Source organism: Lacihabitans sp. LS3-19, from assembly GCF_024343575.1.
Taxonomy (GTDB): domain Bacteria; phylum Bacteroidota; class Bacteroidia; order Cytophagales; family Spirosomataceae; genus Leadbetterella.
The window spans coordinates 57,672-115,342 of sequence record NZ_RJUA01000008.1 but is presented as its reverse complement, the minus strand read 5'-3'; the positions used below and the strand labels follow the sequence as shown (position 1 = coordinate 115,342).

51 protein-coding genes (2 of these 51 cut by a window edge) are annotated in these 57,671 nt (G+C 35.1%); 13 read left to right on the top strand and 38 right to left on the bottom strand.

The annotated features are described in order from the left end of the window. Positions 1-234 carry the 5' end (the start) of a 7TM diverse intracellular signaling domain-containing protein gene (locus tag EGI22_RS09235; protein ID WP_255067949.1) on the bottom strand. It extends 1,113 nt beyond the left edge of the window, so the window shows 234 of its 1,347 coding nt (coding positions 1-234); its start codon is at positions 232-234; its stop codon lies beyond the left edge, outside the window. Positions 235-788: 554 nt separating this feature from the next. Here EGI22_RS09235 and EGI22_RS09230 point away from each other — a divergent pair. Together EGI22_RS09230 and EGI22_RS09225 are read left to right on the top strand one after the other, a co-directional pair. Next, entirely contained in the window at positions 789-5,810 is a 5,022-nt protein-coding gene (locus EGI22_RS09230; protein ID WP_255067948.1) for a LamG-like jellyroll fold domain-containing protein, read from the top strand. 190 nt (positions 5,811-6,000) lie between these two features. After that, the gene (locus EGI22_RS09225; RefSeq protein WP_255067947.1) at positions 6,001-7,278 is read left to right on the top strand and encodes a hypothetical protein; all 1,278 of its coding nucleotides are present in this window, start codon (positions 6,001-6,003) and stop codon (positions 7,276-7,278) included. Positions 7,279-7,542: 264 nt separating this feature from the next. Here the strand turns inward: EGI22_RS09225 and EGI22_RS09220 are convergent, their stop codons facing one another. Beyond that, a complete protein-coding gene (locus tag EGI22_RS09220; protein ID WP_255067945.1) occupies positions 7,543-7,764 on the bottom strand; it encodes a hypothetical protein in 222 nt (73 codons plus the stop codon). A gap of 181 nt (positions 7,765-7,945) precedes the next feature. On the opposite strand from EGI22_RS09220, the gene EGI22_RS09215 reads away from it, so the two are divergent. The 3 genes from EGI22_RS09215 to EGI22_RS09205 all read left to right on the top strand — a co-directional run bounded on the left by EGI22_RS09215 (position 7,946) and on the right by EGI22_RS09205 (position 10,991). Further along, complete coding sequence (locus EGI22_RS09215) at positions 7,946-8,773, top strand: universal stress protein (RefSeq protein ID WP_255067944.1); 828 nt, start codon at positions 7,946-7,948, stop codon at positions 8,771-8,773. Positions 8,774-8,957: 184 nt separating this feature from the next. Further along, complete coding sequence (locus EGI22_RS09210; RefSeq protein WP_255067943.1) at positions 8,958-10,025, top strand: 3-oxoacyl-ACP synthase III family protein; 1,068 nt, start codon at positions 8,958-8,960, stop codon at positions 10,023-10,025. 9 nt (positions 10,026-10,034) lie between these two features. Further along, positions 10,035-10,991, top strand: a complete 957-nt coding sequence (locus EGI22_RS09205) for a YheT family hydrolase (protein ID WP_255067941.1) — start codon at positions 10,035-10,037, stop codon at positions 10,989-10,991. A gap of 51 nt (positions 10,992-11,042) precedes the next feature. Here EGI22_RS09205 and EGI22_RS09200 read toward each other — a convergent pair whose 3' ends face one another. Continuing rightward, complete coding sequence (locus EGI22_RS09200; RefSeq protein WP_255067940.1) at positions 11,043-13,508, bottom strand: outer membrane beta-barrel family protein; 2,466 nt, start codon at positions 13,506-13,508, stop codon at positions 11,043-11,045. 332 nt (positions 13,509-13,840) lie between these two features. Between EGI22_RS09200 and EGI22_RS09195 the strand changes: the two genes are divergently transcribed. Both EGI22_RS09195 and EGI22_RS24060 read left to right on the top strand, forming a co-directional pair. Further along, entirely contained in the window at positions 13,841-14,047 is a 207-nt protein-coding gene (locus EGI22_RS09195; protein ID WP_255067939.1) for a hypothetical protein, read from the top strand. 89 nt (positions 14,048-14,136) lie between these two features. Beyond that, positions 14,137-14,352 carry a type II toxin-antitoxin system RelE/ParE family toxin gene (locus EGI22_RS24060; protein WP_310588139.1) on the top strand — a complete coding sequence of 72 codons (216 nt, stop codon included), beginning with the start codon at positions 14,137-14,139 and terminating at the stop codon, positions 14,350-14,352. Positions 14,353-14,360: 8 nt separating this feature from the next. Here the strand turns inward: EGI22_RS24060 and EGI22_RS09185 are convergent, their stop codons facing one another. From EGI22_RS09185 to EGI22_RS09145, 9 genes are all read right to left on the bottom strand, one after another. Then, positions 14,361-15,431: a mandelate racemase/muconate lactonizing enzyme family protein gene (locus EGI22_RS09185; RefSeq protein ID WP_255067938.1), complete on the bottom strand. Its 1,071-nt coding sequence runs from the start codon at positions 15,429-15,431 to the stop codon at positions 14,361-14,363. Beyond that, entirely contained in the window at positions 15,428-16,477 is a 1,050-nt protein-coding gene (locus EGI22_RS09180) for a DUF1611 domain-containing protein (protein WP_255067937.1), read from the bottom strand. The genes EGI22_RS09185 and EGI22_RS09180 overlap by 4 nt, the downstream gene beginning before the upstream one ends. After that, complete coding sequence (locus tag EGI22_RS09175) at positions 16,470-18,998, bottom strand: serine hydrolase (protein ID WP_255067935.1); 2,529 nt, start codon at positions 18,996-18,998, stop codon at positions 16,470-16,472. The genes EGI22_RS09180 and EGI22_RS09175 overlap by 8 nt, the downstream gene beginning before the upstream one ends. Before the next feature lie 283 nt (positions 18,999-19,281). Then, entirely contained in the window at positions 19,282-21,027 is a 1,746-nt protein-coding gene (locus EGI22_RS09170; protein WP_255067934.1) for a gliding motility-associated C-terminal domain-containing protein, read from the bottom strand. Between the two features lie 160 nt (positions 21,028-21,187). After that, positions 21,188-21,607: a hypothetical protein gene (locus EGI22_RS09165; RefSeq protein ID WP_255067933.1), complete on the bottom strand. Its 420-nt coding sequence runs from the start codon at positions 21,605-21,607 to the stop codon at positions 21,188-21,190. A gap of 58 nt (positions 21,608-21,665) precedes the next feature. Further along, positions 21,666-22,106, bottom strand: coding sequence for a DUF3592 domain-containing protein (locus EGI22_RS09160; RefSeq protein WP_255067931.1), 441 nt, complete (start codon positions 22,104-22,106; stop codon positions 21,666-21,668). A gap of 3 nt (positions 22,107-22,109) precedes the next feature. Then, a complete protein-coding gene (locus tag EGI22_RS09155; protein ID WP_255067930.1) occupies positions 22,110-23,105 on the bottom strand; it encodes a lipocalin family protein in 996 nt (331 codons plus the stop codon). Positions 23,106-23,263: 158 nt separating this feature from the next. Beyond that, positions 23,264-24,823 (bottom strand): hypothetical protein, encoded by a 1,560-nt coding sequence (locus tag EGI22_RS09150; RefSeq protein ID WP_255067929.1) that lies wholly within the window; start codon positions 24,821-24,823, stop codon positions 23,264-23,266. Beyond that, positions 24,820-25,098 (bottom strand): hypothetical protein, encoded by a 279-nt coding sequence (locus tag EGI22_RS09145; protein WP_255067928.1) that lies wholly within the window; start codon positions 25,096-25,098, stop codon positions 24,820-24,822. Before EGI22_RS09145 ends, EGI22_RS09150 begins: the two co-directional genes overlap by 4 nt. A 38-nt stretch (positions 25,099-25,136) precedes the next feature. On the opposite strand from EGI22_RS09145, the gene EGI22_RS09140 reads away from it, so the two are divergent. Together EGI22_RS09140 and EGI22_RS09135 are read left to right on the top strand one after the other, a co-directional pair. Continuing rightward, the gene (locus tag EGI22_RS09140; RefSeq protein ID WP_255067926.1) at positions 25,137-26,588 is read left to right on the top strand and encodes a LuxR C-terminal-related transcriptional regulator; all 1,452 of its coding nucleotides are present in this window, start codon (positions 25,137-25,139) and stop codon (positions 26,586-26,588) included. Between the two features lie 78 nt (positions 26,589-26,666). Then, the gene (locus EGI22_RS09135) at positions 26,667-27,620 is read left to right on the top strand and encodes an ion channel (protein WP_255067925.1); all 954 of its coding nucleotides are present in this window, start codon (positions 26,667-26,669) and stop codon (positions 27,618-27,620) included. A gap of 14 nt (positions 27,621-27,634) precedes the next feature. On the opposite strand, the gene EGI22_RS09130 is transcribed toward EGI22_RS09135, so the two are convergent. The 9 genes from EGI22_RS09130 to EGI22_RS09090 form a co-directional block, all read right to left on the bottom strand. Continuing rightward, complete coding sequence (locus EGI22_RS09130) at positions 27,635-29,443, bottom strand: right-handed parallel beta-helix repeat-containing protein (RefSeq protein WP_255067923.1); 1,809 nt, start codon at positions 29,441-29,443, stop codon at positions 27,635-27,637. A gap of 115 nt (positions 29,444-29,558) precedes the next feature. Next, complete coding sequence (locus EGI22_RS09125) at positions 29,559-30,152, bottom strand: 2OG-Fe(II) oxygenase (protein ID WP_255067922.1); 594 nt, start codon at positions 30,150-30,152, stop codon at positions 29,559-29,561. A 188-nt stretch (positions 30,153-30,340) separates the two neighbouring features. Then, positions 30,341-31,303: a sodium-dependent bicarbonate transport family permease gene (locus EGI22_RS09120; protein WP_255067921.1), complete on the bottom strand. Its 963-nt coding sequence runs from the start codon at positions 31,301-31,303 to the stop codon at positions 30,341-30,343. Between the two features lie 4 nt (positions 31,304-31,307). After that, entirely contained in the window at positions 31,308-31,793 is a 486-nt protein-coding gene (locus EGI22_RS09115; RefSeq protein WP_255067919.1) for a hypothetical protein, read from the bottom strand. Positions 31,794-31,795: 2 nt separating this feature from the next. After that, positions 31,796-33,142: a dihydroorotase gene (locus tag EGI22_RS09110; RefSeq protein ID WP_255067918.1), complete on the bottom strand. Its 1,347-nt coding sequence runs from the start codon at positions 33,140-33,142 to the stop codon at positions 31,796-31,798. Positions 33,143-33,148: 6 nt separating this feature from the next. After that, complete coding sequence (locus EGI22_RS09105; RefSeq protein ID WP_255067916.1) at positions 33,149-33,985, bottom strand: DUF6671 family protein; 837 nt, start codon at positions 33,983-33,985, stop codon at positions 33,149-33,151. Positions 33,986-34,072: 87 nt separating this feature from the next. Next, complete coding sequence (locus EGI22_RS09100; RefSeq protein ID WP_255067914.1) at positions 34,073-34,243, bottom strand: hypothetical protein; 171 nt, start codon at positions 34,241-34,243, stop codon at positions 34,073-34,075. 25 nt (positions 34,244-34,268) lie between these two features. Beyond that, positions 34,269-35,705 (bottom strand): NADP-dependent isocitrate dehydrogenase, encoded by a 1,437-nt coding sequence (locus tag EGI22_RS09095; protein ID WP_255067912.1) that lies wholly within the window; start codon positions 35,703-35,705, stop codon positions 34,269-34,271. 122 nt (positions 35,706-35,827) lie between these two features. Then, on the bottom strand, positions 35,828-36,154 hold the full coding sequence (locus EGI22_RS09090; protein WP_255067911.1) for a hypothetical protein: 327 nt from the start codon (positions 36,152-36,154) through the stop codon (positions 35,828-35,830). Between the two features lie 94 nt (positions 36,155-36,248). On the opposite strand from EGI22_RS09090, the gene EGI22_RS09085 reads away from it, so the two are divergent. After that, a complete protein-coding gene (locus tag EGI22_RS09085; RefSeq protein WP_255067908.1) occupies positions 36,249-37,172 on the top strand; it encodes a LysR family transcriptional regulator in 924 nt (307 codons plus the stop codon). Between the two features lie 116 nt (positions 37,173-37,288). Here the strand turns inward: EGI22_RS09085 and EGI22_RS09080 are convergent, their stop codons facing one another. Beyond that, on the bottom strand, positions 37,289-37,684 hold the full coding sequence (locus tag EGI22_RS09080) for a DUF1801 domain-containing protein (protein WP_255067907.1): 396 nt from the start codon (positions 37,682-37,684) through the stop codon (positions 37,289-37,291). Between the two features lie 366 nt (positions 37,685-38,050). Here EGI22_RS09080 and EGI22_RS09075 point away from each other — a divergent pair, with 366 nt between their 5' ends. After that, complete coding sequence (locus EGI22_RS09075) at positions 38,051-39,379, top strand: NAD(P)/FAD-dependent oxidoreductase (RefSeq protein WP_255067904.1); 1,329 nt, start codon at positions 38,051-38,053, stop codon at positions 39,377-39,379. A gap of 185 nt (positions 39,380-39,564) precedes the next feature. On the opposite strand, the gene EGI22_RS09070 is transcribed toward EGI22_RS09075, so the two are convergent. The 14 genes from EGI22_RS09070 to EGI22_RS09005 form a co-directional block, all read right to left on the bottom strand. Then, the gene (locus EGI22_RS09070; RefSeq protein WP_255067903.1) at positions 39,565-40,185 is read right to left on the bottom strand and encodes a CDP-alcohol phosphatidyltransferase family protein; all 621 of its coding nucleotides are present in this window, start codon (positions 40,183-40,185) and stop codon (positions 39,565-39,567) included. 109 nt (positions 40,186-40,294) lie between these two features. Beyond that, on the bottom strand, positions 40,295-40,663 hold the full coding sequence (locus EGI22_RS09065) for a hypothetical protein (RefSeq protein WP_255067902.1): 369 nt from the start codon (positions 40,661-40,663) through the stop codon (positions 40,295-40,297). A 174-nt stretch (positions 40,664-40,837) separates the two neighbouring features. After that, a complete protein-coding gene (locus tag EGI22_RS09060) occupies positions 40,838-41,920 on the bottom strand; it encodes a two-component regulator propeller domain-containing protein (protein WP_255067901.1) in 1,083 nt (360 codons plus the stop codon). Between the two features lie 289 nt (positions 41,921-42,209). Further along, positions 42,210-43,649: a pyridoxal-dependent decarboxylase gene (locus EGI22_RS09055; protein WP_255067899.1), complete on the bottom strand. Its 1,440-nt coding sequence runs from the start codon at positions 43,647-43,649 to the stop codon at positions 42,210-42,212. 242 nt (positions 43,650-43,891) lie between these two features. Beyond that, positions 43,892-44,629 carry a DUF3667 domain-containing protein gene (locus EGI22_RS09050; protein WP_255067898.1) on the bottom strand — a complete coding sequence of 246 codons (738 nt, stop codon included), beginning with the start codon at positions 44,627-44,629 and terminating at the stop codon, positions 43,892-43,894. Between the two features lie 210 nt (positions 44,630-44,839). Further along, positions 44,840-45,400: a hypothetical protein gene (locus EGI22_RS09045; protein ID WP_255067896.1), complete on the bottom strand. Its 561-nt coding sequence runs from the start codon at positions 45,398-45,400 to the stop codon at positions 44,840-44,842. Between the two features lie 252 nt (positions 45,401-45,652). Next, on the bottom strand, positions 45,653-46,276 hold the full coding sequence (locus tag EGI22_RS09040; RefSeq protein ID WP_255067894.1) for an NAD(P)-dependent oxidoreductase: 624 nt from the start codon (positions 46,274-46,276) through the stop codon (positions 45,653-45,655). A 234-nt stretch (positions 46,277-46,510) separates the two neighbouring features. Next, the gene (locus EGI22_RS09035; protein ID WP_255067893.1) at positions 46,511-46,942 is read right to left on the bottom strand and encodes a single-stranded DNA-binding protein; all 432 of its coding nucleotides are present in this window, start codon (positions 46,940-46,942) and stop codon (positions 46,511-46,513) included. A 550-nt stretch (positions 46,943-47,492) separates the two neighbouring features. Continuing rightward, positions 47,493-48,599 carry a glycoside hydrolase family 130 protein gene (locus tag EGI22_RS09030; RefSeq protein WP_255067891.1) on the bottom strand — a complete coding sequence of 369 codons (1,107 nt, stop codon included), beginning with the start codon at positions 48,597-48,599 and terminating at the stop codon, positions 47,493-47,495. A gap of 86 nt (positions 48,600-48,685) precedes the next feature. Continuing rightward, a complete protein-coding gene (gene secDF / locus EGI22_RS09025; protein WP_255067890.1) occupies positions 48,686-51,619 on the bottom strand; it encodes a protein translocase subunit SecDF in 2,934 nt (977 codons plus the stop codon). Positions 51,620-51,729: 110 nt separating this feature from the next. Beyond that, on the bottom strand, positions 51,730-52,071 hold the full coding sequence (locus EGI22_RS09020; RefSeq protein WP_255067889.1) for a hypothetical protein: 342 nt from the start codon (positions 52,069-52,071) through the stop codon (positions 51,730-51,732). Positions 52,072-52,150: 79 nt separating this feature from the next. Continuing rightward, positions 52,151-52,633, bottom strand: coding sequence for a hypothetical protein (locus tag EGI22_RS09015; protein ID WP_255067887.1), 483 nt, complete (start codon positions 52,631-52,633; stop codon positions 52,151-52,153). A 3-nt stretch (positions 52,634-52,636) separates the two neighbouring features. Continuing rightward, a complete protein-coding gene (locus tag EGI22_RS09010; RefSeq protein ID WP_255067885.1) occupies positions 52,637-53,833 on the bottom strand; it encodes an S-adenosylmethionine:tRNA ribosyltransferase-isomerase in 1,197 nt (398 codons plus the stop codon). Next, the gene (locus EGI22_RS09005; protein WP_255067884.1) at positions 53,833-54,333 is read right to left on the bottom strand and encodes a hypothetical protein; all 501 of its coding nucleotides are present in this window, start codon (positions 54,331-54,333) and stop codon (positions 53,833-53,835) included. The genes EGI22_RS09010 and EGI22_RS09005 overlap by 1 nt, the downstream gene beginning before the upstream one ends. A 119-nt stretch (positions 54,334-54,452) precedes the next feature. On the opposite strand from EGI22_RS09005, the gene EGI22_RS09000 reads away from it, so the two are divergent. Next, positions 54,453-55,004 (top strand): cob(I)yrinic acid a,c-diamide adenosyltransferase, encoded by a 552-nt coding sequence (locus EGI22_RS09000; protein WP_255067883.1) that lies wholly within the window; start codon positions 54,453-54,455, stop codon positions 55,002-55,004. Positions 55,005-55,311: 307 nt separating this feature from the next. On the opposite strand, the gene EGI22_RS08995 is transcribed toward EGI22_RS09000, so the two are convergent. Then, a complete protein-coding gene (locus EGI22_RS08995) occupies positions 55,312-55,950 on the bottom strand; it encodes a carbohydrate-binding family 9-like protein (RefSeq protein WP_255067881.1) in 639 nt (212 codons plus the stop codon). Between the two features lie 310 nt (positions 55,951-56,260). Further along, positions 56,261-56,908 carry a hypothetical protein gene (locus tag EGI22_RS08990; protein WP_255067879.1) on the bottom strand — a complete coding sequence of 216 codons (648 nt, stop codon included), beginning with the start codon at positions 56,906-56,908 and terminating at the stop codon, positions 56,261-56,263. A gap of 259 nt (positions 56,909-57,167) precedes the next feature. Between EGI22_RS08990 and EGI22_RS08985 the strand changes: the two genes are divergently transcribed. Continuing rightward, positions 57,168-57,671, top strand: the 5' portion of a protein-coding gene (locus tag EGI22_RS08985) for an RNA polymerase sigma factor (protein ID WP_255067878.1). The gene runs 75 nt beyond the window's last position; only the first 504 of its 579 coding nucleotides appear in the window; it begins with the start codon at positions 57,168-57,170; its stop codon lies off the right edge, out of view.

The window sequence follows — 57,671 nt, the reverse complement described above, 5'->3', positions numbered from 1 at the left end:
AGATGAAATTTCTATTAAGCGTTCCTCCCCATCATTTTCGACCTTTAGCCAGTAGGTACCATTTTTAAGGCCTCTGTTTATTTTGGTTTCGAAGGGCTCGAATTTAAAAAGGGCGATACTGTCAATAGATACCTCTTGAGCTGTATCATGAAAGAAACTGGTTTTTATTTGTGCAGAAATACTTAGCTGCAAGCTAAAAAAAAGTATAAAAAATATAGATCCTTTAGTAGGCATAAAAAAAATTTAATTTTCTCGAAAATTTCTGACCTTCAAAGATAATTATCTAAAAGTCGATTGGAACTTTTGGTGGGTTTTTACTTTTTATTTTCTTGGTTTTTTGAAGTATTTAAGCCGAATAGAAATCCAAAATAAATATTTATAGTATTGATAGTGAATATTTTATAGTCATACTACCCATTTACTACCCATGCTTTTTTAGCACCTTAACCTTCCCCAATTCTATATTTGACTTTTCGATGTAAAAAGAAAAAATTTCAAAAATTTAAAATTATAAAAAAAACTTGGATTGAACTCTCATCAGTTTTTAGCTTTTTCCAAATCAAAGTTAAAGGTTCTTTGTTAGAAGATTTGCAAATATTGGGCTCAAACAATGCCATCTGGATTTTTTTAGAAGCCAACTGCCCAAAGAGTTTGTAGGTAATTTAAAGTTATTAACACATTCGTTTTCCCAATAGGTCAATATGATAAAAAAAAATAGTCTTTTGGTGTATTGAAAGGTGGTCGAATGCCTGATATTTTATTCTATTCATAAAAATGCATTTTTTGAAATGAAACAAATTTTTAGTATCACTCTAATTTATTGTCTTTATTTAAATACCGCTTTTGGCCAATGTACCCAAACCAATGTGGGCGAAGCTTTGGCATTTGATGGCATAAATGACAAACTTTCTATAAGTCATAATACTTCTTTAAATCTTACCAAGTTTACGATCGAGACCTGGGTGAAATGGGGACGAAGTGGGCAAACTGTAGATTTTATATTTAGTAAAGGAAGCAATAACATTGAGCTACATACGGGTGGAAGTTATGGTAACAATCTTCGTTTTATTCCAACTAACGGGGTATTTCTGGATGGAGGAGACAACACCTTTGCATCTAACACTTGGGTGCACATTGCTGTTGCTTATGACCCAAGCATTTCCTTAGCTAAAATGTATATCAATGGTAACGAGATTAGTTTGATTCAAACAGGGTTTAATCCTCTCAGTACACCCATAGCATTCAACGCTACAGATTTCATTATTGGGCATCGTTCCGATAACAATTTCCCGTTTCAAGGCCAAATGGACGAATTTAGAGTTTGGAACAAGGTATTGACCCAAAGCGAAATCCAAAGCCATATCAATTGTAAGATTCCAAAAACAGCCTGTGGATTAATTGTAAATCAGCTCTTTAACTTCGGATTTGCAGAGGGCAACAATACTTCTTTAACTCAGCTTCCAGATTCTTCTGCTTATCAGAACCATGCGATATTGCAAAATTTTGGATTGACCTGTAACAACGCTACCTCAAATTTGGTGTCATCTGGTCCGGTAGCTAATCCACAAATGTGCTCTTCGGTTTTATTAGCACCAGCTTTTGCTAACGTAGCTCCTATATGTGCAGGTGAAGCATTGAGTCCGCTTCCGACTACATCACTCGATGGCATCGAAGGAACCTGGTCACCTGCCCTTAACAACACCCAAACCACCAGCTATGTATTTACACCTGCGACAAATCATTGTGAAACGGGCATTACGATTGTGGTTCAACCCAATATTAGAGATTCTGTAAACGTTTCAAGCTGTGGACCTTATACTTGGGCAGTCAACAATACCTCTTACGACGTTTCGGGTGTATATTATTTTTACCAAGGCTGTAAAACTTATGTTTTGAATCTAAGCATTGTTAGCCAAGAAGGTGCCGCTTTGGCTTTTGACGGCATAAATGATAAAGTAAGCATTAACCATAATTCAAGTTTAAATCTATCAAAATTTACGATTGAAACTTGGTTAAAATGGGGTAATTCAGGTACCGCTGTAGAATTTCTCTTTAGCAAAGGTCAAGAAATCATGGAGCTGCATACCGGCGGTGCAGCAAGCAATAACCTTAGGTTTATACCTACCCCTGGAGTGTATCTCGACGGCGGCGAAAACACTATTATACCAGGCACATGGGTACATTTGGCAGTGGCCTATGATCCTAGTACCTCATTGGCCAAAATGTATATCAACGGCAATGAAATCATTTTGACGAAAACGGGGGGCAACCCGCTAAGTAGTCCTGTGCTTCAAAACGATATGAACTTTAATATAGGTATTAGGAGTGGGGATATTTTTCCATTTAAAGGTCAATTAGATGAATTTAGAGTCTGGAACAAAATATTGACTCAAGCAGAAATTCAAAGTTACATGAACTGTAAGGTTCCCATTTCAGCATGTGGATTGGTTGTGAATCAGCATTTTAATTTAGGTAAAGCGGCAGGAGACAATACCAGTTTGACCGAATTGCCAGATTCATCAGCGAATCAAAACCACATGATTTTGCATAATTTTGCGTTGTCTTGCCTCGATTCCACCTCTAATTTAATAGCTAATGGCCCGATTTTAAACCCTCAATTTTGTAGTTCAATAGTTTCGGCTCCAACTTTTGCTAGTATTGCCCCCGTTTGCATAGGTGCAACGATGGATCCTTTACCTACAACCTCTTTGAATGGCATTTCAGGGACATGGTCACCCGCCTTAAATAACCTTCAAACTACCACTTACACATTTACCCCTACCAGTGGCCAGTGTGAAACTACATTGATAATTGAAGTTATGCCACTTACCAAGCCTACATTTACAGCCCAACCTGATGTTTGTTTTAGCCAAGCCATAACGCCATTGCCTTTAATTTCAAATAATAACATTACAGGTACTTGGTCACCTGCTTTGGACAATACACAAACTACCACGTACCTTTTCACACCAAACCAAGGCGAATGTGCCGATACTGCAAGGCTTTCCGTAAAAATTATTCCTTTGACCGATACCGTAACGGTTACCCAATGCGGTACCTACACCTGGTCACTTAACAACACAAGTTATACCCAAACGGGTCTTTATAGTTATTCTTCGGGATGCCAAACGAATTTTTTGAATTTAACCATAAGGAGTCAATCGGGTGCCGCATTGGCATTTGATGGTATTGACGACAGAGTTATGGTCAATCACAACTCTACTTTAAATGTTAGCGAATTTACAATAGAATCATGGATCAAATGGGGAAGGTCGGGCTCAACTTTAGATATGATTTTCAGCAAGGGGGCCGAAGTAATGGAACTGCATACTGGGAGTGCTTTCTCAAACAACCTAAGATTTATTCCTGTGCCAGGAGTTTATCTTGACGGCGGTATAAACACCATTACACCAGATACTTGGGTGCATTTGGCTCTTGTTTATAATCCTCAAATTTCATTAGCCAAAATGTATATCAATGGCAACGAAATCTCTCTTACAAAATCTGGCCCAAATCCTTTGAGCACTCCAATACCTCAAAATATCATAAATTTTACCATTGGCAGCCGGTATAACAATATTTACCCATTTAAAGGTCAAATCGATGAGTTTAGGTTTTGGAATAGGGCTTTGACACAAGAGGAAATCAGCTCCCATTTAAACTGTGAATTTATAATGCCAAGCTGTGGCTTTATTCCCAATTTAATGGTAAACCAACATTTTAATTATGGAATAGCTGAAGGACAAAATACCAATAGTAATAAAATTCCTGATTTTTCGGGGAATAATAATGTCATGAATCTTTTAAACTTCGGATTGAATTGTGGCAACGTAACTTCAAATTTCGTTTCAATAGGTGCTATTCAAAATGGAACTGCTTGTATTTTTGATGCAGGTACCGCTCAATTTGATTCCTCTTATAGTATCTGTCAAGGCACCGCTATTTCGCCGCTTCCCAATATTTCCAAAAACGGGATTGCTGGTATATGGTCGCCTGCTTTCAATAATTTGAATACTACGACATACTTTTTTACTCCAAATCTTTCATCTTGTGCTTCATCGTATACAAGCCGAACCATAACCGTACTACCTTCTTCACCTTCACCAACGGTTGTTTCTTCGCCCGAGCAATGTTATGGATTCAGAATAAAAGATTTAAACGTAAACGGCACACAATTAAAATTTTATGAGTCAGAAACTGGCTCTATTGTTTTGGATACAAACAGCATAATCAATAAAGGGCAAAATATTTATATTAGCCAAAACACCCAAACATGCGAAAGCCCAAGGATTGTATTCAGCCCTATAATCAAAGGCTCAAAACCTTTTGCCAACGCAAGCCAAAGTTTTTGTAAGGTAGATTCCGTAAAGATTTCAGATTTAACAGCCACAGGTACAGATTTAAAGTGGTACGGATCTGAAACAGGGGGTGTATCATTAGCTACAAACAGTACACTCAATCAAAGCCAATACTTCGTATCACAGACTGAAAGTGGCTGTAACGAAAGTCCAAGATTAAAAGTGAATGTCGGCTTGCAAATTTTTCCTAGTGTGTTGGATCTTGAAAGCAAAACAGTTTGTAGCAATACCCTTATACCAGCTTATTATTTCAACGGAACCGCCAATTCCTACAAATGGTCAAACAACAATACGGCCATTGGATTACCAGATTCTGGCTCAAACATCATTCCTTTATTTATGGGAACAAATGAGGGCAACAGCCCCTTGGTATCTACATTTACAGTAACTCCACTGGGCGTTCCTAAAGAGGATTCCATAGTATTTGAGTATACAGGCAATATGCAAACCTTGACCATCCCTGCTGGCATCAGCTCTATTAAAATAAAGGCGTTTGGTGCTGAAGGTGGAAGTGGAAAAATAGGACATACTGCAGAATTTGGTGGTTTGGGTGGCAAAGGGACCTTGGCCTCAGGATTTTTAGATGTGACCCCTGGACAAACACTTTATATATTTGTAGGAGGCCAAGGGGGCACAGGTTTTGGTGGTTTTAATGGTGGTGGTCTGTCTTGGGGAGCAGGTGGAGGTGGTGCAACTGACGTAAGGTCGGGAGGTCAGGCTTTGAATAACCGCATACTTGTGGCAGGTGGCGGCGGCGGCGGCGGTAAACCTGGTTGTAACTACAGCAATATTTTTGGTGGGGCTGGTGGAAATGGTGACGAATATGGAAGCAATGGTGTCAACTCACCTTCAGGTGGTGGAGGTGAAGGGGCCTTTGGTGCACTTGGTGGTCAAAGGGGAAGTGGTTGTGGTTTTTCTTTAGGCCAAAATGGGGAAAACGGTGACCAAAATGGGCAAGGAGGAAAAGGCGGAAACGGGGAAACTTGTTGTTGTCCTGCTAATCCTGATGGTGGTGGCGGCGGTGGCGGTTATTACGGCGGCGGCGGCGGCGGCGGCGGATCGGCTGGTACTACGACTTGCTCTTTTGACGATAAAGGTGCCGGAGGTGGAGGTGGTGGTGGTAGTTCGTATGTGGCAGGTGTAACAAACCCAGTGCTAACTTATGGCATCAGAAACGGGAATGGCAAAGTTGTAATCAGTTATTTATCAGAAAGTGCCTGCAAGGGCAATCCTAAAACATTTACCTATACTATATTACCTACAAAGGCCAATGTCAACATTACGCAAAATTATGTAAATACTACAGACATAATATATGGCAAGACAATTACAGCTACTAATCAAATAATTAACTCAAATATAGAGTATAGTGCAACTAACTCAATTACGATCAATCCGGGCTTCACAAGTAACGGCCAATTGTTTAAAGCTTCTATATTAAACTGTAACTAATCAATTCTTAATCAATAATTTAAAAAATGAAATTTAACAAAAATTTAAGTCTTTTTGCTCTTTCGGTACTATTTTTTGCATGCACTGAAGTTAACGAAATAGACCGCATGGTGTATGAGCTTTAGGACCTTACTGATGAGGAGATTGCTGTGGTTGAGGGGAGTGTGAAATAGTTAAAATCTAAAATCCAATGACATATTATAGACCAATAAATACTGCCCAATTAATTGAAATTCTACAGAATCCAACTTCCGAATTTATAAGAAATTCTAATATTGGCGAAATAATATATTTCGAAAATTGTTCATTTGAATCAATTCGAATCAATAAAGATATTCATATTGAGAGAAATATAACGTTTAAAAATGTTGAATTTAAGAATGTAGATATTAAAGGCTTGAAAACTACTGGTTTCATAAATTTTTGGGATCTTAAATCACCCAAAGATTCAAATGTCAATTTAGAAATATCAAGTAAAGATTTGACTTTTAATGGAGACAGTCTTGTTGAAAGTTCCTTTGTTATAAAGAATTCATTTTTTGAAAATTTAGGCTTTTCTGGTGGGGTATTTAATTATTTTGTGACAGTTGAAAATAACAATATGGAGAACTTTTCTATTTCAAGCGAAATTAGAATAAAATCTGCTTTATTCATTAAAAAAAATTCAATTAAATCATTAATAGTAAATGGAGGTGAAATAAATCACATTTACCATAAATCAGGTAATACCAATTATTTTGGTATTTATGGAGAAGTCAAAGTTAATGTTGCCTATATCACCGGTGGAGAAATTGGGAATCTTAAAATAGATGCTGAAGGATTAAAAAAAATGAATCTAAAGAATTACCATGATGAAACAGGGACAGAACTAAATGTAAATAGTTTAACCATCAATAATTTAGAGAATAATACTTCAATAATAAATTCCCTTAATCTCAAAACTATCGAATTTCAAAATTCGTTTGCTTCAAAAAATGTGATGATATATTTAAGTAGTATCATGATTGAAAAATTATTATTTACTGAATATATAAATTATGGTCAGATTAATTTTAACAATATTTCCATTTCAAATTTGATTCAATTCAGAAATTCAGACTTAGGGAAGGTCTCTTTCATTGGCTGTGAATTTTATAATTGTAGGCTTCAGTTCTTAAATTCCAAAATTATTGAAACTTCAATTATTGGCTCAGACTTCCCAACTGAATTTCAATCAACTTCTTCTGAGGCAAAAATAGAAGCATTAAGTCAAATCAAAAAGATCTATGAAAACCGTGGCTCTCAAAAAGATGCATTGGAGTATTATTCCAAAGAAATGAATGCCTTAGATGAGTCATTGTCTTGGAAAGAACATAAATGGGATAAATTAAATCTTTGGTTTAATAAAAAGTCCACAAACCATGGGGTAGATTGGGAAAAAGGTTTGTTTTCTACATTAACAGTTTCAGCATTTTTCTTTTTTGTCTAAATTGTTTCGTTAAATGCCTATAGTATTAATATTTTTGAATCTAAATATTGGTGTGAATTTGGAAATATTTTATCCTACTTTTTAGAATTTATTAACCCTACGCATAAAACAGATTTTATTGCTGAAAAACTTAAAGTTCCGCCGACTGGTTTATCAAGATTCATTGAGGGGCTTAGTCGTATTTTCATCGCCTATTTCATTTTTCAATTGATTCAGGCATTTCGGAAACATGGTAAGAAGTAGAATAATACATTGATAGGTTTTTCATCCCTCCTCTCCCAACTCCACAATTCTTTGCACCACAGCATGATGTGTCCTGAGTTTATACAAATACCTTGGATGAAATATTTTGTAAGAGTGGTCAGGCAAAATACCTTCGGGGTCGGTTATATGCGAAATGTTTAAAGCGGGGTCTATTAAATCTATTTTTACTTTTAAATATTCTTCCATTTGCGTATTGTAGTCGTTGCCAATCAGAAAGACCACAATTTTAGGATTTAAGATTTTTATAGTTTTTTTGAAAAAACTAAAAGCCGTAAAAAAATCCTTGCGGCTTTTTTATATTAAAATTTATATCATACTAATACCTTTCAATGGTCATGCTTTTTTCAGCGGATATTTTAGAATATTGTATTTCAAGATGACTAAAATTTTAAATATTAATATCATGAAAAAAATTCTCGTGCCTACTGACTTTAGTCCAATTGCCAAAAACGCATTGGATGTTGCCGCTGATATTGCCAAAAAGAATAATGCGAAAATTGTCCTTCTTAACGTAAAAATGTATCCCACTTCAGACGTAGCCTCCTATTATTCTTTATACGGAGCCTCTGGAGTTTCCATAAATGATGCATGGCAAGAGATTTTAGAAAAGGCGAAGGATGAAATGAAACATGAAATTGTTCATTATAAAGATGTAAAAATTCAACCTTTAGTTGAGGAATCAGGCGAACATTTTGTGGGTGCATTGTTAGATCACAGGGCAGATTTAATTGTGATGGGTTCTACAGGAGCATCGGGTTTTAAAGAGTTTTTTAGTGGCTCCAATAGTGAGGAAGTAGTCCGTATGGCAACATGTCCAGTTTTAGTAGTAAAAGGCGATCAAAACGTTTTTGCTCCGAAAAAAGTGGTCTTTGCTGTTGATTTAACGCATGAAGAATTTATTGACAAAGCTATGCTTACTTTAAATTTGGAAGATGCGGAGGTTCATTTTTTACACGTTGACGATGGAAATAGGAAAATAAATTACCTCAACACGGAACTGAGAATGCAGAATACTGCTAAAAAACATGGTTTTGAAAATTGTAAGTTTGAGATATTGAATGCTGATTCTATCGAGTCTGGAATTTTAGAATATGCATCAGATGTTGAGGCAGATTTAATAATTATGTACACCCACGGCCGCAAAGGCTTCAATCACTTCTTTAGAGGAAGCATAGCTGAAGATGTGGTCAATCATTCCAAAGTCTCAGTGTTTACCTATGTAGAAAATTGAGTTTAGTTTAATTGTGTATTTAGAATTGGGTTTCATTTTTGAGACCCAATTTTTTTTGCTTTGAAGTGTTATCTATTGTTAATTAAACCTCGAATATATTTTTCAAATTTGAGTAAATTTCAATTGTTTTTAATAAAAGTGTAATTTTGGGGGAAATTTATTCTATGACCAAAATAAAAAAGTATTGAGAACTATAATAGCAGGAACCGGAACCCAAATGCCAGAGCGAAGAATTGGCAATGATTTTTTCTTGGATAGGGTCTTTATGAACGAAGACGGCACAGTAATTCCGAAATCTACAGAGGAAATGGTAGCCAAGTTGGAACAAATCACAGGCATAAAAGAACGAGGTTATATCTCCGAAAAAGGTGATTCGATGCCATTGATGGTAGCTGCTGCAAACAATGCCCTTGAGGATTGGGGAAAAGATAGAAATCTGATAGATGGCATAATAGTAGCTCACAATGCAGGCAATATGCTCGAAGGCAGAGATGGTTTTCACACAGTGCCCAATATGGCTGCATTATTGAAAAATCAATTGGTCATCGCTAACCACGAATGCTTTGCTTATGATATACTTTTTGGCTGCCCTGGTTGGCTGCAAGGGGTAATTCAAGCACACCAAAGCATACAAATGGGCGATGCTAAAAATGTTTTGGTGGTAGGATTAGAAGTGGCTTCAAGGCTTTTAGATCCACACGATTTGGATTCCATGATTTTGGCGGATGGATGTGGAGCAGCTGTAATATCAGGTTCTGAAACATCGGGTAATGAAGGGATTGTTTCTTATGCGACTTATTCACACTCCCAAGAAGATATTTCTTGTATATATTTGGCCAAAAGTTATAATAAAGAAATAACTGCCCCGACTTTATTCAAAATGAACGGTAAAGATGTTTACAAATATGCCACTGTTTGGGTGCCTAAAGTAATTAAAGCTGCTTTAGACAAAGCTGGTTTAACCGCCTCTGATGTAGATATGTTTTTGTTCCATCAAGCCAATGGCAAAATGCTGCATGCATTTGCTAATAATCTGGCTCAAATGTACGGAATAGAAGGGCTTTCATTTGAAGGAAAAATACCAACAACAATAGAATTTACAGGAAATACTTCAGTAGCTACCATACCAACCATGTTGGATTTGATAAGAAAACATAATTTGGGAGCTTATGAAATCAAACCAGGAATGAAAGTGGTTTTTGCCTCAGTAGGAGCAGGGATGCATTGCAATGCTATGGTTTATCAATTTTAAAAAATATTTATGTCGCCAGATTTCAAACCGCCTTTTTGGCAAATAGGAGGGCACTTTCAGACCATTTATCCAAGTGTTTTTCGAAAAATACCTGTTCCTTACCAAAGAGAAAGGTTAGAATTGGAAGACGGTGATTTCTTGGATCTAGATTGGGTGAAATCTGGAAATAAGAAGCTCATTATAGCCACACACGGCCTTGAGGGCGATTCTACGCGTCATTATGTAACGGGCATGTTGGCAAAATTTATTCCTGAAGGCTTCGATGGTCTTGGCTGGAATGCCCGCAGTTGTAGTGGGGAACCTAACCGCTTGCCGAGATTTTACCATCATGGGGATGCTGGAGATTTGAAAATAGTATTAGAATATGCTATCTCATTGGGCTATGAAGAAATAGTTTTGGCGGGTTTCAGTATGGGAGGAAGTTTGACGCTCAGACTTTTGGGCGAATATGCTGAGGCTGTTCCATCTCAGGTGAAAGCGGCTATAGTGGCATCTGTCCCTTTGGATTTACCAAGTTCGGTGGCAGAATTGTATAAAAAAGGCAAGCGATTTTATATGACACGGTTTATCAATAAACTAGGAAAAAAGATTGAGCAAAAAGCCCAGCTCTATCCCAACCATCCGCATCTAAAATATGCAGGTTATAAAGAAGAAGTGAAGGATTTTGAGGTTTTTGATTCAAGATATACCGCACCTTTACACGGATACGCAAATGCCAAAGATTTTTATGAACAAGCTTCCTCTAAACCTCTTTTGAAATTCATAAATGTGCCCGCATTGATCATTCAAGCATTAAACGACCCATTTATGAGCTCAGAATGCTTTGATTTAAAAGGTGCTGAAGATAACAAGAATTTGCATTTATTGCTTCCCAAAAACGGTGGTCACGTAGGGTTTATGGTTAAAGGTCAAAAACATAGTTTGGTAGAAGACTTAGCTTGGGAGTTTTATCAAAAACAAAAATAAAAAAACATTTCCTCAAAAAGGAAATGTTTTAAAATTCAGACTTTATAAAAATTAGTTTTGGCCGCCTCCGGCTCTACTTTTCAAATCATCCGTAGCAGTACTTCTTCTTCTAGCACTTTTTACATTTTGGTTACCAAAATTATAGGTGTAAGTCAAAGAAACTCTTCTGCTAGCCCATCTATTATTTACTTGTAAATCAATGTTTTGGTAGTCTATTTTTCCGTTAAAAAACGAAGTCAAAAATATATCATTGGCATTCAGTTTTATTTTTGAAGCCTTGTTGATTTTCTTTTGTACACCTGCATTGATAGCATACTGAGGTTTAGTTTGTTTGATTATACCCAATAGGTTTGGCGAGTTATACCACATGCTAGCCTCTGCAGACCACCCTTTTTTGAATGTAAAAGTATTTCCTGTGTAAAAATTAAAGGCTGTTTGTCCTACATCCAATACACCACCACTTACGTTATTATCTCTGTATCTTGTATAATATACACTGAAATTATTGTTCATCATCCACCATTTTCTTACGGGTATCGGGAAAGATAAATTTGCCGAAAAATTCTCTACTTTGTCAAGGTTAGTAGTGGTTTGGAAAGTTTTTCTGGTTGCATCTTCTTGCTCTATGATATCAAACATATTGTCTTTGGTAAAAGCATAACCTAATGATAACGAAGCAGCATCTTTATAGGTATAAGTTACTTCAGCATTGTCTGTAAATTCAGGATTCAAAAATTCGTTTCCTTTTTGGAAGGTATACGGATCCAAGAAAAATATGAACGGATTCAATTGTTGATAGTTCGGTCGGCCTATTCTACGGCTATAGCTATATCTGGTAGCATGGTTTTTTCCTAATTTTTGATTTACAAAAAGGGTAGGAAACAAACTAAGGTATTCTTTCGGAACTACTTTGTTAAGTGTAAGTGAATTTCCCTCAGACTTGGTATATTCTGCTCTCAAGCCAGCTTGTACACCTACTTTTTTAAACTGTTTCCCATAATTTACATAAGCAGCATTTACAAATTCTTTGTAAATAAAATGATTGGTTTTTCCTTCGTCATTTACCCAAGTATTGTCTATTTGTTGTTCAAAAGTAAAGTCGTTATCTGTTTTTACGAAGCTACTTTTTACACCAAAGTCTACCTTTGCTTTGTTTTTTGTAGGTATCGTAAAATCTGTTTTTATGGCAAAAATGTCAATAATGGTCGATGTAGGGTTTCTTTGGATTAAGGCACTGGTTTGCTGATTGTTAGCGTCATAGAACCTGTTGTCAAAATTTTGGTTTCCTTTGTTGTTAAAGCCACTGTAGTCCAAGTCCACCGTCATTTCTTTCCCTTTTTCATCAAAATTGTGTTTGATGTTGAAGTTCCCGGTAAAGTTGAAATTTGAATTATCTGAAACGGATGTTGGCACTAGTGAACTTGCCGTATTTACGCCGTTTTGGATTTCAAGAATATTGGTTAGGCCAGTACTATTTCCGTTTCCATTCCAATTGTTTATATCAGCCATGGCACCCAAGGTAGTTTTTTTGCTTAAAAAATAGTCAGCACCCACTTTTCCGTTCCAATAAGCTCCGCTGCCCAATCTTTGTGAACTTTGATTAAATTCTGACCTTAGACCTTCATAATTCGTTGATCTTATTAGCGTATTGTCATTGTACCACTTGTTTTTTCCAGGATTTACGTTGCCGTAGATATTCCATTTTTCATTTCTATGGTTAAGGCTTAGATTGGTCGAAAATCTAGAAATGTCATTGGGTGCATTAGGTAAAAACGTATTTCCTGCGGATAATGTTAATGTACCATTTGTGCCGAAGTTTTGGTTTTTCTTTAGTTTAATGTTAATTATTCCAGAGTTTCCTTGAGCGTCATATTTTGAAGAAGGATTGGTGATAATTTCTATAGAGACCACTTGCTCACTGTTCAAATTACTCAAAAACTGCATCAATGCTTCGCTTGAAAGATAGTTTCTTTTTCCATCTATCATCACCGTTACACCCGTTTTGTTTTTAAGTTTCAAGGCATTGTTTTGTCTGTCCACAACTATGCCAGGGGATTTTTCCAATATTTCTAACAAGGTGCTGCCAGAAGCTACAATACTGTTTTCTACATTTACAACAGTCTTATCAATCTGTTGCTCTATAAAGGGCTTTTTGGCAGTTACGCTAACTTCCGCCAGCATTTGTGTTTGTTGCTTGAGTTTCAGTGGTTCGAAATTGAAATTAGGTTTTTCGGCGTTCAGAATAAATTTTGGCGTGTATAATTCGCCATAACCTACCATCGAAATCTTTAGCAAATAGTTGTTGAAGGCGGCATTTTCAATCTTAAATTTACCGTCGATGTCAGATGTAACTGCTTTTGCCAAAGTACTGTCTTTTGCGTTTAGCAATAAGACATTGGTAAAGGGCAATATTTCAGATTTTTCATCGAGAATAGTTCCCGATACAGTCCCAGAATTTTGGGCAAAAGAATTCATGGTTGCCAATAAGGCAATTTTTAAAAGTAATAGCTTTTTCATTTTTTTAGTACTTGTCTTTTGTAATAGCTTTGTTTTTCTTGTGCAAACTTATAGTATTATGCATAACAAAGTAGTGGCTTATACATAAGTGGTTTTATTTTAATGATGAGTGGTTTTTTGTGTAAAGGATGCAGTAAATGGGGGAGGAGTTGCATTGGGAGGATGTTTTTTACAAAAAAATTTAGAAGATGATTGAAACCTTGTTAAGATTATGGGATATTTATCAAATTGAAATATGAAAGATTCCTTTATATATTAGGTCTAAGTAATTATTGTCGATTTTATTAAATTGTTTAACTTTACGCAAGATTTTTTTTTGAAAATAATATTATATGAAAGTTATTATAGATATAAAGGAGAATAAAGTAGATTTTGTAATGGAATTGTTGAGGAGTTTATCATTTGTAAAAACTGAATCAATAAGTCCTAGCAAAGCCAAATTCTTAAAAGAATTAAAAGCATCTAAAGATGAAGTGAAACTTGCGAAACAAGGCAAAATAAAATTACAAACGGCTGAGGAACTGCTAAATGAACTATAATGTAGATGTAATAGCTTATTTTGCTAAACAATTAAATCGATTAGCCCAAAAATACCCATCGTTGAAACCAACTAGTTAACTCTTTAAAAATCAATCCAGAATTAGGATTTAAACTCAAAAATAGCTGTAACAAAATTCGTTTTGCAATTGCATCAAAACAAAAAGGCAAAAGCGGTGGTGCTAGAGTTATAACACATTTTAAGGTCATAGATAAAAAAGTATATTTACTCTCTATTTACGATAAATCTGAGCAGTCAGATATTAATGAGAAAGACCTTGATATCTGGCTAAATGGGATTGATTAATTTCCTATTCATCCCAGCTTCTGATACCCAAATCCAGCCTGTTTATTAATTTTCAAATATCCATCCTCAATTGTAAACCCACCGGAAACCAAATCTTCCGCCAAATCAAAACTTCCATCGAGGTCTATATATTTGGTATTCGGACAGCAATAGGCCGTATGTAAGGCTGCCGTTATACTTACAATGCTTTCGTCATTACATCCCCAGAAAAGATCAATCGCTGCATTTTGTGCTATAGTCGCTATTTCAAAAGCTCCTTTAAGGCCGCCACATTTCATGAGCTTGATGTTGTAAATACCAAATGGTTTTGGTTCAGCTGCGAATTTCAAAGCATATTTCGGATTTTTCATAGATTCATCCCCGCACAATATCTGTCTAATATCGGTATCTATTTTCATCAAATCTTTCTCTTTCCCAACTGGTATGGGCTGCTCAATCAACTCCAAGCCAAGTTTTTCGGTATTTCTAACAAATTTCAATAGATCGTTTACATCATAACCTTGGTTGGCATCAACTCTAACCTTTAGGCCATTGCCATATTTTTCATGGATTTTTCTAACTCGCTCAATGTCTTCCTCCACATTATGGCCAGTTTTTACTTTCAAAATTCTAAAACCTAATTGCTTAAAATTCTCGGCTTCTTTTAATGTTTCTTCCACATTCATAATACCAATGGTGACCGAAGTTGGAAGGGATTTTATTTTTTGTCCGTAAAAATCTGAAATAGAAATACCCAAGAATTTACCGAATGCATCATGCAAAGCAATATCAATAGCAGCTAAAGTTCCTGGTAAATTCGGGAAATGATTTTGGGCTTCGAAAATTATTTGTTGAAAATGTCGAATATCCCTTCCAATCAAGTTTTGTACAAACTCAGATTGTAAATTACCCAACGTTTGTTTTGAGTTTTCTCCTACAACTTCCTCTGCTGGACTTGCCGAGCCCAAACCAATTGTCCCATCTTCTAATTCAATCTCCAAGAAAACCAATTCAACATCCGTAAAAGTGTTGTAAGCTATCGTATATGGTTTGGTAAGTGGAAGGTGTTTTAAATAGGGTCTGATATGTTTTATTTTCATCTTTTCAGGTTTTTGAGAACAGGTAATAGCTTTTCAACACCTTGCTGAATCGGTAAAAGTACAGGTATATTGAGTGATTCTTCATATTGTTTTTGGTACGCATAGCATTCTTCCTCAGTGCATTTTTCGGTGTGTAGTGCCAAGGCAATCACTTTAGAGCCCAATTTTTCTATCAATTCAATTTCTGATTCTACATTCGGTATTTCGCCCCAATGTTCGTCATCGTCGAAATATTTGCGTTTGGGCGAATGTAAGAGTACGACAAATTTGGCATTGCCAGATATCAAATATTCAAAGCCACATGGGCCGCTAGGATTCCTTAAAGATGATTGACCTTCTAAAAACAAAAAATCGGCCTGGGTTTCTTTCCAAGCACTAACTATCGCGTTTTCTAGTTCTCCAGAAACGAAATCATTTAAAGTTGAATCAAAAATAAAACCATATTTTCCGCCTTGTAACCAGCCCGTTTGTCCAGTATAAATCATCTCTGCTTTTAGAGCATTTGCTCGGCACATTTGTGTGAGCAAACGAGCTGTTGTGCGTTTACCCATCGCACAATCCATGCCCATTACGGCTATAATAGGTGCTGTAACTTTATAAATCTCACCACTCCAAAAATTTAAATTTTCTCTACTTTTGGGTTTTCTGACATCTGTTAAGCTTACGCCATATTCATTTGCCAAAGCCACCATTTCTGGTTTGTCGTTGAGATATTCGTGGAGACCATTAACTATCGAAATTTTGTTTTTTATGGCTTCTTTTATTGTTTCAACCATATCAGGAGGTAAAATCCCACCAATTGTTGCCACGCCAATTACCAGACTTTCTATGTTTTTAAGGTTTGAAATAGCAGAGGCCAAACTTCCAAAAATCGGAATATTTCTATTTTTACCATCTAAAAAATCTCCCGCATCTTTTCCTTCGTTTTCAGGACAGTCTACAACCCCAATTATTTCGAATCTTTCAGTTCCTCTTATCAATCCATGGGCAGTTTTGGCATCATTTTTTACCAATAGTCCATTTGTCAATATAATCGCTTTATTCATTTGTCGCTCTTTTTATCAATACGCCGGGGTATTTACCTGTTGGTTTATTGTTTTCTAAAATTATTTCTCCGTTTATCCACACTTTTTCAATGCCAGTCGAAAGTGCTTTTCCATTTTTGATGTCAGCATTGTCTTTTACCGTGTTTGGGTCAAAAAGTACCAAATCAGCGTAATTGCCAGGTGCAATAATACCTCGGTCTTTTATGCCCAAATGTTCTGCCGAGAGTCCCGTCATTTTGTAAATGGCCGTTTCTAAAGGCATCAGTTTTTGTTCTCGCACATATTTGGCTAAAACCCGCGTAAAAGTGCCATGCCCACGAGGATGCCCGCTCGATGAGCCATCTGAACAAATGTTCGTTTGCGGCCAATTTAAGAAATTAGAAACATCAGCGTCATGCATAGATTTAGCCATAATGGCTTCTATGCTTTCCTCAAAATTTGGATTTTTCTCCTCAAATTCTGCCGCAATGGCTATAAGGTTCATTAAGGTAACAGAAGGCTTTTCATTTCTAAGTTTTGCTATTTCAGTAATTGTTTTTCCTGCATAGGTTTTATTGGGTGCAAACCTTACCAAAACGGATTGTGAAGGGTCAAAAAGTTGATTTACAGCAAATTCGGCTGCTTCTGGATTGGTGTAGTCTCTATTGGGGAACAAAACCCGCAACGTAGAATTCCAGAAATTATAAGGGTAGCAATCTGCTGTAATATTGATACCTTCGGCTCTAGCTTTTTGCAATTGGGCCAATATTTCTGATGATTTCTCCCATTGGTCTTTCTTGGCTATTTTGATGTGTGAAATCTGAACTGGCATTATGGTTATACGACCTATTTCTATGATTTCGTCAATCGCTTCATTGAGATTGATGTCTTCGCTTCTGATGTGGCTCATGTATTTGCCACCGTATTTTGCAGCAGTTTTGGCCAGTTCTATTACTTCTTCTTTGTTAGAAAAAAAAGCTGATTCGTATTCTAAACCAGTGTTTAAACCCAGTGAACCTTTTTTCATTTCTTCTTCCAAAAAGCCCTTCATTTTTTCTATTTCTTCAGGCTTTGCTTTTCTATACAAACTCTTTACGCCCATCGCTTTTCCCCTTAATGTGGCATGACCAGTGTATGATGCAATATTCACCGCAACTGGTCTGCGTTTCATGAAGTTTTCGATTGTATCCATTGGGTAACTACCACCGTCTTGACCAATTACAATAGTCGTAATTCCTTGATTTGCAGTGGGTATAGCTTCTGGGGCTTTTTCTAAACCACCAAAATGATGGCTATGCGAATCTATAAACCCTGGAGCCAAAACTTTTCCTTTTCCATCAATCACTGTTTCGTTTTTGAAAGCCTTTAATTTTCCAATTTCCCAGATTTTTTTATCTAAAATCCTCACAGATAGGTTTCTTGCAGGATTTCCTGTTCCATCGATAAGCTTTATGTTGGTAATTAATTCGGTCATTGGTAAATCTATATTTTTACCTTCCAAGGCTGCTTTTACATATTTACGGGCAGTGAAATTGGTAGAATTGCTCAAGGAAATCACAACAGAATTATCTTCCAGATTTCGCTCGATACTATTGAAAAAACCAACCCAACTGCCAGTATGCGAAAGCTTTTTGCCATCTACTGCCCAACCAAAACCATAATTGTAGGTTGATCCGTTGTTTAGTTTTACGGGCATATAAGCTTCTTTTAAGGTTTCTGGTTTTACCAATTTATCCAAAGTATTTGCCCAAATCAATAAATCTTCGGCAGACGAATAGATGTTGCCATCGCCTACCACACCATCGAATCGCATCAAATCATTCAATTGATTTTCTCCATTTACTCTTTCAAAACCCATTACTCTATCTTTCGCAATTGAACTCGGGTTTTTCATGTTGAGATAAAAAGCATACGTATTTTTTAAACCAAGCGGTGCTGTAATTTCCTTTTTTAGAAAATCCTCAAAAGGCATTCCTGCATTTTTTTCAATTATTAAGGCTAAAATCAAATAGGCGGTATTACAATATTCCCATTTTTCGCCCGGTTCAAAATTCAGTTTGGGTTTTAAATCAACCAAAAGTTGTAACATTTTGTGGTTGTCAAGGGTATCGAGGGTGTTATTGTATTTAAATGCAAGGTCAAAATATTCAGGTAATCCCGAAGTATGTGTAAGTAATTGACGAATTGTAATATTTGGATATGGGAAATTAGGCAAATGTTTTTGTGCCAAATCGTCAAATGCCAATTGGTTACGATCTTTCTGAATCATTATCATCATGGCCACAAATTGCTTGGAAATTGAAGCCAGATTGAAAGCGGAATTTATGGAAAGCGGAGCTTTGGTTTTGTAATCGCTTATTCCAAATGCCTTTTGATATTCTGCCTTTCCGTCCTTTGCCACTAAAACCACACCATTAAACATGGCTTTTTCATGCAGAGCATTTAGCGAATTTTCTAAAGTCTCCAGCCTGTTTTTTTGCGAAAAAGAATAATTGGCTGATAGGATTAAGAACAGAAAAAATAAGCGTGAGCAATTCTTCATTTTCGGGTTAATAGTTTGTATTTTCAATTTATAGCAAAAAAATCGTAGTTTGGAATTCTTTGTAGAATTTTATAGAAATAATTTTAAAGTAATTTGATTTTCTAGGCAAATCAAATTTTGGGTAGATTCGTAAATTTCATTAATCTTCGGTTTATCTTTTATGTTTTTTTGAAAAAAAATATCTGGATTAATATTAAAGCTATTTGATTAGAGAAGTATTTTTTTGAATTCACTGAAATGCTTAATCAAACTATTTTAAAAAACCACAAAAACTGAATTGTATTTACCTCATGAGTTCAATAGTACCTTGATAAAACTGGGTAGTTCCGTCAGTTTGAATGGCAGAGGCTTTGAAAATATAAACGCCTGGATTGAGTTCTTTTCCATCTTTTGTGCCGTCCCAGCCATAGTTTTCGTCAGAAACTGGAAGATTGGAAGCATTATAGACTTCTTCTCCCCATCTATCAAATATTTTCAAAGTACTGATTTTTGAAATACATTGACTTCCTAATCCAAAGAAAGTATGATTATAGTTGTCTGAATCTGGTGTAAATGCATCAGGAAAATGTACTACGCAGGGCTGCACTTTTATAAAAGTAGAAACTTGTTTTGTACAGATTCCACTTAAACTACTGGCCGTAAAAACATATTCTTGATCTTTTATTGGATTCACTTTGAATGAATTACAGTTTTTGCAAAGATTCTGGTTTTCATCTAACCATTCACTTTCTCCTGTGATTCCTTCGAGCGTTTTGCCCTCTAAAGTTATTTCGTCACCTATGGTTATGGACTGATCATGGGTAGCTTGGATTTTCAAGTTTTCAAATCTTACATCTGCCGTTATTATGGAGTCGCATTGGTTTTTTCTCGGTATTTTTAAAACATATATTCCATCTGTGCTTATGACTGTATCGCCGATACTTAATTTTTCGCCTAAGCAATTTTTAAATATCGAGTCGATTTTGGGCACTTCAAATACAAAGAGGTTTAGGTTTACGGTACTGTCGCATATTCCACCTCTTGAGATGACTTTGTTGTAATTTCCGGTGTATTGGTAGGTCTCATTATCAACTGAAAAATGCTCGCCATCACAAAGATTCATCGTTATGGTAGTGTCTGAAGTTTTGAAAGGTACTTTGTACTGCAATGAAAAATTACATGCTTCATCAAGGCTTGAAAAAGGTGTAATAGTTACAATAAAAGTTGAATTTAGGGCTGCATTTGTGCTTAAAGCTCTATTTGTACTTCCATTATTCCATTTGTATTTCTCGAAACCTTCAGGTGCCAATAATGTAATATTTCCACTTAAGTCAGGGCAAATGGAAGCTTGTTTAATTTCGGATTTTATGAGTTCAGCATTAAAATACGCATAGCCAAAGTGTCCTTGACCTGTGCAACCGTGAGCTATAATATCAACATTTAGAGTTTTGCCAACATGCTGCCTAAGGTCTATAGAGCCAGTTGTCCAGTTTTTATATTCAATATCTCCTTGGGCTTTAAAGCCTGCCAAAAGATTGCCTTCAAGTTGAACATCAAAATCTCCGCATGTTATCTGCGTTCCGCCTGCATCTGTTATTTTTAAAGAAAAACCAGGTTTTTGGAGTTTTGTATGATGATTGTCGGCGTCTTCTTGCAATAAGACTGCAAAATGATATTGAAAAAGAGAATGGTCAGCAGTAACCTTGAAACTCGTGCTGGCTTTGTCAAATGTATTTCCTCCTTGTGTTTTACCGATTCTCATAGCATATTTTCCACCATTGTTTACCACCGGTATGGCTTCTTGCGTAATATTTGGATCGTTTCCATCATTTTTTGAGACAATAATGTTTCTGTTTGTGAGTGATCCTATTTGCTCATTTTGATACGCTACTGCATTATTTACAAGTTTTACATTGCCATACGAAAGCGTCCAACCCTCAAATGTGCCTTTTTCAAAACCCAAATTGTCTACATTATTTACCTGAGCTTTAAGTCCAAAAGACAAAGCCAATAGCAAGAAAAGAATACATTTTTTTGGAAAAGTATTCATTTAAGGTTTTAGGTAATTAAGTAGTATATAAGTAATTACGAATCTAGGTAATATTTCGTTGCTTAGGAAGCGGATTGCTCAAAATTATTATAAAACTATAAACACAAGGTTCGTTATATAAACTAGTGTTTATTGCGTTTTTGAATTAAAAAAGGTATTATTATAGTTCCTCTCTAAATTTGTCGTCAAACGAAAAGCTATGGATTTGCCATGTTCCATTAGGTTTGTAAAATTCGAAAACAAATCTAATGGGCTGACGATCATACTTTCCCAAATAGGTTAGGAAAATATAATTTTCTCCAATTTTTTGTTCTTTTATGAGTTCATAACCGTAAAATTTCCCGACGAAATCCAACGTGAGTCCTTCCAATTGGTTTTTTAAACCGGATATAGCTTCTGTAGATAATTCCATCCATTTGTTGGTTGCATAGAGGTTATCTATAGATTTGCTCACACCAATGGATTGGTATTCTTTAAAGAATTTATCAGCTGTGCTTTTGGGTGAAGACTGAGCCATGCTTGTTAAACTCAGACTAAGAAATAATACAGGAGCCAATGAATTGATAAATAGTGTTTTCATAATTACTTAGATAATGTAGTTTAATATTTATTTTTTCGATTTAAAATACCAGTAAAATTTACTTAAAAAGGAACTTTTGGAATAGGATACCAAAAAATGAAAATACAATTCCAATGCCTGCTAATACCAATATGGCAAGCCAAGAATACCCCAAAGAGGCTTCTTTGGGATTTTCGGATTGGTAGTATACACTCACTTTCTCGCCCACAGCATAAGCTGGCGGCCTGCTGAATACAGCAGAAAAGAATAAATGAGATTCCTGATTTTCGTCAAAATATTCAATAACTGGAGCATAACCTAGTTTTCCACCGCCACCGTCCAGCCTGATGACTTCGCCAATTGTCTTTATTGATTTCCGGACAAAATAATAATCATAAGAAGCTATGCCGAGACCTAAGAGCAATAAAAACAAACCCAAGTAAGAAAATACCTTAGCTAGGTTCTTTTCCCAAAAATTGGGCTTTCTGTTTTTTTCTAATCGTTCTTTTAAACTTTCCATTCTTTACCAAGGTTTGCGTTGATAAAAAGTTACATAGGCTTCGCCATCAATGATAATCATGGGGTCGCCATTTTTAGGGTGGTTTCGTTTTTCAAAAGTATAGACTTTTTGACCTTCTTTTCTGGATTTAACATAAATGCGATTGCCACTCAATTGCCAAGTGCCACTATCGGCACTTTGGCTGCTACTACCACCGTAGCCGCCCCCGCCATAACCCGAGATGGAGCCTTCGGCGTTGTAAGTATAAGTGCCGTTACTATTTATAACTAAACATCGGCTATAGCTGCTGCTTGCGTTTGAACTCGTCAACGAGCTGATGTAGCACCATTTCCCTACAATGCTTTGGTCTAGACTGCTGCCTGGGTTGTTATTGCTTGAGGTAGCATTAGCATCTTGTGAGGCTTTATAACCTGAGTGCCCTCGAGTAAAAGTGGCATTGACACCTTGACCCATGAGTGTCATGGCTTTGCCGATAAACATCACTATGAATTGGTTTTCACCCGTTTCATCACGACTGATTAAGGTATTCCCATTTAGCGTGTAACTAAAAGGCTTGGTATTATAAAGCCCAGTACCATTCGCTTTGAATTCAAGGTCAGCACCATCTGTTGTCCATTGGCCAAGTAGTTTATCGAGTTTGGTATTGTTTTTATCAAATTCAGTATTTGCGGTACTCGTTGATTGGTTTCCGTTTCTTTTAAAAGTGATGGCTTCGTCTAAATCACCACCACTAAGCGTAAGGCTGTTACCTGTTAGCTGGTAAGTGTAAGTTTCATTTGTGCCTTGCCCTTTGATTATGAGCTTGTTGCCATTTAAAGTGTAAGTGATAGCTTCTTCGTCGAACATTCCTTGACCACCTTGATTGAGGTTCAGTTTCATTTCAAAACCAAAGGAAGTGTTGATCCATTCACCTTGTATACTATTGGTATTAGGCTTTGTTTTTGCACCAATTTGTGCCAATGAAACTATTGAAATTAGAAAAAATAAAATGGTTTTCATATCCTTATTTTTTTTCTTTAAAATTCACTATTGCAATAAGTTTAAAATTATTTTGAAGTTTAGGCCTGTCTGAATCTGATTTGTAATATGAGTTTTACCTCACTTCGCCCATCTTCGAAATAATGAGTTTAAATGATGAGGTAAGCCCCAAAGATTGCTTATTCTTCATATGTGATGAGTATTTTGTAAGGTTTGGAAACTAGGAAACTTGAATTACCTGCTTTAATGATTATATACACATTGTTATCGTCAGAGTACCAATCGAATTCGTAATTGGGTACTTTGTTGTAACTAGGAGGTACATAGCTATTGCCAGTGAATTGTACCATGACAGTGATAGAGATGATTTTGGATGCATTAAGACCATGAAGTTCGCTTACGCTACCGCCTTGAATATTGGAGGTAGTACCTGTGATTTTTTTGATTTTAATTGCTGGGGCATTATTGCCTATTTTTAAGAAGCCATTTACTTCCACTCTGTTACTCAATAAAGAAATCTTTTGGTTTTCTCTATTCTGAATAGCGGCTTCACCAGCGGTATTTAAGGTAATTGAAAAGCCGTCGTTGACATCTACGCCGGTAGGGGTATTGGTGAGTCTAATCTCAGCTGTATCGTAATCGTCATTGTGAACATGCAGCTGACCATTGGGGCTAAGTCCATTTAGGCCGATACCTACACGTTTATTGGTATGCAAAGTTAGAAAACCAGAATTGTTGGAGCCCAGGCTCATCGTTGTATTCTCTCTGTTGATTACGGTGGCTCCATTGACTGCTGAAATGAGTGCAATGCCATCAAGAATTCCAGAGCCTACCGATGAATTATTGATGAGTAGGGAAGAAGAAGTCGCATTACTGTAAATGTGCAAATCGGCATTGGGTGTATCGATTCCCAAGCCTAATTTACCGACTTCATTAAGGGTCATTCTTAAGGAGTTATTGGTGCCAAACTTTATGGGTTTGTCTTCGTAATTCCAGATAACACCATCCAAAAAATCACTAAGGCCCATACGAAAACCGTCGGTAGCAGTGACACCTGAAAATAGATTGCTAACGCGTATATAAGAATTGGGAATCATGGCATCGTCATAAATGTGCAATCGATCTATAGGGTTTTTGGTATTGATGCCCACGTAAGCATGTAGTCCAACAAGTTGATTGGTAAAATCACCCCAAATAAGCGGGTTGTTCGTGTTACTATTAGCTATGAAAAGTTGACTATGCGTAGCCACATTGCCACCAGCTCCATAGCCTATCAAGACATTTCCAGAAACAAATGAATTAGGCGGATAATAAGAGCCTGCCTTCGCACCAATTATAGTATTACTTTCCCCGTTTTCAACATTTCCCATACTTAGATGACCGATACTTACATTATTTGAGCCAGTGTAAAGCCCAGAAGCGGCAGCATATCCCATAGCGGTATTGCTTGAACCCCAAAAATGGTTTTGCAAAACCAAGGAACCTACTCCTGTTTGCCCTATACCGGAAGATTTTTTCAAAACCTTGGTGCCGATGGCCGTCGTGTATTGTAATTTTGAATTTATTGGATAGGCGTCATACCCTATGGAAAGACTAAAGGAGTCTACATTGGAACTTAAGTTTTGGGAGTTGATACCAAAAGGTGTAATCTCTAGCCCACCATTATTTGGCTGCATTACATTAATTTGGGCGATGACTTTAAAAGAAAAAAGTAAGAGAATTAAGGTTTTAGCTTTCATATTCTATATCCGTAAATGTTACTTATTAAATCGTAAAAGGTTCTTTGTAAAAAGCCTGGTTTTTTGACCAAACTCTGCAAGTGGTGTTGTTTGAAATACAACCATATTAAGATTTTTCTTTTCAATTTTTCTTTTGGTTTTACATCGCCTAACTGAAATAAATCTTGAATTGCACTAGACATTTCCTTTAAGATGGGTTTAGCAAAGTTTTCATTATGAAATTCAATGCCTAATTCATAAAATAAATCATTTGAATATTTCGCTTGTAATTCCATCAGTTATTTCGAAATTAGTAAAAAACTAGAGCTCAAATTTGAAGAATAAAACACTAAAAAGTCAATACCCCAATTGCGGTATTTTATTCTTTTCAGTATTTAATATACTGATAATAAATTGTTTGTGTTTTTCTTGTTTCGCATTTGGAGAGCCTAAGCCAATAGAGCAAAAAATAAAAAACGATGGCCTTTGCATGCTGGCGAAGGATTTTAATCACAAGGAATTTGTCAAAGACGTGCCTTTTGAATTATTTGAAGTTGATAATAGGCCAATACTTAATGCTGGATGGGGGAAATTTAAAGCTTGGTTGAAGGTTGACCTCAGCAAGGTGAAAGGTGAAAAAAACTACATGGTAGTCCAAAATCCTGTCTTTGACGAACTTCGATTTTATAATAAAAACGGCCTCGCGGAATCCTTCAGTTTTGGCAAATTATTAGAAGATCGCAAAGTCAAATTTCGATATCCCACTTATAAAATTGTGAATGATAGTTCCATTTATTTGTCGGGCATTACCAAACTAAACCCGGCAAAATTCCCAATCCGTTTTTTTGATGAAAAAGGTTTTGTCAGTTTTAAAGAAAATGAAGCTTTTAAAAATGGAATCTTGTTGGGCTTATTGGCTTTCGTGATTCTTATCAACGTAATACTATTTGTATTATTTAAGGTTCGTTCTTTTCTGATATTTATAGTCTCGGCTGCTTGTTTTGGCCTTTTATATTGTTTTCTAGAAGGATACCTTTTTGGAAGGAATTATTCAGCCTTCTTTTTTGAAAACAGTTTGTTCAATTTTCAATATGTGATTTATGGAGGTTTTCAACTGAGTTCTTTTTGGTTTTTTCATTCGGTATTTCAACAGTACATGCGTCCCTTTAAATTCTTGTATACCTCTTTTAGGTTTTTGGTACTATTGGGAATAATAGAAACGGTGTTTATGTTTTTGTCTCCTTTTTGGTTTCATAATTTTAGCGATTATGGTATTGTGGCTTTGGGTATGATGCTGCGAGTAAGTACCTTGATTTTGAATATTTTGCTCTTTGTTGTTTTATTTAAAATAAGAAAAAGGACTCATTTAGCTATATGGTTTTTACTTGGGCTTTTGCCTAGTTGGGTGGTATACATACTCCCTCGATTTATCCCGGTATTGTTTGAAAATACATGGTTTACTATGCCTCAGTTGTATTCACTAGCTACCCAATGGTATATTGTGGTGATCAGCATAGGACTGTTGAGTATAGTTTATAAGAATTTAAAAAAGGAGGTGATTCCTGAAGTGGTAGCGATCAAAAACCCTGAGATCAAAAAGTCGATTTTATCTGCAAGGGAAATGGATATTTTGGTGGCCTTTACCAATGGCTTTAGTTATACTGAAATTTCAGACGCTATGTTTATCAGCCCACATACTGTCCGGACCCACATTAAAAATATATACAATAAGCTGGAAATTAATTCGAAATCAGAAGCGGTAAGATGGGTGATTGAGCATCAATAGGCTATCAAACTTTATTTGTTGTTGATTTGTTGAAAGCTAAACCACTGGTTTTTTTAGAAAATTTAAATTAAGCTAATTATGGCAAAAAGAATAAACCTTGTAGAAAGGGAAAAACAGCGTGAAGACACCGGTTTTGGCACAAATGCCATTTCTACAAATGCCCGATTGGTAAATCAGGAAGGCAACTTTAATGTCAAGAAAATTGGGCAGTCTTTCGAGGCAAAAATGAATATTTTTCATCGACTCATCACTATGCCTTGGGCAAAGTTTTACTTGTATATATTGTTTTTTTATATGTGTGTAAATCTCATCTTTGGGATTATATATTACAGTGTTGGGGTAGAATATTTACAGGGTGTCGACGCCGCCCATGGTCTTTCGGAGTTTTGGGAAGCGTTTTATTTTTCAAGCCAAACACTAACAACGGTAGGTTATGGTAGAGTAAGTCCAGTTGGGCAATTGGTAAATTTTATTGCAGCAATTGAAGCTCTGATAGGTTTGATGACATTTGCTATCATGACGGGTTTATTGTACGGAAGATTCTCTAGGCCAGTTCCTCGAATTTTATATTCAGATAAGGCTCTTATTTCGCCTTATCTCGACATTAACGCTTTGATGGTCAGGATAGCTAACGAAAAGAGCAATCAAATAATCAATGCAGAAGCCAACCTGATTTTTTCAAGAAACGAGACCATCAATGGAGAAATAAAACGAAAATATTATAACCTTCCATTGGAAAGATCTAAGGTCAAATTTTTTGCAACTTCCTGGACCATTGTTCACCCAATAACAGAAGATAGTGTGTTAGTAGGAGAAACTTTAGCTAGCTTAAGAGCATCTGATGCCGAAATATTGCTGACATTTGAAGGTACGAATGATACCTTTGCTGACCCAATCCATAGCCGGAAATCTTACATGTATGATGAAGTAGAAATAGGCAGGAAATTCTTGCCAATTCTTGATTCTCAAGAAAATTACTATATTTTGGACCTCAATAAACTCTCAGAAACGGAAGCTGTCTTGTTGAATTGAAATTAATAATCCATTTAATTACATTTCTTTATTTCCATTTTGAACACTTTTCCATATTTTATTTCGAAACCTGGGTTTAGTTCTATTACTTGTCCACTTATAAAATAAGAAGTGTTATTAAAATATTTTTCGGATTCAATTTTTATGTTGGCTCCATAAATCGATTCATATTGTGAAGAATTGGATAAAAAGAGATAATCAGGACAATCTTTTTTAACTTCATAAGCTCCAATGTCAATTTTAACATTCTGAATTCTTTGGTCACCTTTTATGTCCAAAATAGTAGGATTATAAAATGAGGGAATAACACTTTTGTCTACTAATACGCTATATGGTTGCAATTGCAAGCCATCATCAGAAGTACCAAATGTATTGTCATTTCCTGAAATAAAATAATCATTTAAAAAATTAGGGTTTAATTTGTGGAAATTATTTGATGCATTGTTAATATAATTATAATTGGAGATAGTGTATTCTACTGAATCCATTTGTAATAAATTATTTTCAAAAATATCTCTGGAAGTATAGTAACTTGAGATAATATCAGAACCAGGAATATTTGAAATTCCTCCAATATTATTGTTCCAAATAATATTATTATAGAATTTTATGTAGTCATCCGGATATTGTGGAGAATTTATTGTAGCTAAAAATAAGCCACCGCAAAGGTCGTTTGCGGAATTGGAAGTAATAGTATTGTTTAAAAACAAGTTTTTTGAACTTACATAACTACAGAAAATTCCACCAGTACTATTATTTGAGTGATTATTTGAAATTACGTTATTACGTAAAATTGTTTCAGCTGATGAAATAATCATTCCTCCTCCTTGTGACTCAGAAGTATTAAAAATAAAAAAATTGTTTGAAAGATTTATTTTTGTTCCATAGCTGAAATATGCACCACCTCCATAGTTTGCAATATTACCTTTAATTATGTTTTTGTGAAATTCAACGGTTGTCGAAAAAGTTGAAATTCCTCCACCAGAACCGTTTTCAAGGTTGTAATTGTTTAATATTTCATTTTCTTCAATTATATGATTTCCATCAAAAGATAAAGCAATTCCTTGCCCTGAATTTGAATCGATTAAATTTTGCTTTATTGCAGAGTTCGCAAAAATAATTCGAATACCACCGCCAAAAATTTGAGCTGAGTTAGATTTTATATTACAGTTAAGCAAATTTAAGGTGCCATAATATTGAAAAATACCTCCTCCACTATTTGTAGCTTTATTTCCATTAATTTCACATTCTTTAATTTCGTTAATTCCATTTTTTAAATATATACCAGCCCCTTCATCTCGGAAAAATGAATTTCCATTATAGGTTTCATACCCAAAACCATCAGCAAAGCCGTTTTGTATGGTGCAATTGAATAAATGCAAGCCTTGTTCGAGGTTATTTATAAACGAACCTAAAAGTACATGATAGACATTGTCATTTTCTTGAAACGGGACTCCAATGTCGCCAGAAAAAATGGTTTTGTTTAGTGATAAATTTCTATCTTCTAATTTCATTTCATTTCCTTCGAATCCGCCGAAAATAAAAATATTTTTGGTAAAATAGAAGCTGAATTTACGTGGATTATCCGTGCTTTCGTCTGGTGCTAAATTTGGTTTGTAAATTCCTTTTTTAACCCAAATTGTATCTCCAATTTCGGTTAATTCTATAGCACTTTGTAATTCTTTTTTTGCATTTGCCCAGGATTTACCATCTCCATTATTGTTGGTTTTTTCAGAATCAACGTATGTTATTGCAAATGAAGTTTTCTGAAAAGTTAATAAAAGCGAAATTATAAAGATTGCGATAAAATTTTTAGCGGACATTTTAAATTGATTCAAATGCGGTTTTTAAAGATTGATATAAATAATAATAAATAATCGAAAATTTATCTCATTATTTTATCTCAAAATTAAAAGAAGTATTTATTATTTTCAAATTTTAATCATTCTTCAACCAACCCGTTATACTCATTCTTTGGATTTGGGTTTGTAATACTTCATGTTCGAGTTCGCTGCTTTTAAAGAACACCATTTTACCTTGGAGAGGTGAAATGTCTTTGCATGTATCTTGTAGGTAGACTCTAAGTTCGCCTCCATCTCCTTGTTTCCAAACTTCGTTTAGATAAAAAATAGAGGTAAATTGGCGATTGCCGTTTTCTTTAAATTGGTCCAGGTGTTTTTTGTAGAAACTCCCTTTTTCGTACAAAGCATAATGAAATTCGTAGCTTTTGATACCTGCAAAGCATGTCGTATTTAAAAAAACGACAAAACTGTCCATTAAATCTAAGAATGCGTTTTCTGCAGCATTGCTGTGAGCTCTATCTAACCAAAATATTTTGTCTTTTCTAATTAAACTGTTTTGGACTTTATCATCACCAGAACCTATCTGAGCGTCTTTCAGCTTGTTTTCTTCTGAAAGTCGTAATAGGTTGTCTCTTAGGTCAGAAGACAATTGTTTGGTTAAAAAGTTTTCAGAAATTCCTACCTTCTCTCGGAGGTATAATTCAATGAGGTCATCGAATATTTGTTCCATTTATTTACAAAGAGCGTTATTGACAGCATCGTCATTTGTAAAGGTAGGTGTATTTCAGGTTAATGAATTTAGAAATCAATATTTATAATTATGGCACTTTAATTTCTGCTTATTTTAAATTAAAAAAGAAAAAAATGCTCTGTTGTTTAAAATGCATTTTTTTCAAGATTTCTATAGTTTAAAAGCTATCAAGTATTCTGTACAATTAAAAAATAAATAGGCATTCCTAAAGTTATGTTTAATGGAAAAGTAACCGCCAAAGCCATGGGTAGAAATAGACCCGGATTTGCCTTTGGTACAGATATTTTCATGGCAGCCGGAACTGCAATATACGAAGCACTTGCAGCGAGTATAGCAAACATAAATCGGTTGGTTATGTCATCAGTAATGAAAGAACTAACTATTGCGGTTAAAATGCCATTGAAAAGAGGAATTAACGTAGCAAAAATAAATGGATACCAGCCAAAAGAGAAAAATGCTTTTAGTTTTTTGCCACTCGAAATACCCATATCTAAAAGAAAAATCGCTAAGAATCCTTTGAAAAGGTCATTGGTGAATGGTTTTATCCCTTCGGCTTGTTTATCACTTGCCAAAAAACCAATAACCAAACTTCCTAAAATAAGCAAAACACTGCCATTGGTAAACGAATGTTTCATCACGGCTCGTTTTTTAATAGATTTATTTTCTTCTTTTGCAAAAGCTGAAATAAGTAGTAATCCCATAATTATGGCGGGAGACTCCATCAAGGCCATTATGGCTACCATGTGACCATGAAGAGATAGCTGTTGAGCTTCTAGAAAAGATACCGCTGTAACAAAAGTTACAGCACTTACCGAGCCATAAGCTGCCGCAATAGCTCCAGCATCATATACCGAAAGTCGCCTTTTAAGAATAAAAAATGTGTAGAGCGGGATAATCATCGAGAGTGCGATACCAAAAAGCATAGACCAGCCAATTTCGCTCGTAAAAGTTTCGTGGGATAGTTCTTGGCCACCTTTAAATCCAATGGCAAATAGAAGATATAGTGAAATGAATTTTGAAGAATTGGGAGGAATTTCTAAATCGCTTTTTAAATAAACGGCTATTATACCAAGTACAAAAAATAATAGTGCAGGGTTTGTTAGGTTTTCAATTAGTAAATTAAAATTCATAAATTTATTTTTTTTTGATTTCGGTTTTCGATAAAATCTCTTTCTGGTTTGCAGTAATAAGTCCTTTCAAATATGTATTTTTCTCATGTATTAAACTCCCTAAAAATCTAGCTTTTAATATTTCATCACCTTGATTTTGAAGATTAAGTTTAGCTAAGTTTAATTGCTGTTTAGTTAAAGATTTATCTTTAAATTCAGAGAAATAATGTTCAATGTAAATTTCTTCGAGTATTTTTTCAACTGGCAAACCATATTGCTTAGTTTTTTTGACTATTCCATTTATGAATCTGCAAGAGGTATCATTAACTAGATAGATATAATTAATTTTTTCTAGAATAATCAAATCGCTAATGGCTTCCATATTTGGGTAGTATTCAAAATATAGTATTGCACCAGGAGAAGTCAAAAAATAAGTGTTTTCTCCAAATATCTTTCTGAGGAGATATTCGGTGTTTGAGAAAGGGCAAAGTATAAAAAGCTTTTTGTCCATAATTATCTTATTTTCGAAAACTTAAGTCTAGATCCTTTTTTGCTTTCTTCAAAAAAGCCAGCATTATATACTAAATGGCCGTTTACAAATGTTTTTAAAATTTTGCTTTTAAAGGTCTGTGCTTCAAAAGGTGACCATCCACATTTGTACAAGATATTTCCTGAATTGACCTGCCAATGGTTATTTAAATCTATCAAAACTAAATCTGCAAAATACCCTTCTCTTATATAACCGCGGTCAATCATTTTGTATATTTCAGCTACGTTATGACTCGTTTTTTCGACAATCTTCTCTAAGCTTATTTTTTCCTGGTGATAAAGCTCCAACAAAGCCGGTAAAGCATGCTGTACCAAAGGTCCGCCAGACATAGCTTTAAAATAATTTCCGCTTTTTTCTTCTCTCGTATGTGGAGCGTGGTCAGTGGCAATGATATCTATATTGTTGTCTATCAATGCCTTCAGGAGTGCTTCTTTGTCTTTTTGAGTTTTTATAGATGGGTTCCATTTTATATTGGCTCCCAGCAATTTGTAGTCATTTTCGGTAAACCATAAATGGTGTACACATGCCTCAGCTGTAATGCGTTTTTCTCTTAAAGGCGTTTTGTTGTCAAGCAAGCGGGCTTCGGCAGCTGTTGAAATATGGAATAAATGGAGACGATTGTTATATTTTTTTGCCAATTCTAAAACACGCTCTGTTGCTGTTAGGCAAGCTTCTTCGCTCCTTATTTTAGGATGTAAATCCATTGGGATATTATTACCATAAATTTCACGAAATTTTAAGGTATTGTTTTGTATTATGCTATCATCTTCACTATGGAGTGCCACCAAATTGTTAGTTCTTGCAAAAAGCAGTTCTAAATATTCTGGGTAGTTGGCTAAAATGCCTTTGTCATTGCTAAAATACAAGCCATCGTCCGTGATTCCGCAAACATTTTCATTGTCAGTTTTTAATGCCTCTTCTAAATTATCTTGATTTATTCCCATAAAAAAGGAATAATTAGCAAGAGAACTTCTAGCTGCCAAAGTGTATTTTTCTTCTAATAATTCCTGCGTTAGCGTATTCGGAATGGTATTGGGCATATCCATAAAAGATGTAATGCCACCAGCTACTGCCGCCTTTGATTCTGAATATATAGTAGCCTTGTGTGTTAACCCTGGATCTCGAAAATGCACTTGGTCGTCAATTAAGCCTGGAAGCAAAAAATGGCCTTCTGCCTCAAATGTTTCAGCCTGATTATCAGTAATTTGATTAGAAATTTTCTCTATTCTTTCTCCAACTATTAATACATCGCAAGTTTTAATTTTACCTTCATTGACAACTTTTGCATTCTTTATTAATTTCTTATTCATTGTTTTCTAAGGGTTACAGAAATCACAATATCTTGGGTCTTCGCTTGTTTTTTGGTTTGGATACAATTCTTCCTTCTTGTGATTACATTTTTGGCATGTGTATACATAGCTTAATGTAGTGCTTGTAGGCAAACCACAAAGTTGGCATGGCAGGCCTTTTTTGACTTCGTTTATGCCAAAACCTGGCGATTGGCACACAGGGCATAGGGTTTTTATTCTATCCACAAGCTTTAAAGTTGCTTTTTCAATAACTTTCATCCTTTTGGGATTGTGCATTGCCCTCATGTCGGTTTCTACCCAAACTGACTTTGATTTTGACATAAACTGATTGAATGCTTCTAGCAGGGTATGGCTATTGGTGATGCCTTTTTTTATTTCGCTTAAATCATTATCGGCTTTTTTGAGAATCAAGCCGTGGGAAGGAAACCCCACACTATTTGCAAATTCTAAGAGTTCTTTTTCTGTACTTACCTCTAAACCTCCAAAATTTGTATCCGTGCTGATTTCCCTTATTTTTATTTCTAATCCATTTTTTTTGTCAATAAATATCAGAATTTCATCATCAGCCGGAATGAAAAACGCTGATGGATGTGAACCAAAAGAGCCTTCGCTAGCTACGGCAAGGTCACAATTGTAGGTTTCCATAGCACTTTGGCATTTTTTTCTTGCTGTAGTCAGAGGGTCTTCTTCTCTTTCTATTTCCCCGCTGAAAGTTCCGAAAATATCTGAATCAAACGAAGGATGCACGATACATTTTACACCTAATTCTTTCTCTAATATTGGTGATATTACCTTTTCTTTTTGGTGCTTGGTTGCTATAAATAAAGTTCTTCCTTCAAACATTTCAATGTTTTAAAAATTTGACCAATCCCTTAGGTTTTTTAACCAATCGGAATCTTTTAAAATGCTTAATATCAAATAGGATGGTATTTAATTTACTCTTTTAGGATTGCTTATTGTGGCATTAGCTAACAAACCAAAAATTACGGCAAGAGATGAATATAACTGGCTGTCAACACTGTCTTTTGTTAAAAAAGCCTTGGTTATAAAAAAAATCATCAAAACTAATGAGAGGGTCATTTTCACTGCATTTTTATCCATTTTTGTATTAATTTTTAAATTTAAATTATTGTCCTTGAGCCAGGGAAAATCCGGTTTTTCCATCAAAAGAATATAGGTTTTCAGTTTTGATGGTATCAATGTTTTTTAAATTGGCCCTTGATAATATTTCTACAATATCATTTTTTGTAATTTCTGTATTTTCGGTAGGCATAAATCTACACCTCCAGTGATCGGTGCAAAAGGTCTCTTTAAAACCATCTGGCCAAACTTTTATGCCTCTGTTCGTTATTATCTGTAGTTTTGTTTGAGCACTTTCAATGCTTTTTAGCTTTTCTGCTAACTCATTTGGATTTGCTCCATTCCAGTGAACAAAAACGTCTATTCCCGCCAATGCCTTTTTAAGTGGAGTCTTCCGTTGATATTTGGGTAAATTTATTGCACTGTTATTTGTATAAGAGACTGAATTTAAAATTGAAGGCTTTTTGCCAAGGTTTTCTATTACACTTTTCGCAAAATCCTTTGTGCCGACTTTTTTCTTACTTGTGCCTTCTTTGTAAATATCCGCTGTATGCGTACCCTGTTCAAGCGTATAAAGCCATGCGTTTTGTATTTTCTCAGCCACGCTTGTTTGTCCGATATGATTCAGCATCATAATAGCACCTTGCAACAATCCCGAAGGGTTGGCAATATCTTTTCCTGCAATATCCGGGGCAGTGCCGTGAATGGCCTCAAACATCGCACATTCCTCACCAATATTTGAAGAGCCAGCGAGTCCTACCGATCCGGTTATTTCAGCAGCAATATCTGAGATAATATCCCCATACAAATTAGGCATCACTATCACGTCAAATATTTCTGGAGACTCCGCCACTTTGGCCGCTCCTATGTCTACTATCCAGTGCTCATTCTCGATATCAGGGTATTCTTTGGCTATTTCATCAAAAACAGTATGAAACAAGCCATCCGTTTGTTTCATGATATTATCTTTTGTAAAACAGCTTACTTTTTTACGGTTTTGCTGTTTTGCATATTCAAAAGCATACCTTATGATTTTTTCACATCCTGGTCTACTGATAAGTTTCAAACACTGTACTACTTCGTCGGTTTGTTGGTGTTCAATTCCCGCGTATAGGTCTTCTTCGTTTTCTCTGATTATGACGATATCCATCACAGGATGTTTGGTGTCTACAAATGGATGAAGACTTTTGCAAGGTCTTACGTTGGCATATAAGCCAAGGAACTTTCTTGTGCTAACATTTAAGCTTTTGTAGCCACCACCTTGTGGGGTTGTGATTGGAGCTTTTAGAAAAATTTTGTTTGTGGTGATTGATTTCCACGATTCTGATGCAATGCCCGCCGAATTACCAGCCAAATAGACTTTTTCTCCAACTTCTATTTCTTCAATTTCAATTTTTGCCCCGGCTGAAAATAGAATCTCTATAGTGGCGTCCATTATTTCAGGGCCTATTCCATTTCCTTTTGCAATTGTTATTTTTGTCATTTAAAACTTGTTTTTTTATTGAAAATTAAAAACCTACTAGTATTAGTTGTACTTAATTAAATGTCTATGAAAAAGCAGACATTGGGAAGCTTTATAAGCTTTTGCAAAAAATTGTAAAGAACTTAATTACTAGGAGAATAATCACCTTTGTTGCTTTGATAATTGAATGTCTGCAGTTTGAATTTCGTATTTATCAAAAAGGTGAACTTCTTAATTAGTTTGAGTACTAAATTGAAAGTGTTAAAAAAACCAGCAAGTGTTAATACAATGAGCTGGTCACCATAGGCTAATAAAATAAGGACTATAAAGGGTGCCAATGCAAGTTCAAAACTTAAGGCTAATATTCCAGAAGTTTTCAACAAGATCAAAATTAAACTTATTGTTGCTCCAATAATAAATTCAAAATAAGTAGAAACTCTCATTGATGTTTTTTGATTATTTTTTTTCATTTTTAAGTTTTAATATTTTTTTATGCCGCAAAGTTGTAGGTAAAAAATCATAAGTTTTTATTTATCTTTGCTATAATAATCATTAATATTTTTTATGAATTATACTTTAAATCAACTTCAGATATTTCTGAAAATAGTACAAACACAGAGTGTAACTAAAGCTGCTGAAGAGCTCCATCTTACGCAACCGGCAGTTTCTATTCAACTGAAAAACTTTCAGGATCAATTCGAAATACCTTTGACTGAGGTACTTGGGAGGAAAATTTACATTACTGATTTTGGTCGTGAAATAGCTATAGCCGCAGAAAATATCATTAATCAAGTATATGCTATCAATTATAAAACGCAGGCATTCAAAGGCCAGTTAACGGGCAGGTTGAAAATCTCGATAGTTTCAACAGGAAAGTACATTATGCCGTTTTTTTTAACGGCATTTATGCAAAAACACGCAGGTATAGAGCTTTTGATGGATGTGACCAATAAAAATATGGTGATAGAAAGTTTAGAAAACAATGAAGTGGACTTTGCCCTTGTGTCAATTTTGCCTTCTAATCTTAATATTGAATACCTTGAATTACTTCAAAATAAATTGTATTTGGTTGGAAATGCCCCAATAAATGCAAAAAAGAATGCAAAGCCCGAAGATATATTTAGAGATTTACCTTTGATTTTTAGAGAAAAAGGATCGGGAACTCGTCAAACAATGGTAAACTTTATAGAAGGCAATCATCTGTCTGTTTTGAAAAAAATGGAGCTAACTTCAAACGAAGCTGTTAAACAAGCCTTGATAGCCGGCCTTGGATATTCTGTGATGCCTTTGATTGGAATTAGAAACGAGTTGCAAAATAATGAACTCCAAATTATACCAGTCAAAGGTTTGCCAATTACGACTAATTGGAGCCTAATTTGGTTAAAAGGGAAAAAACACTCTCCAGTTTCTCTCTCATTTTTGGAATATTTAAAGGCGGAAAAGGCAGAAATTGTTAAGGAAAGATTTAGTTGGTACGAGAATTATTAAAGTTAAATACTTGTAAATAAATATTTTATATTTCTTTTGAAGCTTTTCTTTGGTCTTTAAAATTTACAGATTCATTTTTTCGGTTATAGGTTCTCAAAATTTTGAATATGCTTTTATCACTTCGCAGCCTCTACCCAGTCTCTAACTATTTTCTTAAGATTTTCCTCATTGCTTTTTATGTACTCCAGGTTTTTGAAAGTTGCAACTGCCCGATTGTTTTCTTTCCAAACCAATAGACCCGTTGGGTCATTAATTAGTTTGTCCTTAGGTTGTTTTTTTACTTTGGCTCCACAATGAAAAATCAGCTGCACTTGTTTTGGTGGCTGAATTCGCATCGTTATTCTGTCTTCGTTATTGTAGCAATAGTTTGGTCCATTCCATTTTATGTTTTCTGTCAAAGCCAGGTTTGCCGACAAAATACAATTCCGCAAAGCTTCTATCTCTTTACGAAAAGGGTGGTTCTGAGCATCTAAAAACTCGCTTACTTCGGGACTGATGTTTTGAACTTGCATAGCGTTAAAATTTCAAAATTTATTTTTTTAGAATTATTAAAATATTCAGGTTGATTGTCTTTTGCAAATTTAAGGGTTTTACGTTTTTATATGATTTTTTTTCTCACGCATCAACAAATTTAATTTTAGGTTTTTTGAAAAAGATTCCTATTTCTGGGTATTTGTTTTTTTGAATTTAAAGCCAAAAAAATTGACAATTTCCTTAATAGTCAGTTTTGTCAATTCTTCAGTCTCCTAAAAATCAGTTAGTAGCATTTATTTATAATTCTACTTTTCATGGTCTTGTTTGTGATAAAAAAAAGAAGCCATTCAAAAAATTTGACACTATCGGCATTTTTTTATATTTGTAAAACTAAAAAATAACCAATGCCTAAAGTATGTGTAATAGGGGCTGGACCATCCGGGATTACAGCTATTAAAAATTTGCTCGATCAAGGATTAGAAGCGGTCTGTTATGATTATAACAATGAAGTTGGCGGAAACTGGATATTTAATGAGAATGAGAGTCATTCGAGTGTATTTGAAACTACCCACATAATAAGCTCTAAAACGCTTTCGCAATATGAGGACTTTACCTTCGATGATTTTGAAAAAGGTATACCGGATTATCCTTCACACGATCAATTAAGAAGATATTTTCAAGCTTATGCCGCACATTTTGATTTATATCCTACGATTGAGTTTAATACATTGGTTAAAAAATGCGAGCTCAATAAAGAAAAGCATTGGAAATTAACGACAGAAAAAAATGGTGTTGAAAAAGTTGAAACCTTTACGCATTTGGTGGTTTGCAACGGTCACCATTGGCAACCACGATATCCAAATTATCCAGGAAAATTCACGGGGGAATTAATTCATTCTCACCACTTTAAAAAAGCTGCACCTTTTAAGGATCAACGCGTTTTGGTAATTGGGGGTGGGAATTCTGCTTGTGATGTGGCAGTGGAGACAAGTCGAGTAAGCAAAAAAACTGTTATTAGTTGGAGAAGGGGTTATAGAATTGTTCCTAAGTTTTTGTTTGGAAAACCTAGTGATGTCGTAGCCTCCAAAATGGTTTTTTTACCCTCAAAAATTAAATTTTTCTTTTCTGAATTAACCGTAAAGCTTTTTGCGGGCTCAAATAAAGCCTATGGTCTGCCCGAACCTGAACAAAGTATCACAGGCACACATCCCACTGTTAATGATGAGTTACTCTATAAACTGAGGCACGGGAAAGTATTCCCCAAAGGCGATATTGATCATTATGAGAATAAAAAAGTTTTTTTTAAAGATGGAAGCTTTGAGGAGTTTGATGTAATTATTGCATGTACAGGTTTTGTATTGTCCCATCCGTTTTTTGAAAAGGATTTTATAAATTATAGTGAAGGAGACGTGCCGCTTTATTTGAAAATGCTTCACGAGGAGCATGAAAATTTATTTTTTATAGGCATGTTTCAACCACTTGGCTGTATTTGGCCAGGGTCTGAACTTCAAAGTAAGCTTGCCGCAAGAGCTATTAAAGGTTTGTGGAAAGTCCCTTCTAACATTAGAGAACTCTGCCGAAGAGAGGTTACGCATCCACATTTTAGGCAAATAAAGACAGCAAGGCATACTATATCTGTAGATTACCATTTATTTGTAAAACAGTTAAAAAAACATCTTCCTAAAAATTATGTAAGCAAAAGTAAAATTTCTAATAAAGTTGATTTGGGATGAATGGTACCTCAAGAGTGAAAATTTAATCTTTGAAAACTGTTTAATGGATTATTTTTTGCCATAAGAACATCATGGGTCGTCATTTGGACTTTAAACTATGGTTACTTTCATGTGTTTCTATTAGCTCTAAGTGCTAATCAGACCTCTAGTTTGAATGATAAACGAGCAGGAAAACTTCTCATTTATTATCCATTAAATATTTTGTTCCGTTTTATTTCTTTTCCTTGTCTGAGCCTAATAGCATGATATAAACTTGGTACATCATTGGTCCAGGTTTTGAGAACTAATATTATAGAAATAATTTCAATTCTTGTTATAATCCCAAGCCAAAAACAGACGGTAAAAATTAGGCCAGATTCGCAATTAAGAATTATTTCAACTAAAGTCGCAAATAAGACCAATGTCCATATTTTTGCACCGATTGAATGCGTGGCTATTTCCTTTCTAAATTTAAGAAAACTAACAATATAAGTCAAAATCTCAAACCCGATTAAGATTGTTAATTTAGAAGAATTGTTTTCGAAAAAGATTGGACATTGAATATAAGTGGCAATTGCCATAGAGATAAAAAAGACTTGATCTACTGAAGAATCCATTCGTCTCAAAAATTGCGTAGAAATATTTAATTTTCTGGCTATTATTCCATCAAAAATATCAGTTAGTAAACCAAAAAGCAAAAGACTTACCGCTATTATGTTATAGTTTTGGATTTTTAATACGCTGATAATTATTACCAAAAAACCTAGTATCAATCTTATGATAATTAGTGCGATCGGGATTTTGTTTATAATACCATTTGTGGTCATGTGTTTATAGATTTCACCTTTTGTTTCGTAGAGCTAATTTATTAAATTATGATAAGAGATTTTGTTGTTTTTTGAAATAAAAATTCGGAGAATAGATATTATATACTTCTTAAAAGTCTATATTTTTAGTCCATAAAACAAATTCCGAATTTTCAGTGCAAGACATAGATTTAATGAAATTTTCGAAATTGAAATCTTTATATTTTGAGACAATTTCATATACTTCTTCAAAACCTTTTGTTCCTTGTGGAATCAAACATTCCTCTGTTTTTCCCATTAATGTCAACCAAATATCAGGTGCAAATGGTCCGGTATCAGTGTTAATTAGTTTTATAGTCTCAATGTTTTTCCAAAATATTTGTTCTGTCTTTCTTTTTGGATGTTCTACTTTTATAAATTCTTCTGAAATGAATACTAAATAATCATCTTCAGGATTTTTTGATGTTTTTATGCCAAAAAGTTTATTTAAAATGCCCATTTAAGTTTAGATATATTTTCATTATTTTTAGTTATTCCTCTATGGCTATAGATTCAGGAGAAATATATTTTGACCTTCAAATCATTCTTATAGAATGAATGACTATTACACTTTGATTTAAAGATAGGCCAGGTTTTTGCCTTTTTAGAGTTTTACTTTCTCCAATTCTTAATACTACCAAGGCCCATTCTGCTTAACTTGATAAAAGCGTTTGCCATCAAATCGATAAAGTCCACTTCCGGCTCCCCACCACATGTTTCCAGCTTTGTCTTGGTACATACTTTGTACACAGCAGTTTATTCCGTCTGCTGGAGTGAAAACAGTAAATGCCTTTGGGTCGGTTTTGTTGAGAGATGGGTCAAATCTTGTGGTGCTTCCTCGGGCAGTAACCCAAATAATGCCCGAATCTTCGATAATTATTCCCCAAAATTCAGTTCCACCTAATCCGTCTTTGGTGGTGTATTCTGTAAATGCACTGCCACCGGTAGTCAGCTCGGCCTTTGGGTCGTATTTGCAAATGCCGTTTTTCATTGTAAACCATATATTTCCAGCTTTATCCTGAGCGATGCCTCCAGCATAATTTTCTCCCAATAATTCTTTTTCTGCAATGTGCGTAATTGTTTCACCGTCATACCGATAGACGCCATTGTTAGAAGAAGCAAACCAAATATTTCCAGCTTTGTCTTCCATAATCCCAGCAATATTTATGGACGTCGGGAGAGATCGAAACAAGGAAAAGGATTGCCCACCTTTTTCGTCTATGTTGGGGTCATATCGATAAACGCCTTTGTGTGTGCCTACCCAAATCGTGCCTGATTTGTCAATCAAGATACTCTTTCGGCTAATGTCGACATGGTTGAGTCCATCTTTTTCATTGTAATTTCTAAATGTTTTTCCGTCATATTTGTAAACGCCTTGGTCGGTTCCAAACCAGAGCTTGCCATTTTTGTCTTCATTTATAGCAAAAACAGAATTACTATAAAAACCTTCTGGATTAGAAAAATAGGTCAACGTTTTCTCATCATACCTCACCACGCCTTCGCCTATAGTCCCAAACCATAAATTCCCTTTAGAGTCTTGAAAAATACTTCTGATATATTGGCTGACCAGCGTTGTGTCAAAATCCGGAGCCAAAGCCACCGCCTTAAAGTTTTTTATAACAATAGGGCTTGGTCTGGAAGCATTTGTTTTTTCTTGTCCTGTGCAGGAAGAAAGAATTGCCAAAAGGCTGAATATTAGTAGTTTGTATAGTTTCATGATGACGATTTTATTTTTGATCCTATTTTTTTCTCAGTTCTTGAGGAGATTTACTCAAATGTGTGGATTTTACTTTACCATTATTTTCTAAAATTGAAGCAATGAACTTTAAAATATTTCCTGTTTTATATTATAAGGTTTTATTTATTTAATCAATGATAGTATCAAGATTATTTTATTTTTTTCAAAATGCTAGCAATTATCTGTTTTACTGAGGTAAATAAAGCTGAGCAAAGCGTTTTTGCTGAAGATAGAAAGTAATTATCGCAAATACAGTTTTATAGCCATTTCATTCTAATTTTTGTCCAACTTCTCTAATTACATTTAATAAAAAGTCAGATGTCTTTTTCGTTTTTCTATGATTAATTAAGCACGCCCTTAGCACAAATTCTTCTCCCAATTTTGTTCCTGTTATAAATACGCGTCCATCCTGTTCCAATGCTGGTATAAGGTTTTTATTGATAGTCTTAATAGCTTCTTCGGATGTTAAATTACCAATATATCTAAAGCACACTACAGCTAAATGAGAAGTTGATTTTAGCTCAAAGTCACTTGATTTATTAATTTCATCTGCCAGATAATGCGTCAAATCAATGTCTTTTTGAATCATTGCTTTAAATGCGTTGAATCCATAAGATTTTAAACTCATCCAAACCTTAAATGCCTTAGCATTTCTTGAAACTTGAAAATAATGCTCATTAAATTCTAACCTATTGGTTCCAGTTTCTAGTTCGGTGTCTAAGTACTCTGCCTTTTTATAATAGGTTTCACGCAATGAGTTCCAATCTTTAATAATAGCACAACCCACCTCAAAGGGTTGATAGAGCCATTTATGAAAATCAAGAGCTATAGAATCAGCTCTTTCTATGCCTTTGTAGTATTGTTTCAAACCATCCAATGAAGACGCCAAACCGCCATAAGCACCATCAATATGAAACCACATTTGATGTTTTTCGGCAATGTCTGCCAAAGCATCCAAATCGTCAATAGCTCCTGTATTTACTGTACCTGAAATTCCAACTATACAAAATGGGAGATAACCCTGAGAAATATCTTTTTCTATCTGTTGCTTTAGGGCTTCAATATCAATTCTGTAATCGATATCTATTCTGATTTTTCTTAATTGATTGCTGCCAATACCCAAAATCTGAACGCTCTTATCAATGCAACTATGCACTTGTTCGGATGCATATACTGTAAATGGTTTTTTATTGAATAAACCTTCCTCTTTGATGTTTTCTTTTTTGAAAAACACATTTCGAGCAACTGTTAAGCCGGTTAAGTTGGCTGCCGAACCACCACTGACCATTACGCCACCAGCCTTAGGGTGGTATCCGATCATTTGCGTTGTCCAATGAATTACTCTTTTTTCGATTTCATTCATGGCAGGGGACAAATGCCATTTGGTCGGATTCTGGTCTACCGTATTGGCCAATGTTTCGGCAAGGTTAGATATTTGATTGCCTCCAGACATCACATAGGCATACATATGTGGGCCTAAATTACCAGTAGCAGTATTCAGGACTTTTTGCCCCACAAAACTTAGCAATTCTCCATTATCCATTCCGTTTAAGGGAATAGATTCATCAAACCAACTTTCCACCTCTTCTTGTGAAAAATCGTGATACCCTTTCTGTGTCTCTATTTGCTCGTATTGCTTTAAAACAAGTTCATTTGTTTTATTCAATAAGTCCTTGTATTCGTTTATGTCTAAGTCTAATGATTTCAATTTAATTTTTTATTTACAAAATTTGAATCAATCGTATTATTGCCGTTTAAAAGTCTTTGGTATTATTCTTTAATTGGTAACGGTTGAGGGCTTGATGCTGGGCAGGATTAAATGTACAAAAGCACAATAGAGCTCCAATGCCTAGTAGATGTACAAATGCTGAATTTATCACTTCGGCCTGCCTTGAGTTTAAACCCTTATTATCGGTTCGCGGCTTATTTTGTCTATCCTGAAACCCTTTCTCAGTTCTCAAATCCCTCCTTCACTCCAATAACAAATTCATTAATACTAGCAATGATTAGAAATAAAATTATTGTTGTAATCACACTGCGAATCAGTAAACTAAACTTTGAATATCCATAAGTTGAGAAGTACTGAAAATAATACCAAATTGAATATACAAAAGTCAAAACACCTACAATACTGAAAAAATAGTTTATTGGTAATATACTTTTAAAAAGAATGGCAATTAATGTAAAAATTATTGCGATAAGTAATTCTCCGCATACTTTATATATGTTTAATATAAGGTGTTCCGTGAAATTTTGTTTTGCTTTTTTGAAAAACAAAAAAGTAAAAAATGCTAATAATGGTATTTTTATAATAGTAAACAATTTAGGATATTTTTTTGAGATTTTGTCAAACTTCGTCACTAATTCTTTATTGCTCGAAAAATAGTAAGTAGTATCAATTAACTTTATTTCTGAAATATTTCCAACGAAATACCCTACTGCAATTATCATGATAATTAGAGAAACATAATTAAAATGTTTTGCTCTTTTACCTTCGATAAACTCTCGAATACTGTGTCCTGGACGAGTGAATAGCTCTTTTATTGAAAAAAAGAAACCTTTATCAAGGTGTAATATGCCATGTACTAGGTCGTGCACAAAAAAATGGTGTAGTGAAAATCGGTGCGTTGCTGCACTTTGTCCGCAATCAGGACAAAAATTACTTTTTATAAGTTTATTGCAATTCAAGCAATGATTTGTCATATTATAACTATTTTGTTATTAAGATTGTCTTTTAACCTGTTAGCTAACGGTGGCGGTATGAAAAGTTGCCGATTGAGGGCGATTTCCTGTCAAGTTACACAAAAGTTGAAGCGGGCTACAACCCTTGAATAACCTACTGTCCCGGCATTTTTTTATACCGCATGTTACCAGCTGGGCTTTATATATTTTGTCCATTCATCTTAATATTATTCCTTGTTTTTCAAGTTGGTCAGCTCCAGGCAAAACCCCAAAACTCCCAATTTTTCTTGTCGTCAATTTATTATGAATATGATACTTTAATTTTCTTGAAGTCTGTTGAATTTCTGACCAGTCCCACAAACTTACAAGTCCATTAACTTTATTCGTGTTTTCCCATTTTAATGCTCCCTTTTCGTTAAAGTGTCCGATATGAGAATGTTTAAGTTCATTATTATTTAGTCCACCAAAATATAATTGAATTAGTCCCCAACCTTCTGTCGAATAGCGAAATGTATGTCCATTGCAACGTTTTGGGTCAAGGTCAACTTTTCTAAAAATTGGTTTGCCTTTATGTCTTGGTGTCCAGAGTTGAAATGTCATTCCAAATTCGTCTATATCAAGGTCAAACTTTGACGCAATTTCGTCAACCGTTTTGTATTCACAAATCTCTTGTCCAAACGGTGAACCCAAGTCGTAAACATGCAAATCTGTGTCCTTGAAAATAAAATCAAGAACTTTCAATTTGTCAGCTTTGTCTGCGAAAAAGTCGTAATTCATGTTCTTATGTTGTCTGTCGTTTTAGCCTTGATGGTAACATCTCAGTTTACCCAACTCTAAAATAGAGTTGCCGATATTTTTACTTTATTTCCCTTATAATCAATCACATATTTATTTATTGTCATTTGTTGTCGGTTTAAAGTACGGCAGAAAAGCCGCATGTTTCTTTGTGTTTTTAAAATTTGAAATAAATATAGGATTTTTTCTGAGAGAATTAAAATCGTATTAAGTCAAAAAAGTATTTTGAAATAATCATTTCTCAGAAATAGCCACATACTTTTTTAAATTTGTTGGCTTTTCGGCTTGTTTTACTAAAAAATCTGCCACATCGGCTCGGTTAATTTCTCCTATGTTTATGCCTTTGTAAAGTTCAGTTTCAATTCGGTATTTTTCTGTCAACGGCTTGTCTAGCAGTCTACCAGGTCTTACAAATGTCCACTGTAGCGGAGCGTAAGAGATTATTTCTTCCATTTTGGTTTTGTCGGCATATACGTCTTTTAAGAAATACTTCAAAAACATTTTCACAAACCAAGAAACATAGTTTTGGCTCTCGCCAGTACCAAATCCCGTAACGAAAATAAAGGGAATGTCTGTTCTGTTTATTTCTACCAAAAGTTTAGCAAAATCCGAAAATAGGGTGGTGGTTTTCATGTTTTTGCCAGTGCCCAACGTCACTATTACGGCTTCTGCATTTTCTATGGCTTTTAGTACATCGGGTTTGATATTTGCACTTCCTTTTATGGCGGTAAAAGTTTGCATGCCTGCCAATTGTATATCTGAGCGAGAAAGGGTAATCACTTCATGACCTCTATCTAAGGCTCTTTTTAATGTTTCTAGGCCAATGCCAGCAGATGCTCCTATAATGGTTATTTTCATGCTATTTGTTTTTCTTAAGAGAATTTGGTTTCGCGGGTGTTCATTTTACATGGTTTTTAATGGAATTTCTGTATTTAAATCCACAAGCTTTGAAATTAAATTTTAAATAGAGAAATATTCTATTAGACAATATTACCCATTTTTATTCAATATGTAAAAAGCGCATTCATCTTTCCTAATCAAAGAATTGTGGCTATAAGTCTATAATATAGGTTAGAAACAACCCACCTTTTTTCAAAAAGGTAGGTCGTCGCCGTCGGCTACTTGGCTGGGTACGGCTGCTGCTTGGTTGGCTGCTACGTAGTTTTTCTGGTTACTATTTTCTCCATCGCGGTTGGGTTTACCGAGCATTTGCATGCTGTTGCCTCTTATTCTAAACGAAAACTTCTCTACGCCGTTGGCGTCTGTGTATTTTTCGGTTTTTATGCGACCTTCTATATACACGCTGTCGCCTTTTTTGAGGTATTGCTCCGCTATGCCAGCCAAGCCTTCCCAAAGCTCTATGCGGTGCCATTCAGTGCTCTCTACTTTTTGACCTTCTTTGTTTTTGTAAGATTCTGTTGTAGCGATATTAAAAGACGCCACTTTTGCTCCACTCGGAAGCGTTCTGATTTCTGGATCTGAGCCTAAGTTTCCGATTAACAATACTTTGTTTAATGATGCCATGATTTTGTTTCGTTTAAATTGTTAATATTTATTTTCAATTGTTTCTTCCCTTGTTGAGAAGACGATGCAAAATTGGAGTATCGCCAAATATTTATTCGGTTAATAAACGTTTGTATTCGTTTGTAAATGTTTGTTGTCGGGTATTGTTTTGATTTCTAGCAATTTGTGATTTATGAAAATTATAATAACCACATAGAACACAATAGGAAATACCACATAGGAACATAGTTTTTTTGAACAGTATTTTCTATGTACCTATGTGAAATTTTCCAAAATTAAAATCTATGATACCTATGTGTTTATTTAAAATCGCGAATAACCACATAGGGCACAATAGGAAATACCACATAGGAACATAGTTTTTTAGAACAGTATTTTTCTATGTATATAGTGAAACTATCTTTAATTTGAGTCTATGATACCTATGTGTTTATTTAAAAACCGAAAATAACCACATAGACCACAATAGGAAAAACCACATAGGGACATAGTTTTTAATATAGAATAGAATTCTATAAAGCCTATTTATTTAAAAAATACCAGAATAAAATCATTTAGAAACTGCCAAGCCGACAAAAGAATCGGCTGTACCATAATATAAAAACCATTTGCCCTTAAAAAACACCAATCCTTCGGCGAAAGTAGTGCCAGCCTTGTATTGTCCCGTAAGTTCGTGGGGAAGACTTGGTACAAGAAATGACTTGTCAGAACGGCTGATAACTGTGTGCAGATCTTTGGGGTCAAAGACTACTTTGCCAACAGTGTAAGTACCAAGCGGATATTCAGAGGAGGCATTGAATTTTTCATCGCTGTTTTTGCCATTGTACACCAAAACCACACCTTCGTCGGTTATCATAGCTGGCGGGCCACATTCAGTAAGATTGCTGTCAAAAAATCCTTTTCGAGTTTGAATCACATATTTCAATTCCTTGTTTTCGTCTAACTCTGGGTACCAATCGTATAGATTATCAGAAGAAGCGAGGTTTACACCATGCTCTCCCCAATACATCCAATATTTGCCATTTATTTTGGCAGCAACATATTTATCACCCCTTTTTTGTGTTAAAATAGAACCAGATTTAGATGCCATATTTCTAAACTTTCCTTGGTAAGCTTCATAAAAAGCAGGCCCTTTTTTGTCCCAATGGATGAGGTCTTTTGAAAACGCAATCGAAAGTCTAGGTGTATCATAGTTCCATGCAGTATAGGCTACTATGTAAGTTCCATCTTCAGTTTGCACAACCCGAGGATCTTCGCAGCCACCTGGTGCATCATATATAGAAAAAGCATCCTCGCTCGGAAAAAGTACAGGCTCGGGAAGTTTTTTAAAATGAATCCCGTCAGTACTTTCGGCTAAACCAATTCTGGAAGTTCTACCACCCAAATGTGCCTTTGGATTGTCTTCGGCCCTATACATAAGCATGATTTTATCGTCTTTTACAATAGCCGCAGGATTAAAAACATCAGCTCTTTGCCATTTTATTGGCATTTTTTTCATTGGACAATCAAACACAAAAGTGCTGTCGGCTTGCAAAACTGGATTGACGGAAGTTTTTTGGAAATTATTAAAATCTATATGAGAAATGCTTGTAGATGAGGTTCTGCAAGAAACATTTATGACAAATAATAGGAGGGCGAGTAAGACTCTTTTTTGCATTTTATTAAGGTTAAAGCTTGTAAACCCCTAAAAAACAAAAAAAGCCCGGTAATACCGAGCTTTTCTTGAATTCTATAAAAAGAATATTATTTTTCTACAGCTGGAATAGCTTTCATTGTTTCTCCTTCGTTTTCTAATCTTCTCTGCATAGCGTCAACTACTATTGGAGCAGCTATAAATAGTGAAGAATATGTACCGACAATAACACCTAAGAACATACAGAAGATAAATCCACGGATGGTTTCACCTCCGAATACCAAAAGGATTAATAATACAATCAAAGTAGCCACACCCGTTACGGCTGTACGACTTAATGTACTGTTCAAGGCATTGTTGATTGTAGTTTCGATAGGCTCTTTTTTAGATCCTTTCTCTCTTAGATACTCACGAATACGGTCAAACACAACCACGGTATCGTTCATAGAGTAACCCATCAAAGTCAATACCGCACCTACAAACGCCTGATCGATATCTAATGAGAATGGCAATAAACCATTTAACAAAGAGAATATTCCCAAAATCACCAAAACGTCGTGGAACAAGGCTACCACAGCACCAAAACCAAAGGCAACACTTCTAAATCTGATGTAGATATAGATAAACGTGATAATGATAGAGTAGAAAATAGCTTGCAATGAAGACCAGATGGTATCGTTGGCAATCGTTGGTCCAACTTTCGAAGTACCTACTACTTTACCTGGGTTTTCTTTGAATGAAGCCAAAACTTTATCAAGATTTGATTTGATTTCGTCTTCTACAGCAGGCTCAGTATTGTCAATTTTATAAGCAGAAGTAATTTTAACTTTATCAAATCCACCGAAAGTTTTAACTTCAACTGCATTGTCAGGGAAAACAGAAGCCACAGCCGATCTTACATTTTCAGTATTTACGTTTTTCTCAAACTTAGCTTCGTATGTTCTACCACCTTTAAAGTCAACGCCAAGGCCAAACCCTCTAATACCTATTGAGATAGCACCCGCAAGGATGATAGCACCAGAAATAGTATAGAATATTTTTCTTTTCTTGATGAAGTCAATATTTGAATCTTTGAAAAGTTTCTCTGTCCAAGCAGTCTTGAAATTGATAGTTTTTTCTTTTTTGATGAAATAATCAAATATCAATCTTGATACAAACACAGCACAGAACAATGAAGTGAAAATACCAATCAATAATGTTGTAGCAAATCCTTTTACCAATCCTGTTCCGAATATAAACAAGATAACACCCGTAATCAAAGTAGTTACGTTAGAGTCAATGATAGAAGGCATAGCGTTTCTGAAACCTTCGCTTATGGCGGTTATAAAGTTCCGACCGGCGGCCATTTCTTCCTTAACACGTTCATAAATTAGAACGTTAGCATCCACTGACATACCAACAGAAAGTACAAGACCTGCAATTCCTGGCAAAGTCATGGTAGCACCAAAAGATGCCATAACGCCTAATAGCAATACCAAGTTAACCAAAAGAGCAACGTTGGCCACCCATCCTGCTTGGCTATAATAAATCAATACAAATATCAAAACGGCGATTAATCCTAAGATAGAAGATAATACACCTGCTCTCAATGCTTCAGATCCTACAGATGCACCAACTACAGCTTCTTCAATGATGTTTGTTGGAGCTGGAAGCTTACCTGCTTTCAATACGTTAGCCAAGTCTTGGGCTTGTTCAACACTGAATCCACCAGAAATACTTGAATTTCCACCAGTGATCTCTTGGTTTACATTTGGAGCTGAATAAACATAATTGTCAAGAATGATGGCAATTCTGTTTCCAACGTTGGCTCCTGTCATGTTTTTCCATTTTCTAGCACCCAAAGCATTCATTTGCATTGACACATCCGGTTTACCCGTCATTGGGTCATAATCTTGTTTTGCGTTGGTGATTACGTCTCCTTCTATTGGAGCATTGCCGTGGTCTTTTACTGGATAGATGTCTACTACTTCTTCCTTTGTTACAGGATTTTCAACTGGACTAACATCATACAAGAACGTCATGTTGGCAGGGAACATACCCAATGCTTCAGGGCGTTTTAATACTTGATTCAGCCTAGAAGTATCTTTTATTCTTACTGCCATTCCTCCAGTAGGAGAACCTACGAATATATTGGCTAAAGAATTCGCATTGCTAAGTGAATCATTTTTTGTAGAATCAGATTTTGCAGCTAGTGCAGAAGCCAATCCACTTTTTGTAGTATCTTTAGAAGCAATTTTATTGCTTACATTACTGATTTTTGTCTCAAGGTCAATTTTGTTCAACAAGGCAGCAAACGCATCAAAAGATGGTCCCAAGTCTTGCATAGAATATACCTCACAAAATTCTAATTTCGCAGCACCCGAAAGTAATTTTCTAACCCTAGCTGGATTATCAATACCAGGTAATTCAACTTGAATTCTGTTGGTTCCAGGGATTTTCGATAGGTTAGGGTTAGCAACACCGAATTTATCAACCCTCGTTTGGATTACTTTAAATGAACGATCAAAAGCACCATCTACTTCACCTTTGATATATCTGATTACCTCAGCGTCTGAAGAGTTAAGGTTTAAGATATCTCTGTTTGAGCTATTGGTAAATACTGTTGAAAGTTTAGTATTAGGAGCTAGTTTTTTGTATTCTGAAACAAACAAATCAACAAAATTTGTACTGCTCGATACAGCCAATTTCCTAGCTGACTCTACGGCTTGATTTACACGTGGGTCACGCGAGCCTTTTGCCAATGATTTCACGATTTCAGTAGGTGAAACCTCTAAAATTACGTGCATACCTCCTTGAAGGTCAAGTCCAAGGCCAAGCTCTTGTTTGCTTAGGTTTTCTAAAGTCGAACCCAAAAAGACATCTTGTTTCCACAATGAATCCAAATATCTTTGTTTTTTACCTGGGATTTCTTTCCCGTCTTTGCCTAAAGCATATTCGCTGGCATCTTTTCTGATGTCGTTAACTTTCCATGTTCTTACCAGATAATATAAACTGATAACCGAAAAAGCTATGAAAAGAACTAATATTCCTACTCTGTTTTTCATAAAAATTGATTTTTTCCTATTCCCCGCATAGGTTTTTTGTTAATAATATAGGCACAAAGGGGTTTTGAGCCATTTATGGTTTAAAGCTAATGTTCAGTAAGAAGGAGATTTCAGGGAGCGTTTATCGCTATGTGATGTTCAAATAGCTTTTCGAAGTACGAATTGCTATGATAAGAATAATTAGGATTGGAAAGAGGCGTATTTTCCTCATAACCAAATATGCAGTTTTCGACAAATACCAAATGGAATTCGCCAAAATAAAAATCGTAACTAGGAACTACCGTTTCGTGACTTATTTGTTGAAAAACGGAAGTTTCTTTTTCTTTTTTCTCAGAATCGGTGGTTTTTGTCTCCTGTTGAGGTACATACGTAGCCGAAGCCATGTGTGCTGAAAACACACTGATGAGCATTACAAGCCCAATAATCTTCGATATGATGGTATTTTTTCTCATTTTGAAAGCACAAAAGTACAAGAACTTTAAAGTAAAAATCAAGAAATGTGCCAAAAAATAATAAAAAATAGGATTTTCCTTATTTTATGGATTTGATTAGCTGTTGTTTGGAGAGATAAATTACACCCAAATCTTTCTCACAATTCTTGAATACCAAGGCTTCTTTTTTGATGGGGAATGTATAAAAATACAAAGTGTCATTTACAATTTGCAGGTTTTCGCCTAAGGCTTGATTTTGCTCTTTGGAGAATTTGTAGGCTTCCAGAATTTCGCCGATTTTGCCGTTTTTTAAACTTTCTTCATTCAAAAATGATAAATTTAGTAATTCAACTTTTTGATTTTCTAAAGTCAAGGCATCTACACATTCAATATTAAAATCACCATTTACTTTTTCTGAGATTGATTTTCCTAATTTATTGGCTGCCTCTAATATGTCAATTTTGCTAACTTTTCTGATTTTGTACTCTGCCATGTGTTCTTTTACTTCAGCAGTGTCTACTCTTTTTACATTTCCGCAGGAAATCAAAATGAAGCTAGAAATAATCAATAATAATGGTTTCATATTTTATGGAATTAATAAACTTGAATCGCCAAAACTTAAGAAACGGTATTCGTTTTCCATTGCGGCTTGGTATATCTCCTTCCATTTTTGTTCTCCAATAAATGCCGCTACCAACATTATTAATGTAGAAGAAGGCTGATGGAAATTGGTGATTAATGCCTTACATATTTGGAATTTATACCCCGGAAAAATCATAATCTCTGTATGGCCGACGATTTCAGTTAAATTAGAATTTTCTAAATGTGAAATTACAGCAAACAATGCCTTTTCGGCTGTTATTTCTTCTCTTTTTTGATAAGGGAATAGTTTTTCTATGAAAAATGAGCAGGCTGGGTTTTCTATTAATTTCACGCCAAACCAGTACAAACTTTCTAATGAACGCATAGAAGTTGTGCCGACAGGAACCACGAACTCAAGGTTTTTAGCAAGTTTTTTAATAAATTCCAGTGTGAAAACCATTTGCTCATTGTGCATTGGGTGTTCCAAAGCATTCTCTGTTTTTACGGGCATAAATGTTCCCGCACCCACATGTAGCGTCAAAAAACTTTTAATGATGCCCTTTGCGGCTATGTTTTCAAACACTTGCTCACTAAAATGTAGTCCAGCTGTAGGTGCTGCTACCGCACCTTTGTTTTCAGAGTAAACTGTTTGGTAGTCTTCTAAGTCCGAATCTTCTGAGCTGCGGTTTAGATAAGGAGGGAGTGGTATTTTTCCAAAAGTTTCCACCAATTTGCTAAAAACTATTTCGGATGTCCATTGAAGTTTTACATGATTGTTTTCTCGATCTACTATTTCAGCTTTAAGCTCAATTTGCTTGTTTTCTATTCCTAAGGTAGCAGTTAGAATTTCGCCATCTTTCCATTTCTTTTTATTGCCTATCACACATTCCCAAACCGAAACTTCAATAGCCTCCATTGCTTGTGAAATCACAGAACTTGGTAGTACTGGATTTAATAAAAATACCTCAATGATAGCTCCAGTGTCTCTTTTGAAAAACATTCTGGCAGGAATCACTTTGGTATTATTCAATACCAAATGCGTATTTTTGGGTAATAATTCAGGAATCTGATGAAAAGAATGGTGAGAAATACTACCACCATTACATACCAAAAGCTTTGAGCGGTCTCTTGGTTCTGTCGGATATTTAGCTATCCGATCTTCTGGTAAATCGTAAACGTAATCTGAGATTTTGATTTCCATCAATCCTCTTTCGGTGGGTTAGTGAAAAGTATTCTTAAGGGTAAATAAAACAAGAGCCCCATGAGTATAACTACACCTAATATCAACAACCAATTGTAATTGAAATCCAACATTTGGTTTTTGTTGGAGTTGATGTTATTAAGACCTAAAACAACGAAAATAAGATAGGTATTTGTCAAAGCCAAAAAGGCAGAAAACCATCCTTGCAAAAGGTCTTTCAATGCTGTAGAGTGGTTTGCCCACATGCTTTGTGGGATTATTTTCTTGAAATCTACTTTTATGATTTGGCTCAGAAGTAAGTCCATTAAAAAATTTAAAAAGAAAACTATACCTGCAGCCCAGTAAAAAAACTGTTGTTTTCCAATGAAATTAATTGGATACCCTTGGTCATTATGGCCGACAGCTATGCTTTCAGGCAAACTTTTATAACAAAAAAGTATGACAAGGCTTATGATTATTACCGAACCTATCCTCCAAAATCTAAAAAATATATTTATCATATTGAACCGAATGAATAAATGTGTTTAACTTTATCGTTTTCTGTTAAACTTTTGCTGATTTAAAATGTTTCGCAAAGGTAGGGCAGAAGCCTCAGCTTATTTATTAAATAGAAAAAAAAATGTCAAAAATATATACAAAAACAGGTGACAATGGTAGCACATCTTTGGTTGGTGGTACAAGATTACCCAAAGATCATATTAAAATTGAAGCGTATGGTTCTGTAGACGAGCTAAACGCTTGGATTGGTGTACTTGCCGATGCTCCTGAGAATGTATCAAGGAAAAGTTTTTTGAAAGAAATCCAAGATCGTTTATTTACTATTGGTTCAACTTTAGCTTCTGAGGAGGAATACAATAAAAGCAAACTTCCGGAGCTTTTTGAAAGCGACATAGAGGTCTTAGAAAATGCCATGGATGAATATAATGAGGAAATTCCACCGCTAAGATCATTTGTACTTCCGGGTGGGCATACCTTGGTTTCACAAGCTCACGTTGCCCGTACAGTTTGTAGAAGAGCCGAACGTCAGGTAATTAGGCTTTCACATGAAGAGGAAGTAGAACCTTTGATTATCAAATACTTAAATCGACTTTCAGATTATCTTTTTGTGCTTTCAAGAAAAATCACCCAAGAGCAAAATACAGAAGAAGTAGCTTGGAAGCCCAGAAAATGAGCGGATTTTAGATTTACGATTTTAGATTTACGATTTTGGATTAACGATTTTAGATTTATGATTTTGGATTAAAGATTTTGGATTTATGATTTTGGATTTACGATTTTGGATTTTAGATTTATGATTTTGGATTTATGATTCAAGATTTTCGAAATTCCATAAATTCGATTGACAATTTGGAAAAAACAAAAATAAATTCCCTTTCAGGCCGGGAAAACTAATATACTAATAACAGATATACAAATAACAGATCCACCAATAACAGATCCACCAATAACAAATCCACCAATAACAAATCCACCAATATCTACTCCCCAATAATCAAATGCCCAAATTGTTTCGGTCTATGAAAAGCTGGAGAGTTGCCAGACATTGTTGGGCTCCAACAAACGAAGTCGCAGGTTTCGGCATTGCAGGTCCAATCTGGATTTTCGTGCGATTGATTGGCTCTGATTCTGTAAAAATTCAGGCGGTATTTTCCATCTTTATCATTCCCAATTAAACTCCAAGGGATGTCCAAAGTGCCTTTCCATGAATTTTCAGCAACTGAAATTGAATGGTTTATGCCAGCGTCGGCATGTTCTATCATGCTGTCTAAAGTTTGCGTTTCAGAGCCAAGACTCGGGTTGTTGATTTTTCCTACCCAAAGTGCATTTTTTGGGTTTATCTCAATTTCTAAATAATGCTTAGAATCTTCTTCTCCTGGACTAATAAAAACCTCAAAAACCTCTTGATTATACAAAGGAGCATTGTGCTCGGTCATATTGTTTTGTTTTACAAATTCATCTTGAAGGCACTCAAAGTTTATGCTAAGGTATTTTTCGGAATACGAAACGCTGACACTAGTTGTGAATTCGGCCGATTGACCGTTCGTTGCGTGTTTAAAAATAGGATTTAGTGAAACCGTCTCACCTGATTTTTTAAGGTTTATTTTGTATTCCTCCATTGGTTTTATTTCTGGTTTTTTACCAATATTTTTAAAATTGGTTTGCAAAAATAAAACTAAAAAAGAGAAAATAGCTAAATAATTAATTTCCAGGATTTTCAAAGTTTGATTCTAATTGAATTTTCTACCAGGTCAATGCATATTACATTCCCTTTGGCGATAAGATTTTTACTCAATTCAAATATACCATTTTTTGGTTTAATCCTAGACAATGAATTTTGATTTTTACTTTCTATTATAATCATTTTCATAAAAAAACTTCCGAAAGACAACTCCTTCGGAAGTATTTAATGGTTTTAAAGAATCAACCTCATTTACCTTTGCCAAATGGCCCTTTTCCTTTCTTTGGTCCACCTTTTCTATGTCCACCTTTTCCGTCCATAGTTAGCACATTTAGAAATTTTCCGTCAGTGTCGAAGCCTAATAAAGTTACTGTTTCATCGGCATTGATTATTAAAACGCCGTATTTTCCATCAGGAGATTGTCTTGCATTTTTTATTGTAGCATCAGCATAATTTGTTGTTATATAGCTTGTGATTTCAGTTGGCAAAGCCGAAATTTCTATTGGTGAGCCGCCATGGCATTTGCCAGAAAACTCTTTTAGGAAGTTTCCAGAAGCATCAAACAACAAGCCTCTATGCGTACTGTCTGCTAAGATTATTTTTACCGCATATTTACTTGAATCGTCCTGTGCAGCTCTTTCGATTGTAGATCCTACATAATTTGTCGAAATGTACGAAGTGACATTTGCGGGTAATGCATTTACGTCAATTTCCGTTAGATTTCTCTTTTTGCCATGTTGATGACCAGTGCCTGAGCTATCAGCAGTAGCAAGAAACAAGAAATCTACCATTGCAGATTCGTCATTAGTACTTGGAGAGATATTTGACATGTCACATGATGTCAAACCTACCATTGCACCAAACAAAACAAGAACTAGAACTTTTAAATTTTTCATAAGAATTTAGATAATAATTGATAAAAATTTGATTTAAGAATGTAAGAATCTCTTACAAGTAAATTTTTTCCATGGAATGTATTTATGATTAAAAAAAAATATAAAGGTTTATATTCCTTTCAAAATACTTTACGGAAACAGGTTGAAATTTCGTTGCCTAAGGATAAAAAAATATTTTTTAAATTTTCGAAGCAACGTTTCACTTAAAGAATTTCGTATACTTTTGCGTATTCCAGTTTAATTATATAAAAAACATCTTGTGATTTTTAAAAGAAACAAATCTTTTGACTTAGTAAGTGTTTTGGATGGATGTCGGGCAGACAGGGGGTCAGCTCAGAAGCATCTTTTCGAGCAATACTATGGTTTGGCCAAAAAGATATGTTTACGATACGCCGGCTCAAGCGATGAGGTCGACGAAATGGTGAACGATGGTTTCCTGAAGGTTTTTGCCAAAATAAAACTATACGATGCCAATCAGTCCTTTGAGGCTTGGTTTCGAACGGTTTTGGTGAGGACTTGCATAGATTATTACAGGAAAAACAGCCCAAAGGTAAGTTTAATAGATATTCAGAATGCACCTCAAATAGAGAGCAATGATGGCTTAATAGAAAGGTTGTCCGCTGAAGAAATATTAGAATTGGTCCAAAAATTACCACCTTCTTATAGGATGGTCTTTTCGCTCTACGTAGTAGAAGGTTATTCGCATGCCGAAATAGCCGAAATGTTAAATATAAATGAAGGAACGTCGAGGTCTAACCTAGTG

Coding starts and splice junctions, on each gene's coding strand:
- EGI22_RS09085 (WP_255067908.1), top strand. CDS start 36,249: ATGAATTATACTTTAAATCAACTTCAGATATTTCTGAAAATAGTACAA.
- EGI22_RS09180 (WP_255067937.1), bottom strand. CDS start 16,477: ATGAATAAAGCGATTATATTGACAAATGGACTATTGGTAAAAAATGAT.
- EGI22_RS09000 (WP_255067883.1), top strand. CDS start 54,453: ATGTCAAAAATATATACAAAAACAGGTGACAATGGTAGCACATCTTTG.
- EGI22_RS09075 (WP_255067904.1), top strand. CDS start 38,051: ATGCCTAAAGTATGTGTAATAGGGGCTGGACCATCCGGGATTACAGCT.
- EGI22_RS08990 (WP_255067879.1), bottom strand. CDS start 56,908: ATGAAAAATTTAAAAGTTCTAGTTCTTGTTTTGTTTGGTGCAATGGTA.
- EGI22_RS09020 (WP_255067889.1), bottom strand. CDS start 52,071: ATGAGAAAAAATACCATCATATCGAAGATTATTGGGCTTGTAATGCTC.
- EGI22_RS09125 (WP_255067922.1), bottom strand. CDS start 30,152: ATGGAACAAATATTCGATGACCTCATTGAATTATACCTCCGAGAGAAG.
- EGI22_RS09145 (WP_255067928.1), bottom strand. CDS start 25,098: ATGGAATTACAAGCGAAATATTCAAATGATTTATTTTATGAATTAGGC.
- EGI22_RS09110 (WP_255067918.1), bottom strand. CDS start 33,142: ATGAATAAGAAATTAATAAAGAATGCAAAAGTTGTCAATGAAGGTAAA.
- EGI22_RS09090 (WP_255067911.1), bottom strand. CDS start 36,154: ATGAAAAAAAATAATCAAAAAACATCAATGAGAGTTTCTACTTATTTT.
- EGI22_RS09230 (WP_255067948.1), top strand. CDS start 789: ATGAAACAAATTTTTAGTATCACTCTAATTTATTGTCTTTATTTAAAT.
- EGI22_RS08995 (WP_255067881.1), bottom strand. CDS start 55,950: ATGGAGGAATACAAAATAAACCTTAAAAAATCAGGTGAGACGGTTTCA.
- EGI22_RS09045 (WP_255067896.1), bottom strand. CDS start 45,400: ATGAATTACGACTTTTTCGCAGACAAAGCTGACAAATTGAAAGTTCTT.
- EGI22_RS09070 (WP_255067903.1), bottom strand. CDS start 40,185: ATGACCACAAATGGTATTATAAACAAAATCCCGATCGCACTAATTATC.
- secDF (WP_255067890.1), bottom strand. CDS start 51,619: ATGAAAAACAGAGTAGGAATATTAGTTCTTTTCATAGCTTTTTCGGTT.
- EGI22_RS09225 (WP_255067947.1), top strand. CDS start 6,001: ATGACATATTATAGACCAATAAATACTGCCCAATTAATTGAAATTCTA.
- EGI22_RS09200 (WP_255067940.1), bottom strand. CDS start 13,508: ATGAAAAAGCTATTACTTTTAAAAATTGCCTTATTGGCAACCATGAAT.
- EGI22_RS09215 (WP_255067944.1), top strand. CDS start 7,946: ATGAAAAAAATTCTCGTGCCTACTGACTTTAGTCCAATTGCCAAAAAC.
- EGI22_RS09170 (WP_255067934.1), bottom strand. CDS start 21,027: ATGAATACTTTTCCAAAAAAATGTATTCTTTTCTTGCTATTGGCTTTG.
- EGI22_RS09040 (WP_255067894.1), bottom strand. CDS start 46,276: ATGAAAATAACCATTATAGGAGCATCTGCTGGCATTGGCCTAGAAACA.
- EGI22_RS09005 (WP_255067884.1), bottom strand. CDS start 54,333: ATGATAAATATATTTTTTAGATTTTGGAGGATAGGTTCGGTAATAATC.
- EGI22_RS09100 (WP_255067914.1), bottom strand. CDS start 34,243: ATGGATAAAAATGCAGTGAAAATGACCCTCTCATTAGTTTTGATGATT.
- EGI22_RS09010 (WP_255067885.1), bottom strand. CDS start 53,833: ATGGAAATCAAAATCTCAGATTACGTTTACGATTTACCAGAAGATCGG.
- EGI22_RS09165 (WP_255067933.1), bottom strand. CDS start 21,607: ATGAAAACACTATTTATCAATTCATTGGCTCCTGTATTATTTCTTAGT.
- EGI22_RS09065 (WP_255067902.1), bottom strand. CDS start 40,663: ATGGGCATTTTAAATAAACTTTTTGGCATAAAAACATCAAAAAATCCT.
- EGI22_RS09195 (WP_255067939.1), top strand. CDS start 13,841: ATGAAAGTTATTATAGATATAAAGGAGAATAAAGTAGATTTTGTAATG.
- EGI22_RS09135 (WP_255067925.1), top strand. CDS start 26,667: ATGGCAAAAAGAATAAACCTTGTAGAAAGGGAAAAACAGCGTGAAGAC.
- EGI22_RS09105 (WP_255067916.1), bottom strand. CDS start 33,985: ATGTTTGAAGGAAGAACTTTATTTATAGCAACCAAGCACCAAAAAGAA.
- EGI22_RS09095 (WP_255067912.1), bottom strand. CDS start 35,705: ATGACAAAAATAACAATTGCAAAAGGAAATGGAATAGGCCCTGAAATA.
- EGI22_RS09160 (WP_255067931.1), bottom strand. CDS start 22,106: ATGGAAAGTTTAAAAGAACGATTAGAAAAAAACAGAAAGCCCAATTTT.
- EGI22_RS09205 (WP_255067941.1), top strand. CDS start 10,035: ATGTCGCCAGATTTCAAACCGCCTTTTTGGCAAATAGGAGGGCACTTT.
- EGI22_RS09060 (WP_255067901.1), bottom strand. CDS start 41,920: ATGAAACTATACAAACTACTAATATTCAGCCTTTTGGCAATTCTTTCT.
- EGI22_RS09030 (WP_255067891.1), bottom strand. CDS start 48,599: ATGCAAAAAAGAGTCTTACTCGCCCTCCTATTATTTGTCATAAATGTT.
- EGI22_RS09185 (WP_255067938.1), bottom strand. CDS start 15,431: ATGAAAATAAAACATATCAGACCCTATTTAAAACACCTTCCACTTACC.
- EGI22_RS09155 (WP_255067930.1), bottom strand. CDS start 23,105: ATGAAAACCATTTTATTTTTTCTAATTTCAATAGTTTCATTGGCACAA.
- EGI22_RS09115 (WP_255067919.1), bottom strand. CDS start 31,793: ATGGACAAAAAGCTTTTTATACTTTGCCCTTTCTCAAACACCGAATAT.
- EGI22_RS09080 (WP_255067907.1), bottom strand. CDS start 37,684: ATGCAAGTTCAAAACATCAGTCCCGAAGTAAGCGAGTTTTTAGATGCT.
- EGI22_RS09120 (WP_255067921.1), bottom strand. CDS start 31,303: ATGAATTTTAATTTACTAATTGAAAACCTAACAAACCCTGCACTATTA.
- EGI22_RS09015 (WP_255067887.1), bottom strand. CDS start 52,633: ATGAAACCATTATTATTGATTATTTCTAGCTTCATTTTGATTTCCTGC.
- EGI22_RS09035 (WP_255067893.1), bottom strand. CDS start 46,942: ATGGCATCATTAAACAAAGTATTGTTAATCGGAAACTTAGGCTCAGAT.
- EGI22_RS09150 (WP_255067929.1), bottom strand. CDS start 24,823: ATGAAAGCTAAAACCTTAATTCTCTTACTTTTTTCTTTTAAAGTCATC.
- EGI22_RS09175 (WP_255067935.1), bottom strand. CDS start 18,998: ATGAAGAATTGCTCACGCTTATTTTTTCTGTTCTTAATCCTATCAGCC.
- EGI22_RS09130 (WP_255067923.1), bottom strand. CDS start 29,443: ATGTCCGCTAAAAATTTTATCGCAATCTTTATAATTTCGCTTTTATTA.